The 45,896-nt window shown below is 65.5% G+C and carries 37 protein-coding genes and 3 pseudogenes; 18 read left to right on the forward strand and 22 right to left on the reverse strand.

Features of this window, described 5'->3' with window-relative positions; genetic code table 11:
- The 3 genes from QR77_RS17485 to QR77_RS17495 all read right to left on the reverse strand — a co-directional run.
- On the reverse strand, positions 1 to 996 hold a 996-nt coding region (locus QR77_RS17485; protein WP_040022794.1), incomplete at its 3' end, for an integrase.
- Positions 996 to 1,214 (reverse strand): excisionase family DNA-binding protein, encoded by a 219-nt coding sequence (locus tag QR77_RS17490; RefSeq protein WP_040022795.1) that lies wholly within the window; start codon positions 1,212 to 1,214, stop codon positions 996 to 998. The genes QR77_RS17485 and QR77_RS17490, both read right to left, overlap by 1 nt.
- A 165-nt stretch (positions 1,215 to 1,379) precedes the next feature.
- Positions 1,380 to 1,895: a helix-turn-helix transcriptional regulator gene (locus QR77_RS17495; RefSeq protein ID WP_052488847.1), complete on the reverse strand. Its 516-nt coding sequence runs from the start codon at positions 1,893 to 1,895 to the stop codon at positions 1,380 to 1,382.
- Positions 1,896 to 2,257: 362 nt separating this feature from the next.
- Between QR77_RS17495 and QR77_RS17500 the strand changes: the two genes are divergently transcribed.
- The 5 genes from QR77_RS17500 (at position 2,258) to QR77_RS17520 (ending at position 7,315) form a co-directional block, all read left to right on the forward strand.
- On the forward strand, positions 2,258 to 3,172 hold the full coding sequence (locus QR77_RS17500; RefSeq protein ID WP_040022796.1) for a hypothetical protein: 915 nt from the start codon (positions 2,258 to 2,260) through the stop codon (positions 3,170 to 3,172).
- Positions 3,169 to 3,864: an ATP-binding protein gene (locus QR77_RS17505; protein ID WP_040022797.1), complete on the forward strand. Its 696-nt coding sequence runs from the start codon at positions 3,169 to 3,171 to the stop codon at positions 3,862 to 3,864. The genes QR77_RS17500 and QR77_RS17505 overlap by 4 nt, the downstream gene beginning before the upstream one ends.
- 106 nt (positions 3,865 to 3,970) lie before the next feature.
- On the forward strand, positions 3,971 to 4,732 hold the full coding sequence (locus tag QR77_RS17510) for a DUF2637 domain-containing protein (protein WP_040022798.1): 762 nt from the start codon (positions 3,971 to 3,973) through the stop codon (positions 4,730 to 4,732).
- A 342-nt stretch (positions 4,733 to 5,074) separates the two neighbouring features.
- Positions 5,075 to 5,590: a plasmid mobilization relaxosome protein MobC gene (gene mobC / locus QR77_RS17515; RefSeq protein ID WP_040022799.1), complete on the forward strand. Its 516-nt coding sequence runs from the start codon at positions 5,075 to 5,077 to the stop codon at positions 5,588 to 5,590.
- Positions 5,591 to 7,315 carry a mobilization protein gene (locus QR77_RS17520; protein WP_160310927.1) on the forward strand — a complete coding sequence of 575 codons (1,725 nt, stop codon included), beginning with the start codon at positions 5,591 to 5,593 and terminating at the stop codon, positions 7,313 to 7,315.
- An 868-nt stretch (positions 7,316 to 8,183) separates the two neighbouring features.
- On the opposite strand, the gene QR77_RS17525 is transcribed toward QR77_RS17520, so the two are convergent.
- The 9 genes from QR77_RS17525 to QR77_RS17560 form a co-directional block, all read right to left on the reverse strand.
- Entirely contained in the window at positions 8,184 to 8,921 is a 738-nt protein-coding gene (locus QR77_RS17525; RefSeq protein WP_107068947.1) for a PASTA domain-containing protein, read from the reverse strand.
- 465 nt (positions 8,922 to 9,386) lie between these two features.
- On the reverse strand, positions 9,387 to 9,863 hold the full coding sequence (locus tag QR77_RS17530; RefSeq protein ID WP_040022810.1) for an SAM-dependent methyltransferase: 477 nt from the start codon (positions 9,861 to 9,863) through the stop codon (positions 9,387 to 9,389).
- A 39-nt stretch (positions 9,864 to 9,902) separates the two neighbouring features.
- Positions 9,903 to 10,088: a hypothetical protein gene (locus QR77_RS45960; RefSeq protein ID WP_150130400.1), complete on the reverse strand. Its 186-nt coding sequence runs from the start codon at positions 10,086 to 10,088 to the stop codon at positions 9,903 to 9,905.
- 309 nt (positions 10,089 to 10,397) lie between these two features.
- Complete coding sequence (locus tag QR77_RS17535; protein WP_052488848.1) at positions 10,398 to 10,589, reverse strand: hypothetical protein; 192 nt, start codon at positions 10,587 to 10,589, stop codon at positions 10,398 to 10,400.
- Positions 10,590 to 10,731: 142 nt separating this feature from the next.
- Positions 10,732 to 11,271, reverse strand: coding sequence for an NUDIX domain-containing protein (locus QR77_RS17540; RefSeq protein WP_040022812.1), 540 nt, complete (start codon positions 11,269 to 11,271; stop codon positions 10,732 to 10,734).
- A 3-nt stretch (positions 11,272 to 11,274) separates the two neighbouring features.
- Positions 11,275 to 11,748, reverse strand: a complete 474-nt coding sequence (locus QR77_RS17545; protein WP_078877831.1) for an ATP-binding protein — start codon at positions 11,746 to 11,748, stop codon at positions 11,275 to 11,277.
- A 128-nt stretch (positions 11,749 to 11,876) separates the two neighbouring features.
- The gene (locus QR77_RS17550) at positions 11,877 to 12,734 is read right to left on the reverse strand and encodes a helix-turn-helix transcriptional regulator (protein WP_040022814.1); all 858 of its coding nucleotides are present in this window, start codon (positions 12,732 to 12,734) and stop codon (positions 11,877 to 11,879) included.
- A gap of 21 nt (positions 12,735 to 12,755) precedes the next feature.
- Positions 12,756 to 13,280 (reverse strand): DUF6879 family protein, encoded by a 525-nt coding sequence (locus tag QR77_RS17555; RefSeq protein WP_040022816.1) that lies wholly within the window; start codon positions 13,278 to 13,280, stop codon positions 12,756 to 12,758.
- Positions 13,261 to 13,494 carry a hypothetical protein gene (locus QR77_RS17560; protein ID WP_040022818.1) on the reverse strand — a complete coding sequence of 78 codons (234 nt, stop codon included), beginning with the start codon at positions 13,492 to 13,494 and terminating at the stop codon, positions 13,261 to 13,263. Before QR77_RS17560 ends, QR77_RS17555 begins: the two co-directional genes overlap by 20 nt.
- Positions 13,495 to 13,705: 211 nt before the next feature.
- Between QR77_RS17560 and QR77_RS17565 the strand changes: the two genes are divergently transcribed.
- From QR77_RS17565 to QR77_RS17575, 3 genes are all read left to right on the forward strand, one after another.
- Positions 13,706 to 14,884 carry a helix-turn-helix transcriptional regulator gene (locus QR77_RS17565; RefSeq protein WP_040022819.1) on the forward strand — a complete coding sequence of 393 codons (1,179 nt, stop codon included), beginning with the start codon at positions 13,706 to 13,708 and terminating at the stop codon, positions 14,882 to 14,884.
- 374 nt (positions 14,885 to 15,258) lie between these two features.
- Complete coding sequence (locus QR77_RS42260) at positions 15,259 to 15,444, forward strand: hypothetical protein (RefSeq protein ID WP_150130401.1); 186 nt, start codon at positions 15,259 to 15,261, stop codon at positions 15,442 to 15,444.
- A gap of 153 nt (positions 15,445 to 15,597) precedes the next feature.
- Positions 15,598 to 16,035, forward strand: coding sequence for a hypothetical protein (locus QR77_RS17575; RefSeq protein ID WP_040028164.1), 438 nt, complete (start codon positions 15,598 to 15,600; stop codon positions 16,033 to 16,035).
- Positions 16,036 to 16,195: 160 nt separating this feature from the next.
- On the opposite strand, the pseudogene QR77_RS17580 reads toward QR77_RS17575, so the two are convergent.
- Positions 16,196 to 16,462 (reverse strand): annotated as a pseudogene (locus tag QR77_RS17580) (GntR family transcriptional regulator); the annotation flags it as partial.
- 117 nt (positions 16,463 to 16,579) lie between these two features.
- A protein-coding gene (locus tag QR77_RS43685) for an IS5 family transposase (RefSeq protein WP_173476317.1) occupies positions 16,580 to 17,388 on the reverse strand; the annotation gives its coding sequence in 2 pieces (ribosomal slippage) (positions 16,580 to 17,049 and positions 17,049 to 17,388; 810 coding nt in all).
- A 336-nt stretch (positions 17,389 to 17,724) separates the two neighbouring features.
- Here QR77_RS43685 and QR77_RS45965 point away from each other — a divergent pair.
- Both QR77_RS45965 and QR77_RS45970 read left to right on the forward strand, forming a co-directional pair.
- A complete protein-coding gene (locus QR77_RS45965; RefSeq protein WP_150130402.1) occupies positions 17,725 to 20,106 on the forward strand; it encodes a hypothetical protein in 2,382 nt (793 codons plus the stop codon).
- A 320-nt stretch (positions 20,107 to 20,426) separates the two neighbouring features.
- Positions 20,427 to 21,107 carry a hypothetical protein gene (locus QR77_RS45970; protein WP_150130403.1) on the forward strand — a complete coding sequence of 227 codons (681 nt, stop codon included), beginning with the start codon at positions 20,427 to 20,429 and terminating at the stop codon, positions 21,105 to 21,107.
- A gap of 83 nt (positions 21,108 to 21,190) precedes the next feature.
- On the opposite strand, the gene QR77_RS43690 is transcribed toward QR77_RS45970, so the two are convergent.
- From QR77_RS43690 to QR77_RS45975, 4 genes and pseudogenes are all read right to left on the reverse strand, one after another.
- Positions 21,191 to 22,468 (reverse strand): DNA methyltransferase, encoded by a 1,278-nt coding sequence (locus QR77_RS43690; protein WP_160310928.1) that lies wholly within the window; start codon positions 22,466 to 22,468, stop codon positions 21,191 to 21,193.
- A gap of 117 nt (positions 22,469 to 22,585) precedes the next feature.
- Complete coding sequence (locus tag QR77_RS48745) at positions 22,586 to 23,176, reverse strand: hypothetical protein (protein ID WP_236710701.1); 591 nt, start codon at positions 23,174 to 23,176, stop codon at positions 22,586 to 22,588.
- Between the two features lie 761 nt (positions 23,177 to 23,937).
- A pseudogene (locus QR77_RS48750) lies at positions 23,938 to 24,540 on the reverse strand (site-specific integrase); the annotation flags it as partial.
- Positions 24,541 to 24,677: 137 nt separating this feature from the next.
- Positions 24,678 to 26,267, reverse strand: a complete 1,590-nt coding sequence (locus tag QR77_RS45975) for a hypothetical protein (RefSeq protein ID WP_150130404.1) — start codon at positions 26,265 to 26,267, stop codon at positions 24,678 to 24,680.
- A 389-nt stretch (positions 26,268 to 26,656) separates the two neighbouring features.
- Between QR77_RS45975 and QR77_RS47445 the strand changes: the two genes are divergently transcribed.
- Positions 26,657 to 26,809 carry a hypothetical protein gene (locus QR77_RS47445; protein WP_173476254.1) on the forward strand — a complete coding sequence of 51 codons (153 nt, stop codon included), beginning with the start codon at positions 26,657 to 26,659 and terminating at the stop codon, positions 26,807 to 26,809.
- A gap of 54 nt (positions 26,810 to 26,863) precedes the next feature.
- Positions 26,864 to 28,511, forward strand: a pseudogene (locus QR77_RS17610) (ISAzo13 family transposase).
- Positions 28,512 to 28,954: 443 nt separating this feature from the next.
- Here QR77_RS17610 and QR77_RS17615 read toward each other — a convergent pair.
- Entirely contained in the window at positions 28,955 to 32,119 is a 3,165-nt protein-coding gene (locus QR77_RS17615; RefSeq protein ID WP_078876814.1) for a tetratricopeptide repeat protein, read from the reverse strand.
- 804 nt (positions 32,120 to 32,923) lie between these two features.
- Positions 32,924 to 35,533, reverse strand: a complete 2,610-nt coding sequence (locus QR77_RS17620) for a SpoIIE family protein phosphatase (RefSeq protein WP_052489629.1) — start codon at positions 35,531 to 35,533, stop codon at positions 32,924 to 32,926.
- Positions 35,534 to 36,759: 1,226 nt separating this feature from the next.
- Between QR77_RS17620 and QR77_RS17625 the strand changes: the two genes are divergently transcribed.
- The 3 genes from QR77_RS17625 to QR77_RS17635 all read left to right on the forward strand — a co-directional run bounded on the left by QR77_RS17625 (position 36,760) and on the right by QR77_RS17635 (position 42,115).
- On the forward strand, positions 36,760 to 37,263 hold the full coding sequence (locus tag QR77_RS17625; RefSeq protein ID WP_040022831.1) for a (2Fe-2S)-binding protein: 504 nt from the start codon (positions 36,760 to 36,762) through the stop codon (positions 37,261 to 37,263).
- A gap of 10 nt (positions 37,264 to 37,273) precedes the next feature.
- Entirely contained in the window at positions 37,274 to 39,541 is a 2,268-nt protein-coding gene (locus tag QR77_RS17630; protein WP_040022832.1) for a molybdopterin cofactor-binding domain-containing protein, read from the forward strand.
- 1,053 nt (positions 39,542 to 40,594) lie between these two features.
- The gene (locus QR77_RS17635; RefSeq protein ID WP_150130405.1) at positions 40,595 to 42,115 is read left to right on the forward strand and encodes a hypothetical protein; all 1,521 of its coding nucleotides are present in this window, start codon (positions 40,595 to 40,597) and stop codon (positions 42,113 to 42,115) included.
- Between the two features lie 43 nt (positions 42,116 to 42,158).
- On the opposite strand, the gene QR77_RS17640 is transcribed toward QR77_RS17635, so the two are convergent.
- Together QR77_RS17640 and QR77_RS17645 are read right to left on the reverse strand one after the other, a co-directional pair.
- The gene (locus tag QR77_RS17640; RefSeq protein WP_052488855.1) at positions 42,159 to 42,695 is read right to left on the reverse strand and encodes a VOC family protein; all 537 of its coding nucleotides are present in this window, start codon (positions 42,693 to 42,695) and stop codon (positions 42,159 to 42,161) included.
- 21 nt (positions 42,696 to 42,716) lie between these two features.
- Entirely contained in the window at positions 42,717 to 43,679 is a 963-nt protein-coding gene (locus QR77_RS17645) for a LysR family transcriptional regulator (protein ID WP_078876818.1), read from the reverse strand.
- 201 nt (positions 43,680 to 43,880) lie between these two features.
- Between QR77_RS17645 and QR77_RS46740 the strand changes: the two genes are divergently transcribed.
- The 3 genes from QR77_RS46740 to QR77_RS45135 are packed head-to-tail and all read left to right on the forward strand — an operon-like array spanning position 43,881 to position 45,284.
- Positions 43,881 to 44,525 (forward strand): hypothetical protein, encoded by a 645-nt coding sequence (locus QR77_RS46740; protein ID WP_052488856.1) that lies wholly within the window; start codon positions 43,881 to 43,883, stop codon positions 44,523 to 44,525.
- Entirely contained in the window at positions 44,518 to 44,910 is a 393-nt protein-coding gene (locus tag QR77_RS46745) for an SgcJ/EcaC family oxidoreductase (RefSeq protein ID WP_052488857.1), read from the forward strand. The genes QR77_RS46740 and QR77_RS46745 overlap by 8 nt, the downstream gene beginning before the upstream one ends.
- Complete coding sequence (locus QR77_RS45135) at positions 44,907 to 45,284, forward strand: VOC family protein (protein WP_040022834.1); 378 nt, start codon at positions 44,907 to 44,909, stop codon at positions 45,282 to 45,284. The genes QR77_RS46745 and QR77_RS45135 overlap by 4 nt, the downstream gene beginning before the upstream one ends.
- The last annotated feature ends 612 nt before the right edge of the window (positions 45,285 to 45,896 follow it).

The following is a 45,896-nucleotide window of genomic DNA, read 5'->3' on the forward strand; positions in this document are numbered from 1 at the left end:
CCCGGTGTGGCGGAGGTCGTAGAAGCGGAAGCCCTCGGGCAGGCCGACTTCCGCACGGGCCTTCCGCCACTTGCGCCCGAAGGTGGAACGCCGGAATGGCGCCCCGCGCTCTCCGACGAAAAGCAGGCCGTCCTCTTCCTTTGCCGCGAACCAGTCGAGGTGGCGTCGCACATCCACGGTCAGGAATCCCGGCAGGACGACGACGCGCCTGCCCGCGCGGGATTTGGGGTCGCCGGTCGCGCGCCGCCCCGTGGTGAGTTCCGGTGACGCCCGGACGATCCTGAGCAGCACGGGCTCCCGGGATATGTCCCGTCGTCGCTTCAGCTCATCCGGCTCGTCGGGCAGGGTCACGTCGGACCTGCGCAGTTCGGCCTGCTCCTCCGGTCGGAGGCTGCCGTACGCGGCGAAGTAGACCATCAGCCTCCAGCGCGGTCCCATCGCCTCGGCCACGGCGTCGACCTGCTCGACGTCGGCGATGGGGCGTTCTTCGGCCTCCTCCTTGCCTGCCCCCTTGATACGGCAGGGATTTCGGCGGATGAGTTCGTCGTCGGTGGCGGTCTCCATGATGGCCTTCAAGAGGCGGTAGCTCTTGGCGACCGTCGTCGCTCCTGTCGCCTCCAGCCTTTCGGCACGCCAGCCCCGGACGCGGCCGGAGGTGATCTCGTCGAGATCGACAGAGTGGAATGTCGGCAGGACGTGCAGCCGAAGCAGCCTCCGGTACAACTCGTCGCTGGTCGGGGCGAGATTCCGCTCCTCCACCCAGCGCAGCGCGTACTCCTCGAAGTTGACCGCTCCCGCGTCCGGGTCCGTCCAGTCGCCCCGCGTCAGATCTGCCTCGATCTGAGAGAGCCAGACCTCGGCGTCGGTCTTTGTCGGGAACGTCTCCGCCGCGTGGCGGCGGAGACCGGCGGGATCGAGGTAGCTGGCGGCCCAGCGGCCGGAGCGGTACTGCCGGACCGCCCCGAAGCGGCGCTTGACACCCTTCGCCGCAGGCATCAGGCGGCCTTCCCGTAGTACGCACGGGACCGGCGGCGGGTGGCCGGCTGAACGGTGTTCGCCACGACGTACGCGTCCAACGCCTTCTCGGAGAGACGCACATGGCGGCCGACCTTGACGAAGGCGATCCGCCGCTCGGATATGAGACGGCGGACGAAGCGCTCTCCGGTGCCGAGAAACTCGGCGGCTTGGGCGACGTTGAGGAGGCGTTCAGGCATGGGCCTCCACCTCCTCCATCAGCGAAGGGGCATGGGAGGTGGAGGGCATGGCGAGGTGATGCACGAGGGATCCTCTTCTGACGGGCGCGGGAGCGGCAACTCCGTGGGCCTGCCGGTGTGGCGGTTCAGGGATGGGCGGTTCGGGGTTGGAGCAGCGGGCGGGGGCTATTCGGTCTTCCCCTGGCCGGGAGCCGGGCGGGCGTGCTGCTGGTAGGGCTGGGGCAGGCCGGTGAGTTCTTCGGCGACGGCGAGGGAGGCGGCGGCCTCGGCTTCTTCGCGGACGTCGGGGTGTTCGTCGAGGTAGGCGTCGAGGGCGTCGCGGGCCTGGGATGCGGCGAGGTTGGCCATGTGTGACGCGCGGTAGGCGCGGCGGATGTCCTCGACCAGCTCCATGGCCCTGGCATGGGAGGCGAGTCTGGGCGGGCCGACGAGGTTGGCCAAGGAGATGCCGAAGACCTCGGCGAAGCCCAGGGCGTCGTCGACGGTGACCCGACGCTGACCGTTCTCGATCCGCCAGACCGCCGAGGGGTTCATCTCGTAGCCGGCGGCGTTCAGCCGGTCCGACACGGCGTTGGTGCTCCAACCACGGGCGTTGCGTTCGAGCTTGATGCGAACCGCGATGTTCTCCTCGCCGGCGAGCTGGCTGATGCTCGGTCCGGGCGTGTCCTCGTCGTCGGGCACGACTGGACCCCCTTCCATTCGTAGTGGACTCCTGCAATCGGCATTACTACAAGAGTACACGTCATTCTGCCGCTTGCAAGCACTCACTGCTATCCGCATAGCTGTGGTATCGTTTTAACTACCGCCGCACCTTGCCCACCGACCCCCGGAAACGACAAAGCCCCCCGGCGCTGACACGCCGGGAGGCTGAAGCAGAACCCTCAAACGACCGCCCATCCCTGAACGACCACAACCGGCACTGGCAAGGGGTTGCCGCCCCAGAGCCCGCCGCGAGAGGAACTTCTGTGTACCAGCGTACGGCCCTGGCCGCCGTCCACGCATCCCTCAACCGCCCGCCCGCCCCGAAGACGGGGTGGTGAGTGATGGCCCGCATACGCACCATCAAGCCCGAAGCCTTCGCCTCCGAGTCCTTGGCGGCGGTCTCCCTGTCCGCCGAGCGGACCTTCTTCGGCCTGCTCACCCAGGCCGACGACCACGGCCGATTCCGCGACCAGCCCGCCGTCATCGCCGGTCTGCTGTGGTCCCTGCGTCCCGACCACGGCCCCCTCGGCGTCGAGGACGACCTCACCCAACTCGCCGCAGCCGACCTGATCTGCCGCTACCAGGGCGAGGACGGGAAGCAGTACCTGCACATCGTCACCTGGCACCGCCACCAGAAGATCAACCGCCCCAGCGGCATCCGGGCACCAGCCTGCCCCGATCACGACGCCACCGGTAACAGTGAACCCGCACGGCAGGCTCAGCGAACCCTCAGTGAGGACTCACCGAGCCCTCACGGACAACCCGCCGAGGTCTCACGGCCGACCGGCGAAATCCAGAAAGCCGCAGGCCAAGGCCGTTTCACTACCCCCTCACTGAAGGCTCACGGAGGTCTCGGTGAACCCTCGCCGAGCCTTCACGGTCCGGATCTAGGACCTAGGATCCTGGATCTAGGATCAATACCTTCGGGGGCCGCAAGCGCCCCGGCGCCCGACGCCACCGCCTCGGCCAAGCACCTCCTCGCCGAGTACGTCGCCGCGTGCGCACACCGTCCACCGGAGAAAGTCCTCGGGCACCTCGGCCGTGAAGTCCACCAGCTCCTCCGCGAAGGCATCGCCGTCGGCCACCTCCGCGCCGGGCTGGACCGCCTGCGGACCAAGGGCCTGAGCCCCAGCGTCCTGCCGAGCCTGGTCAACGAGGCCATGAACGCCACCCCCACGGGGGCCGGCGCCCGCCCGCCGCACCGGCCCTGGACCAATCCCGCCGACGTCGAGGCCGCCTACGGGGGTGACCTGTGACCACCGCCACCCGCGAACCCCGCGCTGCCGCAGGCGCGGTGAGCCGGATCGGCGCCATCCTCTCCGCCCGGGGCATCAACCCGAACGCGGGCACCGCCGCGAACCCGGTCCCCGAACAGGTGACGGCCCTGGACCTGGCCGACGCCCGGATCCCGCCCCGCTACCGCCACGCTCTCCCCAACCACCCGCGCGTCACAGCATGGATCGCCGAGATCGCCAGCACCGGACGATCAGGCCCCGGCGGCGTACCCGGCATCGCAACCGGCCCGTCCCTGCTGATCGCGGGACCCACCGGCACAGGCAAGACCCACCACGCCTACGGTGCGATCCGCGGCCTCCTCGGCGAGGGCGTACGGCTGCGCTGGGAAGCGACCACCCTCGCCGACCTCTACGCCGCCCAACGCCCGCAACACGGAACCGACCCCGAACAGCAGCTCTGGCGCCTGGCCCGCAGCCCGCTGCTGCTTCTTGACGACCTCGGCGCGGCCAAACAGTCGCAGTGGACCGAAGAGCTGACGTACCGCCTGGTCAACCACCGCTACAACCAGCTCCTGCCGACCTTGGTCACCACCAACCTGCCTGTCGCCGAACTCCGCGACGCCGTCGGCGACCGCGTCGCCTCCCGCCTCTCCGAGATGACCGAACGCGTCATCCTCACCGGCCGCGACCGCAGAAGGCACCCCGCCGGATAACTGGCTACCGCGCCCACCGCGAACCAGCCCCAGGCCACCCCGCCGTCCCAGTCGTCCGCTGACGCCTGCCCGCGCGCGGAAGAGAACGCACACCGGAGATCCCCGCATGCCCCCGACCACTGCCCTCACGCCCCACCGGGCCACCGCCTGGGACCGCGCCGCCGTCACCCTGCTCGGCGCCGCCGGATGCACCCTGTCCTACGACGCGCTCCAGCAGATAGCCGTCGCCCTCCACATACGCCCCGTCCTGACCTATCTCTTCCCCCTGGTCATCGACGGCTTCATCGCGTACGGCGTCCGCGCCCTCCTCGTTCTGCGCAACGCCCCTTTCCGCGCCCGCTTCTACGTCTGGACCCTCTTCGCCACCGCGACCACGGCCAGCGTCTGGGCCAACGCCCTGCACGCCGTCCGTCTCAACCAGCAAACCCGCACCACCGGGTTGCACCTCGGCGACACCACGGTCGGCCTCCTGTCCACGATCGCCCCACTCGCCCTCGCGGGCGCCGTCCACCTCCACATCCTCATCACCCGCGCAAACACTCGGCCGCCGACCGCCGACACCGGCCACGATGCTGCCGAACACCGACCTCAGACACCGGCCCGCCCCGAGCAGGAGATCCAGCGCACCCGCCCGGATACGACGCCGGCGGGCAGCGAATCCAGTCCGGTCCGCCTCCGCCGGATCGGCAGGCCGCCCAGTGCGGAACTCGACGAACTCCTCGACCTGGCACGCCCCGTGTTCGCCGCGCACGAAAGCCCGACGCGCTCACTGGTCCGCGAAGCCGTACGGTCCGCCGGCCACAGCCTCAGCGAAGACCGCCTCACCCAGGTCATGACCACCCTGCGGCCCGAGCAGGACGGCCACTGACCGGAAGTCTCCGCAGGCCACGGGCGGACCGGTCACTCCGGTCCGCCCTCCCGGTCAACGGACCGGGAGCCAGAGCGACTCCAGCGAAACGCCTACACGAAAAGGCTGCGGTCCGCCTTTCCCGGCCCTCGCAAACAACAAGCAGCGCTCCGAGGCCCGCCGAGAACCGAACGACGAGCAGCCACACCCCACGAAACCCGAGGAAACGAGCCGACGATGTCCGAGCAGCACCACGAAACTGTTCCCCAGCCCCACCCGATACAGAACAACCCACCTTCAGACGGAGCAAGGAATGGCGCTGGACCGTCCACCGGCCGGTCCAGCGCAACCTCCGCCCCGGGGGTGGCGGAGGAACTCGGGCACCAGGGGGTGCCCGAGGAGGAGAAGCCCCGCGCCAGTGCCATCGCGTCGCTGCCGCGCGCCGCAGACGAAGCCGCGTTCCACCGCGTCGCCCGCCGACGCAAGCGCGACACGAGCCAGCGCAAAGAGCGTGTCGATGCCCGCTACAGCGTCGCCGAGAAGTCCAGCATCCTGACCGCGGCCCGTTCCCTGAACATCGCCGGCGCCCACTACGTCTGGGCCGCCGTAATGGCCCACATCGACGGCAACCTCCAACTACCCACCCAGCGAACCGTCATAGACGACTACATCGACGAGCTGGCAGCTCTACGCACCCAGGTCGCCAAGCTCGGCACCAACGTCAACCAGATCGCCCACCGCCTCAACTCGGACGGTTCCACACACCCTGTGGACACAGCCGTCCTCGCCCAGGCCGAGCACACCCTGACGCAGGTCCGCGCCACGCTGAACGATCTCGACGACATCGCCGATCGAGCGGTGTCCGCGAAGGCGGCATAGGTGATCGCGAACATCGTCAAGCCCGGCCGCAACACGCGCGGCGTCATCAACTACCTATACGGCCCTGGCCGGGCCAACGAACACACCGATCCCCACCTGGTCGCTTCCTGGGACGGATTCGCCCCCGACCCAGGACGCTCGACCGACGAAAACGCCACCCGCGCCCAACTCGCGAAAGCCATGGACCTACGCGTCAAACAAGCCGGCGAGCGGGCACCGGAAGGCCACGTCTGGCACTGCTCGATACGCGCCGCCCCCACCGACCGCACCCTCACCGACACCGAGTGGGCCGCCATCGCGCGCCGAGTCGTCGCAGCCGCAGGCATCGCCCCCGACAGCGACCCGGACGGATGCCGCTGGATCGCCGTACGGCACGCCGACGACCACATCCACATCGTCGCCACCAAGGTCCGAGGCGATCTCACCCCCGCGCGAAACTGGAACGACTACCGACGCGTCAACAAAGAACTCATCGCCATCGAGACCGAACTCGGCCTGTTCCAGGCCGAGCGCGGAAACCACACCGCCGCCAAACGCCCCACCCGCGCGGAGAAAGAAAAAGCCGCCCGCACGGGACACCGGCGCACCGCCCGCGAGCGCCTGCGCGAACACGTACGCACCGCCCTGGCCGGGGCTGCCCACGAAGACGAGTTCTTCGCCCGCCTCGCAGACGAAGGGGTACGCGTCAAAAGGCGCATCGCACCCTCAGGCGACGCCATCGGCTACTCCGTCGCCATCGTCGGCGACCGCAACGCCGACAACGAACCCATCTGGTTCTCCGGCGCCAAACTCGCCCCCGACCTCTCACTCCCCCACATCCGCCAACGCCTCCAACATGGCGAAAAAACCAGCACCACGCCGCCGCCCCAACACACGCCCTCACACGCGCGCCGCAACGCCATCACCCCGGCCGACCGCGCCATGGGCGTACTGAAAAGCGACGACGACGGAGCAGCGGCCGCCCAACTGATCGGCACCGGAGAACTCCTCGACGCCCTCGCCCAGACCTCCCCGGTCCACATCCGTGCCGAACTACGAGAAGCGGCCCGCGCCTTCGAACACACCACCCGCTCCCACGTCCATGCCCAACACGCCCATCACCGCGCTCTGCGCCAAGCCGCCCGCGCCATCGTCCACGCCGGCCCCGCCCTGGGCCGAGGCGAGGACGGGGCCAGCAGCGCCATGATCATCGACACGCTGATCTTCGTCATCATCGCCGCCGCCCACTGGCACGCCGCCCGGGGCCACGCCCAACAAGCCGCCGCAGCCAAGCAAGCCGCCCACCACCTCCGTGCCGCCTACCGAACAGCCGCACAGACCCCGATGACCAACATGCGCGCCCAGGGCCAGAACCTCCCACCCCACACGCAGGCCCGCCACGCTGACACCCTCCGCGCTGTCCTCCCCAACCACGCCGCCCGCATCCAGAAAGAGCCGAACTGGCCCGCTCTCGCGGCCACCCTCACCGAAGCCGAGCGCGCCGGACAGGACACCACCGCCCTCCTCCACCAGGCCGCTGGAACAAGGGAACTGGACACAGCCGGCTCCCTCAGCGACGTCCTCATCTGGCGCCTTCGCCACAACGGCAAACTTCCCGCCGCCGCAACACCGCCCGCAAAACGCAGCACGCCCCGCCCCCAAACCACTACCGCCACCCAGCCGCCCAACTACACCCCTCCGCCCCCGCTCATACAGCCCAGCTCCCCCGGAGGCCGAGCCCGCTGACACAACAGCCGTGGAGGCGAGCCGCGCATGGCGGGGCTCCGATCAAGGTCCACCGCAAGGCGGGGTACATCCCCGCAGGCGCGGGGAGCAGACCGCCGAGCGCCTGACCGTACGGCACAGCATGGGTCCATCCTCGCAAGCGCGGGGAGCAAGTGTGGCTGTGGAACAACGCGATCAAGCCCGCGGGTTCATCCCCGCAGGCGCGGGGAGCAGGTTCGGGTGCTCGGCCCGGTAGAGCGAGTGATGGGTCCATCCCCGCAGGCGCGGGGGCGCGGGGAGCAGTCTGCGTGACCTGCAGGTTTCCTAGCAAGCAAGGCCACTTTGAACCAACTGCAGAGAAAGCAGCAAAAAGGAAAAACCGCCCACGGAACCGCGCAGAACTCTCCAGCGAACAGAGTACGGCCACCAACAAGCCCCCTTCAGTCTCCGCACCCGAGGACCTGAAAGCTTCACGCAGTCCGAGTTGGCCGGATGGGAGATACCGAACCTCGACCGCACCGGCTACCCACGCTCCCTTCCACCGCACCGCTTCCCCACCACGCACAACGACATCCCGGGCCAGAAAAGCATCTCCGAAGCGCTCGCCACACTGGACGCCAAGCCCGCTCCACCAACGGGAAACGACAAAAGCACCGGTGATTCCTAAACTCAGACCACGAGTTCGATCGCGTCACTCGCTCCTCGACGAACCCCCAGGCCAGCAACCGGGGGGTTCTTTGTTGTCTAGAGCATCAGATTGGTGGGCGCGCTCTTTCATCCGCCCTTGAAGCAGCCCAAGTGCCCCTGTTCGCCAGCCTCAAGAGGATGATCACACCACTGCGTCCAGGTCCGCGCCCGATGCACAATCCCGTCGAGGTTCCGTGCTGCGCTACGGGCAGTCCTCTTCGAACTTCACTGCGGTAATCTCGGCCGGCTGCCCCTTCAGCTCCGTTCCTGGACTCGGCGTCTGAGTGCACACCTTCCAGTTGCTCTCCACCAGCACCATGCGGTCCTCGGCAGCATCCGTCACGGTGACCGACACACCTGAGTCGAGGGCCCCGCGGGCGGCCTTCACCGACTTCCCAGCAAGATTCGGCATCTTGCTACCCCCTGCTTCCAGAGGTCCCTCGTCGTTGACAGAGCAGTCCTCTTCGAGTTTCACCGCGCCGAAGTCCAACTTGCTTTCCGTGGCAACCGTCTTGCCTGCCTTGATGTTCTGCGAGCAGACCTTCCAGTCCCGATCAAGGGCTTGCAGCCGGCCCCGGCCCAAGCTGTCGTGCGACGACAGACCATAGAAGCCCTTGGCCTGGGCCGCATCCTGCGCGGACTGAAGCCCCATGCCGGCGAAGTTCGGTACGGGCGCCTCCTCGCCACTGTCCTCCGCGGAGGGCTTCGCTTTCTCTTTCGGCTCAGCCGGCTTGTCGTCGGATTTGTCGGCCTGCTTGGGCTCAGCCGTAACAGTGACCGTCGCTTTGGGGCCAGGTCCCGCGCTGCTGGCGGTTTCCACGCCACTGCTCCCCGCGCTACCGGTGATGACGCCGATGAAGAACAGACCGAACGCAGAAGGGACGACAACTCGCTTCCGCGCCCAGCCGGGCCCTGTCTTGGGCGGTGTCGGTGGCTGCACTGGAGGGTGACCCCACTGCGGCTGGTTCTGGGTGTTCCAACTCATTCGTCCCCCGAGGGTGGTTCGTGGAGACATGACCGTAACGGCCCGGTCAGGAGCTGGGTGAAGCGAATCCTCCGGAAGTGACGGATCTGTGACCTACATGCGCAGAAGAGCGATGGCGCGGTCTACGACACCTCAACCAGAATTCGGAATCGCCGCCTCATCTGCGCAGTCGACATGGCGCCGGATCAAATGGTTCCCTCTCCATCAAGCGGTCGGCCCGAACGGGCCCCAGCAGGAGTGGACCAACCTCGACGTGCAGACGGATGACGGCCTCCGCATCGAAATGAAGGTCGGTGTCTGGCTCAAGACATGAGAACAACACCGCCATCCCAGCACTCGCTTCAGCGGACTCTGCGCCCGCACACTGGCCCGTTCCTGAACGGCCGTAAGAATGAACGCACCCCGACAGAGGCGGTGTTGTCAGTCCTGCGGTCCGGCCCAGTAGTCCGTAAGCATCTCGCCCGGCCAAGCGGGCTCCCGTACTTCCCCGCGCGGACCCATCTCCCTGAAGTAGGGCGCGAGATCGAAGACGGGGCTCCCGTCGATCGCGTCCAGGTCCGTGACGTGCAGGTCCAGGCCGTCGACCTTCAGCAGTCGGGGGAAAGACTGGGCAAGCTGATTGGGCCGCCGGTGGTTGCGGTGGACGAACGTCCCCGAGGCCGGCCACTCCGGGTTGTTGCGAGGACTGCGTGCGTGGAGAGCCACGTCGTCCGGGGACGCCTGGTGAAAGTGCCATACGACAACAAGGTGGGAGAACTCCTCCAGACCCTGGACGACCTCAACGGGGAAGTCCGGGTTCAGGCGGATGATCGCCGTGCCGGTCCAGTGGTCGTCGACGGGCTCGGTGCGACCGCCGATCACGGTGGCGATGGACTTGATCTCCAGCGACTTCGTCATGCGATCCGCACTCCCCTTCGCGCCTGCGTGGCGACGGGGTCAATCTACTCGCGCGAGATACGCGGCAGCCCGGGCGTCCAACTCGGCGACGACCGGGATCCCCCGGCGCCGGTACAGGGAGACGAGATGACGCATGTCCACCACCGCCTGCCGCGCACGGCCGGAGTAGATGCCCTCCTCCATCGCGCCCAGAACGCTGCCCACATTGCGCAACGCTTCCTCCACGCCCGCGCCCGTTATGTGTTGAACCCGAGGTCTATGGTCTGGCACGCCATCGCACGCAGGATGGGACCAGCCGGAGGCGGATCGCCGACAGGCGCCGCGAGCTTCACAGCCAGGCCGAAGTACCGATGGACGGCGACGTGTTCGGCCTTGTCGAAGGCCATCCAGCCGGGCAAGTAGGCCAACTCTCCGGCCCGCACCACCGCGCTTGTCGATCAAAGACGCCGCCAGTGGCTCACCGTCTCCGCCGGGGCCCGCCCGAGGAAGATGCGGAACCAGCGCGTGCCAAGCAGTCCATCCCGCGACGCCGGGTCAGCCATGTCCGCCCTCCACAATCGGCCGGTACACCATGCGAGGGGAGTCCATCGTCCATACGGCGCCCGTCGAGAAGATCAGCACCTTGTGTCTGTGACCGGCGCCGGCTCGCATGTCGACGATTTTGTGGTGGAGTCCGCCAACGAGGACGTAATCGCCGATCCGCACGTCGCTCGGCAGACGCTCCACGCCCCGTGTCCCCAACGGGGCCGGAGGCAGAGCGGATGTGGTTTTCGCGGGCTTGTGCATCAGCTTCTCCAGATCCCTGCTACGAGTCCTGAGCCAACGACCACAAGGGCCAGGACATAGGTGACTTGCCGGGCCCGTGGGCTCATACGACGGTCCTGAGCCGCGATTCGATCCGCTCCAGGAGGAGGGGGTCGCCGATGGATGCCAGCCGAAGCCAGTTCGCCTCTCCCCGTTCGACCATGCCGGGCGGAAGCGCGCCGGAGTGAACGCGGTAGAAGTAGCGGAAACCCACGCGGAGTCGGAGCCCGTCTTCCGGGGCGGCCGGCGACACATCGACTACGAGCGGCGTCTGCTCGCCGGGCGACAACCACACGTCGTAGACGCCTGCGAACTCTTCCAAGACACGGAGAGCCGTCCGGGGCAGGGACTCGTCTTCCGCCTCCGGAGTGCCCTCCGCGAAGGCCCACTGACGACCGTTCCTCAAGACGAGGACTCGATCCTGGTCGTCCAGGACCACGGCGCCCGCCTTGACGACCGGGCACCGACTCTCGTGGAGACACCGACCGCGCCGCGCGTGGTCCTGGGTCGCGTCATACAGCGGCATCAGCTTCATCGTCTCGTCAGGGTGGAGATGCAGGTACCCGTTCAGTTCCTTCGCGACATCGCTGTCCACAACGCTCACGAGTCACCCCTCCCCGTTGGCCCGGTCGCGCTCTGGCAGATCAGTCACCCTGCTGTCGACTTCAAACCAGACGAACTTGCCGAAGGGGAGGAAGCCGACACCCCACCGAGAGGTCAGCGCCTTCACGAGGAAGAGCCCTCGACCTCCTTCTCCAGCAAGGGAGGGTTCCCGAAGCCTGGGCCTCTTGCGTACTGGGTCATGGCACTCGACCCGGACCTTGAACCGGTCGACGCGGATGTCCAGTTGAAAGCTGCCGTCGCGCGGAGTGCCGTGCTGAATGGCATTGGTGGCGAGTTCGGAGACGCACACCACGATGTCCTCGATATCGCCGACAGGGAGGTCCGCGTCGGCAAGAGCGTCTCGTGTGAAGGCGCGAGCTTCACCCACGGACTTGTTGTGGGGCTTGAACGCTTTGACCGCGCTCACCCCGGCGAGCGCGTCGTTGCACTGCCACAGATTCAGCCCCGTGCCTGCCATGGGCGAAGCCATAGGTCCCCTCCGAGTGCTGGAACCCGCGACAGGGCCGCGAGCCATCCGGTGCGTACCAACGAAGCTAGGAAATAGCGAAGTTGGAGGTCCACTCGGTTGCACGCGGTTGCACGATTTCATCCATGGGCATTGAGGGCATCGATCGCCCGCGTGATGCGGCTGCGGGCTTCGGCCCCTCGCAAGGCGTGCTGAGAAAGCTGATTGAACGCCCGAAGATAGGTCTGGATCTCGCCCGGACCGCTCACGTTGATCTCAGCCGTCAGCGTCTCAACGGCCACCTGGGCGTCGTCGAAGGCGTAGAACGCCTCCAGCGGCCAGACCGTACGCCTGGCCTCGAAGGGAATGATCCCGAGGGACACGTTCGGCCTGGCCATGACGGACAGGAGTGATCCGAGCTGGGCGGCCATAGCGGCGTCGTCGCAGACGCGGTAGTAGAGCACAGTCTCTTCGAGCAGGAGAGAGAAGCGGTGGTCCCCTTCGAAGATGACGCGAGAGCGGGCGAGGCGGGCGGCCACTGCTTGCTCGACGTCATCGGGGGTGCCCTGGAAGGTCGTGATCGAGCGCAGCAATCCCGTCGCGTACTCACCGATCTGGAGCATTCCCGGTACGAGATTGGACGCGTACACGCGGAAGGTGCGGGTCCGCTGGTAGAGCGGTGTGGTCTTCTCGTGCACCCGGCGCATGCCGTCACGGTGGAGCTGGCGCCACTCGACGTACATCGATTCGGCCGTCCTGGACGCCGCGATGAGGTCCGCTGCCAGTTCGGGGACGGAGCATGCGCCGCACCAGGCGCGAATGTCGTCGTCCGAGGGCGGCGTTACGCCTCGTGCGATGCGCGACGACTTCGACTTGTGCCAGCCGCAGCGATCAGCCAGCTCCAGCCCGTTCAAGCCGGCATCGAGCATTGCCTGTTTCAGGCGTTCGGCGATCTTCGCGCGAGCTGCCCGAGCTGACGAGAGGGGTGACGTGGGCATGAGCTGGCTGATCGTCCGCCGTCAGATGCTGTACTTCTCGTGCGGGACGGCGCGCTCCCACACGTCTTCGAATGCCGTGGCGCACTGGGCGACGGCAGTCTGATCTTCGGTCTGGTCGGTCCGAATCCAGCGGCCGGCATCGTCGAAGATGTTGAACTGGACGAGACGGCCGTCGAAGAGCCAGAAGTCGTGCTCCGGGAGGACCATCTCCGCCGCGCTGCTCCTCGGCAGCCAGCGGACTTCTTCGCCCGCGGTCACGTTGGTGAATGTGAAGGAGTGCTCGTAGCGGATGTACTCGCTCGGGGGCTCGCAGATCACCCGGGCGCGGCGAATCAGCACACCCTTCGCCGACACCTCCTGCACCAGGTCGAGCCACGGGCGCCACCATGAAGCACGGTCAGCGGGATCGAGCCGGTGCCCCTGCTTCCAGGCTTCGAAGCCCGCCGTCTCGTTCCCCATGTCGTAGACGTCGCGGAGCTCCAGGTGAACCGCTGAGTGCTCGACGGCACGGAGCAGGTCGGCGAAGCTACTCAAGCTCTGCGACATCAAGCGCCTCCCTGAGAAGCGGGATCATCCGCTTCGGTACTCGGACGATCCCCTCGTAGGAGGGCATCGCGACATCCTTGTTGCAGGTCGCCTCCGTCTGGAGATCGACCTTCACGCCCTGGAACAGCAAGTCCTTGGCGTCCTCGTCCACCCAGACGGCCGGGGAGCCGTGGTCCCCGGACTCCGGGTCCTTCCCGACGAACCGTAGTGCCATGCTGACCTCCGATGCCGAACGGGTTGCAGTCGGTTGCACGAGAACTGCCACGGGCTCAAAAACATCAAGACCGCCGGCATCCCCTGCAACGTGGCTCTACCCGGTGTCACGTAGCTGAGACAGTCAGTGAACTCGCCTTGCACCAAGATCAGTTCACACAAAACTCGCACAAGCGACCGCCGTCCACCCGCGGCCTGGAACAGTGGGAACCATGGACAGCACACCTGCCGCCGGTGAGAACATCTCGGTACTGCGCAAGGCTCGTGGAATGGGGCAGACGAAACTGGCCCGGCTGTCCGGCATCTCTGTCTCCTACCTGAGCAAGATCGAGAACGGCGACCGCCCGGCAACGCCCCCCGTCGTCGCCGCGCTCGCCAAGCCGCTGCGTGTATCCACCGCGCGGATCTACGGACAACCCTTTCTCGGCCTCACCGAACAAGCCGACCTGCTCAATGACCTTCGAGACGCCGTTCGACGCCACACCCTGCCCAGAGAAGACGCCCCCGCTCCCGACGAGTTGACGAGCCGACTACAAAAAGCCGCTCGCCTGCGGTCCGACACGAAGTACCTCGAACTCCTTCGGGAACTGCCGGCCCTTCTCGGTCAGGCCACAGCTACGGCGCTCGACGCCGGGAGCGACGCGCTCGCCTGGAGACAGCTCGCCAACCTCTACGGCTGTGCGTACGCCGTGACGCACCGCTTCGTTCAGCCGGACCTGGCAGACATGATCGTTGCCCGGCAGCAGTGGGCGGCACAGAGTACCTGGAATCCGGCGGCCGAGGCAGCCGCCGCCTGGAACGAGGCGGGGACGCACCAGAGCGCCGGCGCATACGACGACGGCCTGGCCATCGTCGAGCGGGCCATCAGCCAGTACCAGGGCAGCCGCAGCGACGGGCCCGAATCGATCGTCATCCTCGGATCACTGCATCTGCGTGGAGTCGTCCTCGCGTCACGACACCGGGACAAGAACGCGACCGAATCCCACCTTCAGCACGCCAAGCGCTACGCCACAAGGCTCGATGGCGACGTGCTGATGCACAACCTAACCTTCGGCGCGGGCAACACCGCCCTGTACGAACTGGCGGCACACGTAGAACTGGACCAACCGAACAAGGCGGTGGAGATGTCGACGGCCCTCGTCGCGCAGCCCCCGGCCGGACTGAAACCCAACCGGCTCGGCCGACTCTTCATCGACCTCTCGCGGGCCCGACTGGCGATGAAGGACGCGCCAGGAGCCGAGGAAGCACTCAAGGCAGCCTTCCGGGTATCACCGCAGATGGCAGAGATCCACCCGATGAGCCGCGAGGTTCTGCGCGTGCTGTTCATCATGAACCAGCGCGCCCGCCCCGACCTCCTGGCCATGGCCGAACGCGCCGGCCTCACTGCGTAAGCCATCCAGTGACGGGCCGGGATATAGCCCAGCAACGCCTGGGCGACCGCGAGGCATATCAGGTTGGCATCCGTCAGTTTCGGAGAGCGATCGGCTGGTTCGAGGTGACGCGGGAGCGACTCGAGGGCGGCGATTCCCTGCACTCCACCCAAGACCAGCGGGTGACGGACTCCCTGCAGGCCAGCCGGCGCGAACCGCTATGGGACGGCGGGCGCGAGGTCCAAACGCAAGTGTTCCCGGACCAGTTCACCCACTGGTTCAGTCTGAATCTGGCGACCGGCGGACAAGCAGCCGCCCTGCTCTTCCCGCGTATGTAGGCAGGCGCCACTCCGGCAATGTCCCAGGGCTGCCGGGGGCTGGGTGAACACGACTTCATGAGCGAAAAGTCCGAAGACCGATACCCGGACGTGTTCGAGCTAGCCCGGGTCAATGGCGGCGGCACCGCCAAGTCCCGCCGCGAAGTCGCCGAGCGGCTCGCCACGTTGCAACACCACTCGGTGGTAATGGGGCACGACGTGACCACGAACGCCGACTTCCTGTTGAAGCTCGCTGTGGGGTAGCCGCGGCCCCCGAGCATGCAGGCGGTTCCTATACGCAGCGGCCGTCCCACTGTAGTCGTCTCTTCCGCCGGTCGTCGGCAGTGCCTTCCACGGTCTCCTTCGCCTGGCCGACGACGGCTATCAGCTCGGCCTCCGTGGCAGCGAGCCAGCCTCATAGGGTCGAACTACGCGGTCACCACATTCGGCGAACGCCTGGACCGCCACGGCGCCGAGTTGGGCTTCGCGGCCGTGCTCGCGTACGCCGACGGGCAACCGGTCGGCTACGCCTACGGCACCACCATCGAACACGGCGACCGCTACTGGCAGCGCACCAACCCGGAACCGGCGGCAAAGTACACCGAGCGTGCGGCCGTATCCCTGAAGGAAATCGGCGTCCGGACGCCCTGGCGAAAGACCGGCACCGCCCGCCGTATCCACGACTCCTCCCTCACCACCCGCGAGGAGCCGTACGTCACCCTCATGGGTAACCCAGCCGCAGGCGACGGAAAGGTCCACGCGCTCTACAAGTTGTGGGGCTACGCGGACATTGGCCAGAGCCAACCGTCACCGGCCTCGCCGGTCCTCACCGTAATGATCCGCGCCAGTCGCTGACCCGATTCGGCGTGCGTCAACGCAGCACCGGTCCGCTTCCCGTTCTGGTCTGGTCCCCCGAGGCAACGGAGACGCAGACAGGCGCCGCCTGCGCCGCCGCATCGAGCGCGACAGTCGAAGAAGCCGAGCAACTCAGCCGCGAAACCGGGGGATCCCCTCACTGAGACTCATCACGCTCCAACGCGACTCGGCCACGACGGTCCCGCTGCTCGGCGATTTCCGGGCGCCCACGCACGATGCTCCCCGAAGCCCGTCGCGACTCCAGCCAGCCGTCACGGTTGAGAAGCTCCAGCGCCCGGACGACAGTCGGCCAAGACATCCCGAAGGACTGCACGAGCTGGTTCTCACTGGGTACACGCGAGCCGGGCGGGTACGTGCCGTCCTCGATGCGATCCTGAATGGTCTGCGCCCGGCGCCACTCGTCCAAATTTCTGGCAGGATCACAGCCTGCCCGAGTAGCCAGCCAGCGTACGGCCCCCTGACAATGCTCGACCCCAACCCGGGCAGGACACCGGCCAAACCCGCTCCGCCTTAACTGATCATTTCAAAATGAGGTCCGGAGTCGTCTCAAGCAGATGATGCTGCAGGCGAGTTGGAGCAGTCCGAGGTGGAGGTCGGCTCGTATCTCGTAGCGGATGCGGAGTCGTTTGAACTGGTGGAGCCAGGCGAAGGTCCGCTCGACGACCCACCGGGTTTTGCCCAGTCCCGAGCCGTGTGGGCTGCCGCGGCGGGCGATGTGGGGTGTGATCCCACGTGCGCGGATGAGACGCCTGTACTTGTCGTAGTCGTACCCGCGGTCGGCGAACAGTCGCCGTGGCCGGTGGCGTGGCCGGCCGCGCAGGCCACGGATGCGGGGTATGGCGTCCAGCAAAGACATGAGCTGAGTGACGTCGTGACGGTTTCCGCTGGTCAGAGAGACGGCGAGCGGAGTTCCCTGCCGGTCGACGATCAGGTGGTGCTTGCTGCCGGGCCGGGCCCGGTCAACCGGCGAAGGTCCGGTGTGAGCCCCCCTTTGAGGGCCCTGACGTGCGAACCGTCGATCGCGGCGTCGTCGATCTCCAGCAGGCCGACGGCCCGCAACTCAGCAAGAAGCACTTCGTGGAGCTGCGGCCAGACACCAGCTTCCGTCCAGTCCCGCAAACGCCTCCAGGCCGTCACCCCGCTGCAGCCGATCTGTTCCGTGGGGACATCCCGCCAGCTCACGCCCTTGCACAGCACGTAAACGATGCCCCGCAGCGCAGCCCGGTCATCCGCGCGCAGCCGACCGGGATACCGATGCCGCCTGGGCGGCCGTGGAGGCAACAGCGGCACCACGCGTTCCCACAGGTCATCAGGCACAAGATCAGCAGACACCCAACGAATCCGGCCAACACACCATCCAACTGCCAAGCCCTACAGCGAACTTCATTCTGAAACGATCAGTAAGTAGGCTTACGGGCATCACGACTGTGGGAGCATCAGGAGCTGGATAGGTCCGGCTTCTCGCGACAGGCAGGGGGACTGCAATGTCAGATACTGGGCAACAAATGATCGCAGTAGTTCGCGACATAGACGTGGCGCTTCGGCGACATGAGAACCGTCAAGTAACCACTGGTCAGGTTGCTGCGCACGGAGTTGACATCTCACTCCTGAACCTACTTGCATCAGAAACGTTCGACCCTCACCTTGTCCTCGAAAGGTTGATCGCAGATGCACATCAGGATTGAAACCGAGTCTCGTCGCGGCCTTCGAATTATCGGAGAAATTCCCGATATCCCGCTTTGTCGAATTGAAGGCTACAACGGAATCGGAAAGACCAATGCCATCAAACTCCTGCGCTTGTGCACGGGTGCCCAACCCTTTATCGGCAACGACCACTCTTGGAAGACGTTTCGTAGCCAACTGAAGAGCGCGCGGGTCATAATTAAGGAGCTAAATGGCGCACAAGAGATAGAGTGGCTGATCGATTCCAGTCGATGGCCTAATGTTGCCGAGCCCCTTGGCGAGCTAATCGGGTCCATCCGAATTGATGGAAAGGCTGCCCGCCCACGCGACATTTCCCCACTTCTCAGTGTGCATCACGTCATGGCCGCCGATACCCCCGTCAGCGTGCTTACAGACAGAATCAGCACTGCACAGAAGAGAATTAGAGCGTGGGACGTAGAAGTCGGAGGACAACGCCAGGAAGAAATTGAACTTGCCCTAGGCGAACTGCAGCACAAGATCACCGGATGCACACCCGCACAACTAGCGCACGACCTCACTGTTACAGCCGAGGCTGACAAACTGGCTGACAGCCTTACGAGGCAACTGGAAGCAGCGCGCGAACGCATCAAACTCCTGGACAAGGCCGTAGAAGTAGCCACGCAGCTTACCCAGGTTCGAGGACGCGGACCTGAAATGGATCAGAAGATTCAGGAGCTAGCCGCTCGCCTCGAAAGCTTCGATGAGCAGCGACAGGAACTGGATGGACAAATAGCAAAAGCAAGCACCCAAAAGCATCTAAGCGAAAAAGCAGAGAAAGAATTCGACAATGCCCAGAAGCATCTAATTCGGCAAGATAAAACCTTTCGGACTCTGCGGAGTCACCTCCAGCACCTTGCTGCAGCAGCGAGCGTCGAGCCTTCGGACGATGAACTTACTGCGGCCAGGAGTGACCTTAGCCAACATCTCAATGCATTGCTGGAGAAACTTCCGCGCATTCACGCTACTCCGATTCTAGTAAACCTCCTCAACAGTCTAATCTTTAGCCTGCAATCCGCAGAGCAAGAGGATCTGGGTAAAACGATCCTCATCGGCGCTGATCAGGAAGGTTCATTTTGGACCGTCACCGCTCTGAGGGAAGCGTTTCAGCATCAGGCTGAACTCCTCGGCGAGGAGACCCCTTCTGCAGATGCCGAACAGCTGACAGATGAGATCGAAAAGACGCGAAGCCGACTGGATGCAATCACGCAGGCGGAAGGCGTGCTGGAAGAACTAGAGGCGGCTCAAACATCTCTCGGTAAGGCAGAGTATCGCCTTCGTAAGGCTACGCAGGGCCTTCCCGCGCAAACTGCACAGACTCTCGAAGACCTGATGCAGGCTCGCAATGCTTTAGACCAGGAGAGTCGCACTGTTCAGGGGGATCACGCAAGACTGTGTCACGCACGCGAACTTCTCGGCGGTGGAAAAACTGAGGAGGCCTTGGCAGCAGAATTGGTGCAGCTCTGTCGCGAAGTCGACGTCGAGGTTGCGCGCCTTAGGGGGCATCGCGAAAAAGAGCAAGTCGAGTTGGAGAACTTGACGCGTAGAGAAGCCCAAGCATCCCAGCAATCGGCTCTCGCGCGGCGCACATCCGAGGATCGCGTTTCCGACGTAACATCGACTGCACACTTCTTGAGCGAGTCTCCTGATATCCCCTGGCTTAGACGCGCGGTCCCCGAAATCTCTTCCCTGCCGGCGCTCAGTCCTAATAAGCAGGCTGAGATCTTGCTAAAAGTAGCCTCGGTGATTGATAGGGCGCGCGACACGTTGGCGTCCACCTACTCTTCGCTCCGCGGCATCGAGACAGCTTTTGGGCGGCTTGGTACCAGTATTGCCGAACCTGATGGGAAAAGAGGCACAGAGACCGCATCCGATAGGGCCGCCAAGCTATGGCTAGCAGATGAAGTTCGCCAATGGTTTGACAGTGAAGTCGTAAGAGCGGCACTTTTCGATGGCGGACAAGACGTCAAGCTAGACCCAGACAGTCTTCAACTCTCGTGGACGGCCGCCGACGGTGAGTTGAATGAACGCCCGCTCGCTGCATTCTCAAGCGGACAACAAGCGTTCGCCTACACTCAGGCTCAAGTTGCGAACCTTGACAAAGATGAGAATGCTGCATCAAATCGGCTTATTGCTCTTGATGAGTTCGGCTCATTCATCGATGCTAAAAACATGGCAGCCTTGGCTAAGTATCTCCAGGCACGCCAGGCGCAAGCACCGAACGACCAAGTCCTTGTCGTTCTACCGCTCGAAATTTCTCCCTCGATGGCATCGCTGAACGGGAGCACCGACGAGCGAGTTAGCGCGCTTAGGCAGCGCGGATATTTCGCAGAGGCCTTTTACCTATGATTATGCCCGTTCGACGTGTGTTCGGAATCCCTGCCATCTTGACGGGAGGCGAGTGTGTGACATTGATTAGAGACCTTACTCAACTTTGGCATCTCACGTATGGCGCGGCGCCGGGAGAATTGGAAGCAGATCTAGCCCTGTGTAAGCGATTCTTCGACCCTTTGGCACGTGGGCATTCCTTGCGTGATCGTTTGGGCAAATTGCCTGACACGCCGGCAGACTTGCTTCGTCGCATTAGTCAGCATGGGGAACCGCTTGGGGTGCAAGCGGGGGATAGAGTTCTGCTAGTAGGCATAGAGGCACGTCTGACGCTGGCATTGTTGGAAAAGTATCCCGTCGGCGAAGATCACGTAGTAATTACGCCGTCCGATGTAGCAACAGCAGAAGGCACGGCGATGCAGATCTACAGAACGTGGTCGATGGCAAGGTTGAATCAGGTGGTCGCTCTGAGGCGAGGCCAGGGAAGCGAAGTAATGCAGGCCATCTCGGTGGGCATTGTGATCGCGCTTCTCGTTAACAGGTCAGACACCGAAGATAGGGCCGTAGCCAAGTCGGATCATTGGACAGTGGACGGCGAACAAGTAGATAGTGCGATCTTCTCGGGGGCCGAGGCGTTCGCTGCTGCAGTATCCCGCAGTCGTAGCAGTCGGGCAGCAGGAGAACAGCGGCTGAAGGGAGGTTATGCACTGAGCGAGGCGCGTCGACGTTTGGCTGATCGCCTGATGGTGACCCCTGATAGCAAGAACAATGGTGAGCTATTGTATATCCCCTCCCCGCAAAGACAATACGTCATCGCCTTCCTCGGCCGGGACCTAGCGAGGCGTCCTCGACTAACGGAGTCTGCCCTTGCTTCAGCGTTCGATCTACTGGTTTCTGCCTATCGGGGAGCTGCCGGTCAACTCGCTCATCGCGGAATGATTTTTGAGCGCTCGACTGATACTCGCTCACTCAAGGAAGACCTACTCCGAGAATTTACAGAGGCACGGCACTCATTCGAATAGACCATCAGCAACGGAAATTCAAAGGGTGGCGTCTTCCTCTGGAGACTGAACCACGCCCGTCGAGGAAGACGCCATACCCTGTCCTAGTTCCTGCGCAGCAACACAGAGCGTTCTGCAAGATCCACGTTATGACGGGTAGCATTCCCTACCCAGCGTTGTCCTCGGCGGCGAAGAATGACATCTTCCTCGAGAGTGAATCCCAGCTCCGTCGCCATTTTTGCTATCAAACCAGGTGTGTCAACGTAGACACCGTAAGGTGCGCTGTCACCTACCAACAGGACCGTGGGGGCACCCGGAGACAATACAGTGGCAAGATTTTCCAGAATGCGGCCGATCGCAACAAAATAGTCCGGAAGCACTCGGTCATACTCCTTGCCCCGCGTTCGGTTACCTCTCTCCTTTTGTAGCTGGTCAGCGAGGTCATTGATTAGCGGTCCGACTGATCCGTACCTCTGCAACGAAAGTCTAGCGTCGCGTGCAGCTCCAACACTGGTCTGCTGAGTTGTTGCCGTCAGCATGTCGGAACGCACTTCTGAGCACATTTGCGACCAACTGGTCACGTCACCCCAGAAGTAGAGTTCAAGTCGCGTCGCGTCTGCGTAGTCGAAGTTATTCAAGTATGGTGGCGAAGTAAGGCATCCGTGCGCAACGCCCTCCCCTATTTCGGCCCAGTTCCTCGCCTCGCGCGAATCACCTTGCTTAACCCGAAACGTCAATGAATTCGACTCAACCTCTCTGATCGATCGAATGTCATCGGCTATCCACGTGACTCGTTGAAGGAAACGTGAAATCGGATCAGCGAACGTGGGCTGCCGTTGAGAGCCGGGCCGCTGATAGGGCCAACCGACACGGACGGAGGCAACGTCTCGCAGTGTTGCGAGCAATGCCCATTTCAAATACAGATTCCACTCATGCTCATGTTGTTTTCGGATCGAATTGCGCAATTTTATGAGAACAGTGAGCGTAGTGGGATCAAAGCTACGGAGCGTCAATTCGGCCTCACCGCTGAGGTCGATGCTGCTTTTGGTGGTTTCAACTCGCTCCGCGATTCCACGTGCAGCTGCTAGGAGTCCGCCGGGGTCTCCCACGGGACGACCGAGCTTGAGGGCTGCAAGCTCAGCTATCAGCGGATGTGCCTCGACACCGAAGAACGAATGACCGGCTCGTCTAGCGGCTGTGCCTGTGACTCCAGATCCAGTAAAGGGGTCAACCACGAGTCCAGCGGTGGGCAATTGCAGCTGATTCAGCAGCAAGGAGGCATAGTCAGAGGCGAAGCCCGCGGGGTAGCGAAACCAGCGATCGAAGGGATCGCTTCGGCTGGTGCCATGCCGGCGTCCCCGTCCTGAGGTGGGCTCGTGCACCTGTGACTCTTTCTTGAGGACCGTACCTTGCGTCGCCGGCCTGGAGTTGTCGCTTGTCAACATTGACCTATTGCACCACGGTGGCGCGCCTCACCACCACGGTGGTGCGGGATAAGTTCATCCGCCAGTAAGGATCGTGCCGAGAACCAAGCTGCGAGCCTGCCAACCAGGTTCCTTGTAGTACTCCATGACATCGGGCCGGGCACTCAAGACCGGCGCAAGCATACGGTCGGCTGGCGCCTGGATGTCAGCCAACCATTGTAAACTGCGCTGGCGTTGCTCCTGATCCCGCCAGTAAACATCCGCAGCGAAAAAGTCTGCTGCGAGGTCCTGGGCGTGCCCAAGGTTGTTGTTGCTCACCAACGCCTGCAAGATCGTGTGCAGGAACGCTAACGGCGTGCTGACATATTCTCTGTCGCGGTCACCCCAAGAGTCCTTTACGAGGTGTCTTGCCAGGATTCCCGCCAAAGAAGCGGCCCGCTCTGGATCAGAGTGAGCCCACGCACGTGACCGCACACTCGGTATTTGCGCAAAATAATCGAAATAAAGGTCAGCGTCATCTTGGTGGGCATCAACTAGACGTACCAACGCTTCTAGGCTTTCTTCCTGCCCAAGCACGACTTCTTCCACCAGCCTACGCGCCCTAGTTAGGACGGGTTCGTCACGATCGTCAAGAGCTGCCTGCACCATCTGTTGCAACTTAGACATCGTCTTAATTCTCAGCTGAACATCTTGTTGCGTGGAGGAATTGACAAATAGGCGCCAATGTAGAAACTCTGCGTCAGGTAGCAGCCGTACCCCACTCGTAGGCATTTTTCCCGTAAGGTACCAAGCGGCAATCCGCCCGAGGCTGTACACATCGACTGCTGGCGTAGCTTGGCGTGGGTCCACACTGAGCTCGGGGGCGTCGAAACCTGGGGTTCCCATCCCTTGCCCGGTTCGTGTGAGAGCCCGAGAAGCCTCCCCAGGCGGGCGGCGGACCATGCCCCAATCTGCCACTACCCACCGGTACTTTGCGCCGCTCTCGCCAGGGAGGGCAAGAATGTTCGGTGGGGATATATCGCGATGCACCAAGCCGAGGCGGTGAGCCACGTCAAGGGCTTGCCCGAGCGCGAAAAGAATTGATGCCAACTCCTCCTCGTCTGGGCCTTTTCGAAGATCCTTAAGGCTGCCAAGCGCGAGAGGCATTGTGTACCACGCAAACCCCGGGTCGTGATCAAAAATCGGCATGATGTTTGGATGAGCCAGGCGCTTCTGGTCCTGTATCTCCCGTTTGGTCCTATCTCTGGCCTCTTGGCGAAGATGGGCGCGTTTCAGTGCCACCTCTTTGCCGGTTTCTTTGTGGACGGCGTGAAATACCTCGGCGTAACTGCCACGACCTAGAGGTCGAGCGCTGAGACGGTACCGGTCCTGCGGCTTGATACTGATGTTCGGCACGCCTTCCACGACGACCCACCCCCTCAATCGGGTCAACTAGGCGCATAGTACTGGACCTTGGTTGGGAAGGAGCTGTGGTGCGTGGGGTCGTGATCCTTGCCCTTGTGTGCTTCGCACGCTCGGAGCGGACCAAGTTCGTCGAGGCCAGCCGCGAGGTCCCGCTGACGCTCCTCGTCGGGGTGCTGATAGATCAGCGCGGTCTTCTCGACGACTACCCGGCGCGGACCATCGTGTCGCCCAAACGGGTCGAGAGCGTGTGCCCCGTGTGGCGAAGGTCGTAGAACCGGAAGCCGTCCGGGAGACCGACGGCGGTGCGGGCGCGGCTCCACTTTCGACCGAAGGACGTGTGCGCCATTCTCGCCGACGAAGAGCAGACCGTCGGATTCCTTCTCGGCGAACCATGCGAGGTGCTGTTTCACCTCCTTGTGGAGAAAATCGGCACGGACACCGACGTCGGACTTGGACTCTCCCGGGGCGCGTTTGCCATTGGGCCGCTCCGGTTCGGCGACACGCACTCGGATCACCAGGTTGTCGAGGGCGACGTCCCGGCGGCGCAGGCCGGCCAGCTCTTCGGGGCGCATCGGGTCGTACGCGCCGAGGTAGACCATGAACAGCCAGCGGATACCGATCGCGTCGTCGGCTTGTGCCGGGCGTGACCGATCCGATCGCCGATGGATGGGATCGCATCGAGTAGGGGCAGGAGCTGGGTGACGTCGTCCAAGGTGCCGCCGCCCCGCAGAGGACACGTACGTAATCTATGAAGGCAGTTACTCTATGTCCTCTCAGACTGGTTGGCCTCATAGGCTTCCACGTACAGTGCCAAAAGGTGAGTGCGCGCCTTCTCGCCAAGTGAGCCGTGTTTTTCCTCATAGGCCTCTACGACAAGATCGATGAATTTACGCGGAGGGATCAGAACACCAGTGATCCAGATGTCGACACTGGCGGCCTCCCAGCCTCCCCTGCGCGCAAATTCAGATGGACTCACGTCCAACGAGTGGAACATTGCATTTAGCGTCTCAGCAAATACTCGCTTTGCCTCGGGATGGACGTGGAATAGCTTTCCGTGCGACCGAGGTAGAATCCCGCGATGGTTTAGCTTGTCAAATACTAGGGTGGCCGCACCCTGGGTCTCCTCGCAAAGTGGGCATGGCATCGCATTGTGTTTTTCACGCCGCGGACAAGGCAAGGGGTCAAGCGCGTGATCGCGCCAAGCCTTGCGCATGTGATCCTGGAACCAAGCTCGCCCGATAGAGTTGTCTGACTGCTCTAGTTCGCGCGCTGCCATGTCGAACAACTGGGGGCCGTAGACGCCTTGACGCAGACGGGCGGCGATCCTTTTTAGGGATTGGATTAACTCCTCTGCGGCACCGCATGTAGAGATCGCCACAACCGCAGTTGTTTCTGGCGGCCACGGAAGATACTTGATGGCATCAATCCCGATTGTGCCGTTCAGTCCAGTGATCAGGAGTACGCCCACCTCGAACGCTGGGAGACTATCTACCAAGGACCAGGGATGACCTCGCCTGCCTGCCCTAGGCATCAAATCCGTAGTACGCTCGTCAAGGTCAAGAACGTCGTCAAAGAGAGCAAACATATACTTCGTCGGCGAAATTCCTCTCATCTCAGCCTTTGGTGCTGCCCCAGCGGCAAGCACTGTGACTTGATGCCGGAAGCTCTCGTTCGGCTGGAAGAATTCTCTCAGCTCTGCCAGAGCGTCATTTTCGGCGTACGAGGCTACCTTAAGGCGCTCATCGTTCATTAGCGTGTGCGCAACAGCACCTGAAGACGACAGGCCCCGTAAGTACTCTCCAACGACTCGATTCCGCGCGAGTGTCTCCCCGTCGTAGTCGGACTGACGTCTGAACAGAAGTTCTGCGGCATCACCGACCTGGTCAAGGACTTCGGAGGTTGCATTGAATTCACGTAGCCGCATAGCCCTGTAGATTAGGGCGCGAGCGGTGTCGCGCGCGGCACTAACTCGACCTCCGCCCTTGAGGATCAGCCGAATCTTCTCGCGCGAATACGGGATCCCGGAAAACCGTGACGCCTCTTCGGCTATCTCGTGCAGGGCGGGAGTAGCTGCGAGCTGCATCAAGATGTACACCCAGTCAGGCCAAGTGGTGTCATCCTTGGGCAGGCTGCGTCCGATCCAGACCTCGCGCTCAGATATACGGCGCGTACTGGCTGGCTCTTCGCTGAGTTTTTCTACTACACGTTCCAAGCTTATGCCGAGGCCCCCGAGCAGCGCAGTTGCTCCGGGGCGTGTTTCGCCCGATTGCACCGCCCTCAATCGCGCTGTCAGCATTTCGTCGAACGCGTCCCAATTATCTGAGGGCTTGCCGGCCACGGGGCGGCTGTCCATCTCCGCTAGCGTGTAGGCCACAGCTGTCGCGGGACCCTCGCTGCACGTACCTCCCACCAGCAAACGGCGCACCGTGGCTGTGCTGACCTTCTGCCCACGATCTGTGGCTCCCTCTGCGATCAGCGATAGGGAAGGCGTTCCTGCCCTCCTGCGCAGCTCTTTCAACCACTCCAGCCACACCCGGAGAGGTCCCTGCGGGATCGAGTCAGGAATCTCTACCGCTCTGCTTGCTGAACCAGGCACCGCGCCCCTCCCCCGCCGTGGAGCCGAGGGCTCGGTTCACCACGATTCACCACGATTCTTTGTGCCTCACAGCGTACCGCCGCGAAACATCTCCTAGAGGCGCCTAGGAACCTCAACTCACCAACACAGATTGAGAGGTGGGGAGCATGAAGCTCGACAAGGAGTGGTGGCGGACAGTTCGATTCGCCATCGCGGAGGAGCGCCGTACGACACGCTTGATCGCCGTCTTGATCGTGGTCGGCGTGGTCGTAGGCGCCTTGATCATGATGATCCACGGGTTCACGGTGACGGTCGGCTAAGGGCGTGCAGATCTTTAACTCGTGGCTTTCCGTGCGGTGGTTCGTTGGTCTGGCATGAGCGGGTTGGATGGGCAAGGGGCCGTGCTGGCGGGCAAGTTCGAGGCGATTCTGCCGCACCTCGACGAGCGGCAGCGTCGTCTGCTGATAGGGGCGGAGGCCCAGTCTCTCGGCCACGGCGGGATCAGAGCAGTCGCCCGCGCCGCCGGTGTCCGTGAGGCCACTGTGTCGGCCGGAGTGCGGGAACTCGACTCCGGAGAGGCCCCGTTGGGACGCATTCGACGGCCCGGCGCTGGCCGCAAACGCGTCGTCGACCAGAACCCAGCCGTTCGAGAGGCACTCCTCATGCTGGTCGAGCCCGACGTCCGCGGGGACCCGATGTCGCCGCTGCGCTGGACCACCAAATCCACCCGCAAGCTCGCCGAGCAGTTGACCCGGCAGGGCCATACGATCTGCGCGGATACGGTGGGCGACCTCCTGCGGGAGGAGGGCTTCAGCCTGCAGAGCAACGCCAAGACCCTGGAAGGCAAGCAACACCCCGACCGGGAGGCACAGTTCCACCACCTCAACGAACAGGTCCGCGACCACCAGGATGGCGGGGCTCCGGTGATCAGCGTGGACACGAAGAAGAAGGAACTGGTCGGCCCGTTCAAGAACAACGGCCGTGAATGGGCGCCGAGAGGCGAGCCGGTGCGAGTCGACACCCACGACTTCCCCGACCGCGAGCTGGGCAGAGCGGTGCCCTACGGCATCTACGACGTCGCCGCGAACACCGGCTGGGTCAACGTGGGCACCGACCACGACACCGCCGCGTTCGCCGTCGAGTCGATCCGCCGCTGGTGGAACGGAGCCGGGCGGGCCACTTACCCGAGGGCCGCCCGACTGCTGATCACCGCCGATGCGGGCGGCTCCAACGGGTATCGCACCCGCACCTGGAAGACCGAACTCGCCCGGTTCGCCGCTGAGGCCGGCCTGGCGGTAACCGTCTGCCACCTGCCTCCGGGCACTTCGAAGTGGAAGCGGAAGACCCCTGACCAGCCACGAAGTCATCGTCGAGAGCATCGCGGCGACCACCACCAAAACCGGCCTGACCGTGCACGCCGAACTCGACACCAGCTCGTACCCCACCGGCATCCAGGTCAGCGACGACGAGATCGCCGCCCTGCCGATCACCCGCCACCGCTTCCACGGCGACTGGAACTACACCCTCCACTCCCAGCATCCGATGGACGCGGAGACGACCGACAGCACGTCAGACCCCGCCCCGGCGAGCAGACCGCTTCGCCTCACGCGGCGTTCGCTGCAGAACCCAGAACTGACCGGGATGACCCGCCAACAGCTCAGCGAGCTCATCGACGCACTGACTCCAGCGCTGGAGGTTCAACGCGAGCAAGTGCTCCGCACACGTCGCGGTCACGAGCGCCTGGTGGCCACTGGCACAGGTGCCAAAGCCAAGCTCACCCCAGCCGACCGGATCCTGGTCACCGTGCTCCACCTGCGCAAGCTCGCGACCATGGACCTCCTCGGTCAACTCTTCGACGTCACCGCCATGACCATCAGCCGCGCCAAACAGGAGGTCCGCCCACTCCTGGAAGCACACGGCCACCACATCAACACTTCTACCGCCCGACTTCGCACACCAGCCGACGTCGCGACGTTCCTGGCTCCCGACTCCACCCAGACCAAGGTCAAAAAGACGAGTTAAAGATCTGCACGCCCTAACAACAGCTAACACAATGAGGTGCATCGGGCCTGGTGGCCGTGTCCGCGTCATGGGGTCAGCGTTGTCCGGGCATGGGGGCTACGCCACTCTTGTTGCCACCGCTCGGGCCGAAGCGGGTGTTCAGATGAGCGTGGCACGGCTCCAAGCCCCAATCACATCCGCTGTCCGACGCAGCCGGATCCTCGCCACCGTGCTCTGCATCCGCAAGATCGGCACCCAGACCTGCTCGCCCGGCTCTTCGGCGCCACCGGAAAGCACTCTCACACGGGCCATCCAAGAAGCACGCCCGCTACTGGCCGAGCACGACTACGCGATCCACCCCTCAACGGCCAGATTCCGCACCCAGACTGATGTGGCCGCCTACCTCGACCAGTACCCACCCCCCTAACGAAGATCAAAACCGCGTGTTGATTCTCTGCGAGCCCTTAGCCCTCGTCCGGAACGCCGCCGCCGGTACCCGCGGGGAGTTCGTCGCCGTCGACGGATTCCCGCATCGCGGCCACAAGCGCCGTCGCCTGTTCGGTCAGCGCCTTATCGTCTGTCTCGCCAAGAGCGGCGACTGCTGCCATACCGAGCGAGATGGCCTCTTCTGGATCTGTCGCCCAGAGGGCCGACGAGAGCAGGAAGAGCGCGTTCCCCTCCCCATGGCGATCCCGGGCTGTCCGGAAAAGCACGCTCGCCTCACGAACTGCTTCGATGGCCCGGTCGAGGAGTTCCAGCACCGCGCACACTTTGCTCAGGTTCATCAGCGCCTTGGCTTGCGCGTGGGCGTCGCCGACCTCCTCAAGCAGGTCGCTGGCCCTGCTCAGCATCCGGGCGGCCTCGGCCGACGCGCCCGCCTCACTCCGGCTGGTCCCGAGGTTCGTCAGGGCGATGCCTTCGCCGCGCTTATCCCCGAGTTCGTGACAGAGGGCCACAGCCTCCTCAAGGATGTCCGCCCCGTCGCCGAATCTGCCCTCACGCAGCGCTGTACTCAGATTGGTAAGGGCCATAGCAACGCCGTGGCGATCATCGGCCGCGTGGAACGCGTCCCGTGCAGCCGCATGCGCGGCTGCGGCCTCACCGAACCGTCCCAATACCCTGAGAACCAGGCCGAGATTATTCTGGGTAACCGCCTCACCGTGCCAGTCACCAACAAAGCGGCAGATCTCGATGTCCCGCCGGTACACGTTCACCGCTTCCTCATAGCGGCCCAACTCGTCCAGAGAACGTCCGAGGTTGTTGAGTGCGGCGGCTTCACCACGGCGATTTCCCGCCTTGTCCTGTAGGACAACGGCCTTTTGCAGCACGAGCACGGCCCGCTCGATTTCACGCATTTCGTGCAGGGTGTAACCGAGGTTAGTCAATACCTCCGCTTCACCCAGAATTGAACCATCCTCCCTGTGCATACGGAGAGCCTCCTCGTGTGCGGCAACCGCTTCAGGGAACCGGGCCAGTCCTCTGAGAGCGCATGCTCGTGCGTCGAGGAACGCGGCACGGAAAGCGGTAGGGGTGCTTCCAGAGCAGTGTTCCAGTGCGCTGTCGTATACGGCGGTCAACTCGACGAAACCTCTACGCAGTTTGAGGTAGTCGCCAATACGTCCCGCCATCTCCAGGATGACGTAGGGGTCGTGTGTGCGGGGCGTTGCGGTGATGGCCGCAACGAGGTTCGCTCGTTCTTCGTCCAGCCAGTAGAGCGCGGCGCTCCGATCGGCGAACCGGGCCGCTGAAGGTAGACCCGGGACGAGGTGGTCGTGCGCCTCGGTCAAGCGGTCCGCGTAATGGCGGAGCAGCCGGTCCAATGCGTCGGATCGATCGTCGGCGGCGTGCTCCGTCCGTCCGATCTCGTCCGCGTAGAGCCGGATCAGGTCGTGCATGCCCCACCGGCCGTAGGTGGCCGTGCTCTGAACCAGATGGCCGCGCCCCAAGGCCTCCAGAAGTTCCTCGGCCATGTCGGAATCGACATCGCAGAGCTGGGCTGCGGACTCGGTGGAGACATCTGGGCCGGGGTTGAGCGCGAGGAGCCGGAAGAGCCGTGCCTGGTCCGGCGGCAAGTGCCGGTAGGACAGTTCAAAGGCGGCTCTTACTGCGAGGTTCCCTCGGCTCAACCGACGCAGGCGGCGATGCTCGTCGTCTAGAGCCCGGGCCATCGAGGACAACGGCCGGGTCGGCTGGTCTGCCAAGAGGGCGGCGACAATTCGGAGCGCCAGTGGGAGGTACCCACACTGCCGGGCGATGGCCTCAGCCGCGTCCGGGGCGTCGTCGACTCGCGTGTCCCCCTCGCCCCGGCTTGCTCGCAGGACAAGGCGGATCAAGTCAACGGAGTCCACAGGATCTAGAACGGTCAAGTCGTGCAGGCGGGCGTCCAGGTCGGACAGCATGTGTCGGGAGGTGATCAGCACGGGGTTGCGCACGTCACCCGGGAGGAGGGGCCGGACCTGCTCGCTGTCCATGGCGTCGTCGAGGACGATCAGGGTGCGCTGGCCCTGATCGGCTCGGCTGCGCAGCGTCGATCGGTACAGTCGCGCGCGGTCTTCAAGACTCACGGGCATGTGTTCATGGTCGATACCCAGCCCCTGAAGCATGGAGGCGAGCGCCTCATCGGGGCCCTGACGGCGGGCGGGGTCGTATCCGTGTAGCTCGACGGCTAGGACACCGGTGAACCATCCGTCCCGGCCATGGGCGCGATGGGCAACCTGCCGCACCAACTCGGTCTTTCCGACGCCGGGGAGCCCGGCGACCACATGGACCGTCGGCGGCTCGCTGATGGCACCCGGGTCCAGCAGTGAGAGCAGCCTGGTCACGGCTGCCTCCCTGCCGGTGAACGTGCCGGACGGGGCGGGCAGTCCCGAGAGGGCGGGGGCAGTCCTTTCTGCAGCTCGGCCGGAAGTGGCCTGGGCGACCCCGTCCGCCGACGGTGCCATGGCGTCGCCCTCCGGCGGGCTCGCACGCCGCAGCCCGTACTGCGGGAGTCGGGCGGTCAACGCCGCTGCGTCCAGGCGCGTGCCCAGGGAGTTGAGGAGGAGGTCGCCCAAGGCGAGGGCTGCCAAGCGGCCGGAAGCCCCGGCCAGGACTTGTTCGGCCAGGGCTGCATTGACGGCGACCACGTCGCGCTCATCGGGCCACTCCACCCACAGGGCGCGGAGCATGCGCCACGCCGTTTCCGGTTCGCCGTAGATGCGGGGGGCCGCGAGTTCATCGAAGGGCACACGGAGTTCGTCCGTCAGCCAGTCACGCACGAAAGAGGGGAAGTCGTCGGAGCGGCGGGCGCGGTCAACGAGTTCCTGAAGCGTCCGGGCCGGCACCATGGAGACGAAGTGGAAGTCGTGCCCCGCTTCGGCGTGGGTGCGTAGGTGCCGCCAGATCCCCTTCGCCTCCAGGGACGCCACGTTCCAACCATTGGCATTGCGGTTTTGTCGTTTGACTTGGTGCACCTCGGTGCGATCGAGGTGGCGGTAGGCGAACTCGGTACCTTCCCCGAGGGTTCCGTTCGGTTCGACCGTGAGCCAATCGCCGTTCCCACTTAGAACGTACAAGGCGTGCCTGATCGTCCAGGCACCCTCGTAGCGATTGCCAAACTTGTCCGTCTCCCCACCCGGCCTCGGTGCCATCAATTCCCCCTTGCCCCGCCGGTCGGACGACTCCGCGGCTACACCCCGTGCTCGGTCGCACGTAGGGCCACCGTACTGGGCGGCACCGACAGCAGTGCGCGCACCGAACGGCGTAGGGCCCTCCTTCACCAGCAACCCCAACAACTACAAGAACCTTGACGAATTGCTTACCGTCGCACGCGTCACCCAGCCCACCGTCCTAAATGATCGGTAAGACTTGCCCATCGCACCACTTCCGCACCACGCCCAGCGGTACCGAGCGGTCAGTCACGGTCACCAACAACACCAGTCGGGTGGGCACTTCAGAGCCGAACGCGTCGCTGACCAGCGTGAATGCTAACAAGGCCCCCGTGATTCCCAAGCTCAGAGCGCGAGTTCGATTCTCGTCACCCGCTCCACATGAAAGCCCCAGGCCAGTGGCCCGGGGCTTCGTTGTTGTCCAGACCTCTCGTAGCGCCTTGCGCCAGGCCGGAACCGGAGGCCGCAGCCGATGCCTTGTCGGGCTCGCTCCGCTCGGTACGCACCAGCTCGTCAAGGCGGGGCGGGCACCCGCTGCTGACATCTGACGGTCGGATCGTCTCCGTTTCCGTCTTGTCAGCTCCGTTCACGGCCGTTCAGGGGATGCTGGACCGACCCCACTGCCAGAAGCCGGCTTGCCATGAACGCGGGTGGGCGCCCCCGCACGCGCACGGTGTCCGGGCTGCGGCGTTGAGGCGCCCGTCCCGCCCAGAGGCTGTCGGGTGACCGCTGACCGGGCAGGCGCCCCGGCACGCCGCTTCCGGTCGAAGGCCGCCTGACAGCCTCTCAGCCGGCCCCCGCCGCGTACCCCTCAGGAAGGGGCTGCTCCGACCAGATGACCTTGCCCTCCGGGGTGTAGCGGGTACCCCAGCGATCCGCCATCTGGGCAACCAGGAACAGGCCGCGTCCCCCCTCGTCCGTCGCGGTCGCGTAGCTGAGGTGGGGAGAGGTGCTGCTGCCGTCGGAGACTTCGCAGGTGAGCTGGCGGTCAAGCAGCAGCCGGACTCGGATCGGACCCGAGGCGTAGCGGATGGCATTGGTGATCAGCTCGCTGAGGATCAGTTCCGTGACGAAGCTGGTCTCCTCGAGGTCCCACTCGGCGAGCTTGTTCGCGACGGCGGTGCGTAGCGGCCCGACAGCCGACGGGTCGGACGGTACGTCCCAGCGCGACACGCGGTCCGAAGGGAGCGACCTGGTGCGTGCGACGAGCAGAGCGATGTCGTCCGTGGCATGCGCGGGCGGCATCGCGTCGAGCACCGCTTCGCACATCCGCTCGGGATCTTCCCCCGCGAGGCCGAGAGTGCGGGCCAGCTTGTCGAGCCCCTCGTCGATGTCCCGGCCCCTGTTCTCGATCAGGCCATCCGTGTAGAGCACCAGCCTGCTGCCCTCGGGCACCACCACTTCCGCGGTCTCGAACGGCAGACCGCCCACGCCGAGAGGCGGCCCCGCGGGGAGTTCGAGGAACTCGACGGTCCCGTCGGGGTAGACGATCGCCGGCGGCGGGTGACCGGCTCTGGCCATGGTGCAGCGCCGGTCGACCGGATCGTAGATGGCGTACAGACATGTGGCTCCGGCGATCGCACCGGCGGACTCCGCCGTCTCCTCGCTGCGGTCGAGGACGTCGACCAGCTCGTCGAGGTGGGCGAGCACCTCGCCGGGCTGCAGGTCGAGCGCGGAGAAGGTGTGGACGGCGGCACGCAGCCGGCCCATGGTGATCGCGGCGTGCATGCCGTGCCCCACCACGTCGCCCACCACCAGGGCGACCCGTGTGCCCGGCAACGGGATCACGTCGAACCAGTCGCCGCCGACGTTCTTCTGCGCGGGCAGATAGCGGTAGGCGACGTCGAGGGCGTTCTGCGCGGGCAGACTGCTGGGGAGCAGGCTGCGCTGGAGCGTCACCGCCATGTCGTGCTCCCGGGTGTACCGCCGGGCGTTGTCGATGGAGACGGCGGCGCGGGCGCACAGTTCCTCGGCAAGAGCCAGGTCGTCGTCCCGGAAGGTCTCGGAGTTCCCCGAACGCCAGAAGTTCGCCACCCCCAGGAACGAGCCCCTGGCGGACAGCGGGGCGGAGATGAGGGAGTGGATTCCGTAGGCGAGCACCTGTTCGGCTCGCCGCACGTCCTGCGTCTGCCACTCGACGGCCTGGTGCAGATCGGGTTCGATGACCGCCCGACCGGTGCCGACGCCCCTCAGCCGGGGCCCGGTGGCGGAGAACTTGATCGGCGTGCCCGTGGGGAGGAGCGGGTGCCCCAGCCGGATGCCGGCGGTGGCGGTGCGACGGAGCACCTTCTGCGTTCCGACGGCCTCCTCCCCGCGCAGGACGGGCTCCGCGAGGTCGACAGTGACGTGGTCGGCGAACTGCGGCACCGCCACTTCGGCCAGTTCCTCGGCCGTTCGCGTCACGTCGAGGGTGGTACCGATCCCCACGGTCGCGTCGTACAGCAGCTTGAGACGTCGGCCCGCCTCCTCGGCCCTGCCGGAGAGCGCCTGGAGCTCGGTGGAGTCGCGGAAGGTCACGACGTTGCCCGGCGGCCCGCCGTGCTTGTCGATGTGCCGTTGGTTGACGGCGAGCACCCGGCCTCCCGACAGATGCATCTCGTCCGTGGCCTCCCGGTTCGAGGCCAGCAGTTCGGCGGTCTGCGGAGCCAGCCCCAGTTCTCTCACGTGGCGTCCTTCGGCATCCGGTGGGAGACCGAGCAGCCGCCGCGCCTCGTCGTTGGCCAGGAGGATCCGCCCACCCCCGTCGATGATGAGGATCCCTTCCCTGACGGCGTGCAGGACAGCGTCGTGATGCTCGAACATACGTGTGATCTCGGCCGGTCCGAGCCCGTGGGTCTGGCGCGACAGCCGTCTACTGACCAAGGCGGCCCCGCCCGTGGTGAGAGCCACCGCGCCGGCGGCGCCGCCCAACAGGACGGGCAACTGACGGTCGACCGTGCCGCTGACGCTCCCGATCGTGATGCCGGCCCCGACCGCGCCGATCACACCACCGTGCGCGTCCTTGACGGGGACGAACGCCCGGATCTGGGGACCGAGTGTGCCGGTGGTCTTGTCCCTGGCCGTCCGGCCGGCCAGCAGGGGAGCCATGTCCTGCGTGGTGCGCTTGCCGATGAGGCTCGGGGTCGAGGAGGTCAGGCGGATTCCCTCCCGGTCCACGATGACGATGAAATCGACGTCGGCCCTTTTCGCCGCCTCCAGGGTCCGCTCCTGCAGCACCGACGCGGGATCGGCGGACTTCAGGGCGGCCTCGATGCCCGGAGCATGGGCAAAGCTCTCGGCGACCGCGAGTGAGCGGTTGGCGGCCTCGCGGTCGGCCTCGCGCCGCACCGTCAGTACGAGGACGGCGGAGGCGCCGACGGCGATGAGCAGCACCACCGTGATCTGCAGCAGAAACATCTGGCCGACCACGCTGTGCACGCTCAGCGCGGACCCGAGACCGCCCCGACCGCCCCGACCGCCCCCGGGCCTGCGCGAGGCCGCAGGTTCCGGCCGGAGGCGAAGCCAACGCCCGAAACGCACCATATGATCTTTTTACTCTAATTGACCAAGGGCGGCGACTGCCGGCTTCCCACGGGGGACCCGATCGGTGACCCCTCAGCAGAGAGCTTGCCGCCCGGAGGCGTCCCGGCCCCCGTTCGCCGGCAACCCGCCAAGCCGGTCTCTCATGCCCCGCGCGGCAAGATGGCTCAGCGCGCTTCTTGGCCTTCCTCTTCCGCTCGGGCGTCCAGTCACGATGGTCCTGGCAGCGCGAGTAGCCGATCAACGCAGACCTCTGACAGGGCTTACCGGTCTGCCGAATGGCCTTTCTCACACACGGACTCCGCCGTCACACGGGTCACACAGCTCCGCTTCTCCCCCCAAACTCCACAATTCGTGCCACCGGTCTTGTTGTTCTCTGTCCTGATTCCGTCAGGCACGACGCCGAACAGAGCATGGCTGGTGGGGGTGGGTGAGAGGAGGCTCCGCGTTCATTCCTGAACGCTCATCGGGAGCAGCCGCGACACCGCGAACACGTTGGGCAGGGTCAGCAGGCAGGCGAGCAGGACGCAACGCGAGCGCTCGCCCTGTGGCAACACCGAGCCCTCCGACCGGATTTGATACCCGACACGGCCAGGTCTCCGGAGAGGCGCCGGTAGCACCGTCCGCGGTTCTCCCAGGTGTGGCGTGGAACGAGAGCGTGGGTGGAATGGGATGTTCGTGGCCTGCCGGGCAGTTTGACATCGCCGGGCATTTTCGCCGCGCTTGTCCCCCGAAGAGCATTGAGGGCAGCCGCCCAAGCGGGTAAGCGACATGACAGGCCCTTAGGTACTACGTAAAAACCTGTCATCCGACTCAACGGTGTCGAATTCCCGCCAGTCTCGTTCCGATCGATTGACGAAAACGCCCACCATTGGTCAGCGTTGGGGTGCTCGTACGGGGTCTCAGGCGTCCCGCGTGCCGAAGGCCTCTGGAGCCCCAGAGTTCCGAACTGGGTGTACGCCGTCATGAGAAGGAGCGAAGAAGAAGCCTGCCGAAATCCGGCGTAACCGCCACTGTCCCACCACTGACCTTTCATCGCCGGGTCACCGCACGAGAAATGCACGAAAGGGTTTGGCCACTTCCCTTCCCGACGGAGGTTTTGCATGACAATCGAGCTGTTCGTCAATAGCAAGAAAGCGGAAGTAACCTCGTCACCTGATACACCGCTGCTCTACGTGCTGCGCGGAGAGCTCGGCTTGTCGGGACCGAAATTCGGCTGCGGCCTGGAGCAATGCGGCTCCTGTTCGGTGCTCGCGGACGACGGCGCGAGACGCACGTGTGTGAAGCCCGTTTCGGACTTCGAGGGGCAGAGCATCACGACAGTGGAGGGACTGCCCGCCCTCTGGGCGACGGACAAGAAGATCCGGCACGTGGACCTGCACCCCATCCAGCAGGCCTGGATCGAAGAGCAGGTCCCGCAGTGCGGCTACTGCCAGAACGGGATGATGATCACGGCCGCCAACCTGCTCGCCGGCAACGCGAACCCCTCGGTGAGCGAGATCATGGCAGCGTTCAGCACCTCGGGTCCTTCGCCCCACCTGTGTCGGTGCGGCACCTACGACAAGATCATCAAGGCGGTACAGCGGGCCGCCGAGCTGATGGCCTGAGGAGCCGACCATGAGCATCACAGAAGAACCCGGGAAGCTCAGCCGGCGCAGCCTCCTCAAGGCGGGAGGGGCCTTGGTCGTGATGTCGGCAGCAGTGCCGGCAGCTCTGCGTACGTCGGTCGCGGAAGCAGCAGCCACGGGTATGCCCTTCCCCTCCCCCGAGCTCACCGACCTCTCCACGTGGCTGACGGTGCGCGCCGACGGCATCGTCACCTGGCGCACCGGACACGTCGAGCTGGGGCAGGGGAACAGGACCGCCCTTGCGCAGATGGTCGCCGAAGAACTCGATGTCGCGTTCGACAAGGTCACACTGGTGATGGGCAACACCGACGTCACCCCGGACCAGGGTGTCACGGCCGCCAGCAGCACGATCGCCAGAGCAGGAGTGCAGGCCCGGCTGATCGCCGCCGAGGCCCGGGCCACACTGCTCTCCCTGGCCTCCAAGCGGCTGCGCGTTCCGGCGGACGAACTCACGGTGGAGAACGGCGTGGTCCGCCACGGTTCGAAGAAAGTGAGCTACGGCCAGTTGGTCCATGGCAAGGCGCTCACGGCGGTGACACCGATCGTGATCGACGGCCAGGGCACACACGTCGGGGCCACGCCCAAGTCGTTCACCGAATACACGCTGGTCGGCCGGTCCGTCCCCCGGGTCGACATCGTGGACAAGGTCAGCCAGAAGACCGTGTTCGTCCACGACGTCAGGGTCCCGGACATGCTCCACGCCCGGATCGTCCACCCCAAGGGGATCGGCTCCACCGTGGTCTCGGTGGGCCGGCTCCCCTCCGGGAGCAATGCGCAGGTGGTCCAACTGGGCAACCTGATCGCGGTGGTCGCTGAGCACGAGTGGGACGCGGTCAAGGGAGCAGCCAACCTCCCGGTCACCTGGTCGGACTGGAACGGCCTGCCCACGACCGAGGACTGGCCGGCCGCCATGCGCGCCATACCGTCGAACGTCATGACGCACGCCAGCCAGGGCGACTTCGACAGCGCCTTCGCCTCCGCCGCCGCCACTCTGGCGGCGACGTACCAGACCCCGTTCGAGAACCACGGAATGATCGGGCCGAGTTGCGCCGTCGCCGACGTGCGCTCTGAGGACAGCGTGACTGTCTGGTCCGCCACCCAGTACCCGCAGGGTCTGCGGAACGGCGTCGCGCAGATGCTGAACATCTCCCCCCAGCAGGTCGAGGTGCTGTGGTTTGACGGTTCCGGCCCCTACGGGCGCCTCAGCGCCAACTACGACGACGCGGCGTCGGAGGCGGTGTTCCTCTCCCAGAAGCTGGGGAAGCCGGTACGCGTGCAGTGGAGCAGGGAGGACGAGCACATCTGGGAACCCCATGGCCCGGGCACGCTGCACGACATGGCAGCCGGGTTCGACGAGTCCGGCGACGTCATCGCCTGGAAGCACGATGCGTTCATGGCGCCCAACAACGACAGCACCATGCTCGGACCCCTCCTGGTCGGCGTGCAGATGCCGAACCAACGGAAACCGGTCGGGAGCTGGACCGGCCCCGACCTCTACCAGTTCCCGAACCTCTTGGAACTCGCGCACCAGATACCGGAGCTGGGCGCCGACACCTCGGCCTACCCGTTCGGGATCCGCACCACATTCCTGCGGTCACCCGGCCAGTACCAGATCACCTTCGCGCAGGAGGCCTTCGTCGACGAGATCGCTGCCAAGACCGGACAGGACCCGCTCCGGTTCCGCCTGAAGCTCCTCTCCGACACGCGGGCGATCGCCGTCCTGCAAGCGGCTGCGAAGGCCGCCAAGTGGGAGTCGCGGCCCTCGCCCAAGAAAGACGCGAGCACAAGCAACGGCACGGTTACGGGGCAGGGCGTCGCGTTCGTCGTCCGCGACGGCACCTACGCTGCCGGAGTGGTCAAGCTGGAGGTGACTCCCGCGACGGGTCAGGTGCTGCTCACGGAGGTGACCGTGGCGCAGGACCAGGGTCAGATGATCAACCCTCGCGCCATCGAGCACCAGATCTCGAGCTGCGTGCTCCAGACCGCGAGCCGGGTCCTCCACGAGGAGGTGAAGTTCGATACCGCCAACATCACCACCGCCGACTGGGAAAGCTACCCGCTGCTCCGGATGGACGAGACGCCGACGATCAACACCGTTCTTGTCCCCAACCCCGGAATAGCTCCCTCCGGAGTCGGCGAACCGGCCGTCAACGTAATGCCGTCCGCCATCTCCAGCGCCATCTTCGACGCCACTGGCGTGCGGCTCCGCACGATGCCCTTCACGGCTGACGTGGTCAAGGCGGCAACGGGGTCCTGACGGCTGGCGCCGCACCGGGGTAGTGCCGCGGCGCCAGTCCTGCCTATGGAGATTCACGAATTCACGAGCAGAGGGCGACGCACCGCCTTGAGCAGCCGATGCCGCCTCCGGGCCCTGCCCTCACCGTCGGGGCCCGCTACCCCGTACGCCCAGGACGCCGCGAGGAGGTCGTGTCGGACGAGGAGTAACCGTTCCGCTCAGTCAGCGCAGGCGCATCCCGAAGCCGTTGCCACTGACGCCGACACAGGTGCGACAGTCTCGTTCCGCCCTGGGCAGCGGGCGTCTCCGTCCGGGGCAGCGCTCCTGCCCGACTGGTCGGCGTCGGCCTGTGCCCACTGTTCACCCGTCAGATCCGTGTCGTACACCGGTGCCCGGTCCGGCTGATCCGCCGCGTTGCCGAACCTGTGCGCGAGGCAGTCACACGAGCGAGCGTACGGACTGGACTCGACCGGTAGATCCGGCGCACCTGCGACATCAGGGCCTCCTGCGCACCTCGTTGCTACGACAACTCCGAGATCCGCAAGGGGCCCGGCGCGAGATGAGCACGAACCTACTGGGCGCGGTCCTGGCCACGCGGGCCCTGACGCAGGAAAACGCCAACGCCGCCTCGATGACAACGTCTTCACAGCCGGCACGGACGGCGCAACGGAAACCGCCGTGGTCGGCCAACAGGTTCCGGCGGTCGGCCGTTCACCGGGGTCACCCGGCCGGCCCTGGCAGGAGGGCGGGTGACGCGGCCGCCACCGACGCACCGGCACCGGCACGGCCTGAGCGGCGGTCCGACGCCCACGAACCGGCGCACAGAACCGATGTGAGTCGAGAAATGCCTTCCCCGAGGGTCGGAAGGCGGTCGATACTGTGAAGAAAGCAAGACCCCGCGGGATGGCTCGACTTGCCACACACCCGGTGTCAGCGCGAGCAGAAAGGACACCGGTGGGTACTACTGCTTTTGGCAACCGTACGCGGCAGCCGACCGTTCCACGGCCCCGGTCTGTTTCACGCGGCGCGGAAAAGCTGGCGGGGGTGCCGCACCTCCGCGGCGTCGGACCGCTGATGGGGTCGATACAGGCGCTCGCCGGCAACAGGGCCGCGTCCGCCGTTGTCCAGCGTCTTGCGGCGAAAAGCGGGGCGAAGGCGTCCGGCAGCGGGGCGAAGGCGTCCGGCAGCGGCGCGAAGGCGTCCGGTGACGAGACGGGCAAGCCGGAGGTGAGGGCGTCCCGTAGCGGGCTGAACATCCGAGAGAGGATCGCCAGTGCGCTGGAGCGGGCCAACAAGCACCTCGACGTCCTCGACACCCTCGTCCTGCGCGGTCTGGTCCCGGCCAACGCAGAGATGAACTGGGGGGCGTCCCAGAACTCCGACACGCGACTGTCGGAGCAGGTCGGCGCGTCCTCCGCCGCGGCCGGCGCCGAGATGGGTGTCACCGACGGGGTTACGGCGGTCAACAACGTCCTCGACGCACGCAAGGCGCGTAAGGAATCCAAGGAGAACCCGACGGGTCCCTCCTCCCACGCCCCACGCAAGAAGTTCCCCTCCAAGACGCTCGACGCGATCCAGAACCTGGCGACTTACAGCTCCGACGTCATCGGCGTCGCCAAGAACTCCCTGCACGCGGGGGCTGTCGTGACGTCAGCGAGTCTCGCTGAGGCCGGGGGCGGGGTGATCGGCGCCGTCGCGGGCGTCAAGAGCGTCCGTGCGGCACGTCGGGTCGGGCTGACGACGCGCAAGTACCGGGCCGTCAAGAGGATCGAGGTGCCCGCGCCGGTGGACGACCACGAGCTCACTCGGCTCCGCGAGGCGGAGATGGAGAGCCACTGGGCGCTCGCGAATGCCTATGCCGCGTTGGAGCGCGCCCACGACGGCGACGGGAACGGCCTCTCGGATCGGCTGAGCGCCGCCCTGGACCGTGCCAGTCACGCCTTCTCGACCATCGAGAAGGCCGCCGGGGACGTCCAGCGCGCGCAGGACACCAACGGCCTCAGCACCACCCGGGACTACGCCCTGGCAAAGCAACGCAACAAGCTCTGGAAGCAGGGGGTCGGCGCGGTCGGAGACGGCGTGAGGTCGGCCGGCGGCGCGGTGACGGTCGCAGCGGCCGCCTCGGGGGCGCTGGCGAGCAACCCGGTCGGCTGGGGCCTGGCCGCGACAGCGGCAGGGCTGCTGCTCTCGGTCACCGCGTACAAGGCCGGGCGCGGCGGCCAGAAGCGCTACGAGGGCGCCCGCCATCCCGACCGCTGGGCCCCACCCACGGAAGGGAGTGGCCCGGCCGCCCGCGAGCCCACCTCCCGCTCGGACGCCCTCAAGGAAGCGCTGAAGTTCTGGAAGAAGGCCGAACACAGCAAGCGCGATGCCATGGCGCGCACCCTCTACGGCCTCGCCGCAGGCCCCGATGTCCCGGCCGGTCAGAAGACCTCGCCCCAGTTGCGTGCCTCGGCCCGGGAACTGCTCGTCGCGCTGAAGGCAGGCCCCGCAGACCTGAAGATGACGGCGGACACGTGGGCGCGGTCCCTGAACGACCGCGCCGATACCGAGAAGTGGCAGAAGGAGATCGCCAACCAGCTCGCGTCGAGCTGAGGGTTGTCCCGGCTCCGGTGGAACAGGACTCCGGGGCAGCCCGTCAGGCGACGCCCGGTGGGATGGGTGTGCGGAGGGCAGCACGGGCACAGGCGCCTTGTGTGGTGGCGCCGTAGCGGACGATCTCGGCGTCGATGTCGAGTTCGCCACGCCGGGCGCGGGCCTCGTCGTCGACGAGGTGCGGAGGTACCAGCCAGCAGACCTCCAGCTCCAGGCCGTCCGGGTCTTTGGCGTAGACGCCCTTGGTGGTGCCGTGGTCGGTGGCGCCGACCAGGGCCCCGCGTTTGGACAACCGCTCGGCGACGGTGCGCAGGTCGCCAAGTGTCGGGACCTCCCAGGCGAGGTGGTAAAGGCCGGTCTCGTCGCGCCCGGCCCTCGTCTCTTCGGCTTGTGCGCCGATGCCGAACAGGCCGAGATCGTGGTCATTGTCGGATTCCGGCGCCCGGAGAAAAACCGCCTTCCGAGGGGCGTCTCCGGATTCGGCGACCACCCGGAGTCCGAGGGTTTCTGTGTAGAAACGGGTGCTGGCGTCCGCGTCGCGCACCCACAGCACCGCGTGATTGAGTCCTCGGACCGGCACCGGAATTCCTCCGAAATCCTCCTACGGCACAGCCAGTTCAGCCCCGCCTTGTTGCCACCATTGTGCATACACGTCATCGGCCTCAACAAGGGCGAGGTAACCCTCCGAGATGTGCGCGCACAGCGCGTCCACGGCGGGGGCGACCGGGGAGTCGGTGCGCCAGGCCAGCACGAGGTCGCGGACCAGCGGGTCACCGGCCAGGGTGAGAGTGGCCAGCGACTCGCGCGCGCTGCCCAGGGGGTAGAGCACGCATACCGCGTCACCGGCCGCGGTCAGCGCGAAGGCGACGTGCGCCTCGTCGGTGATGTGCCCGACGCGCTGTTCGAACCCCGTACGTCGGCAGGTATCGGCCACGTAGCCGTTCATGCCGCTGTCGTCCGGGTGCGGCATCACCCAGACGTCGTCCGCCAGGTCGTTCAGGGCTATCCGCCGAGCACCGGACAGGCGGTGGTCCAGGGACACCCCGACGAAGATCGGCTCCGTGAGCAGGACCCGGTGCGCTATTCCGGGCGGCAGCGTCACGGATGTGCCGGGAAACCTGCGCAGCACCGCCACGTCGAGTTCACCGGAGGCGAGCAGCCCGGTGACGGTATCGGTGCGCCGCACCGTACGGCTGGTCGTGCCGCGTTCGGGCAGCAGGACACCGAGTGCCCTGATCAGCAGGCTGAACTGCTGCGCAGGCACTCCGCCGACGCGCACCGGCGTGGCCGCGTCGGCGTGGAGGGCGCGGCGGACCGTGCGGGTCAGCTCCTCCAGGTCCGTCCTGATGCGGGTGCCGTCGCGAACGAAGAGGGTGCCGGCGAGGGTGGGCACCACACCGTCCGGGAGGCGAACAAAGAGTTCGCCCCCCACGTGCTGTTCGATGCGTTTGAGTTGCGCGCTCACCGCGGGCTGGGAGAGGTGCAGGCGGGCGGCGGCGCGTCGCAGGCTGCCCGCCTCGGCGATGGCGAGGACCAGTTCCAAATGCCGTATGTCCAGACGCATGGCTGGATCGTACGGCTGCCGCGGGCTGCGGGGACAGAAGTGTTATCGCCGAATGCGATAGGGCTCCGAAACGGGACAGTGGTCGATAATTGCGGCCCTTCGGGCGCCTACCCGGCCAACTGTCTGTTGCCGCGCCTCCGCTTCCGGTGACACGGTCGGAGACCAACCTCCAAAGAGCCGATTTCCGTTTAGGTGAGTTACATGCTGACGCATACCAGGACCACGAGTGACAAAATCGCACGCTTACCTGAGAGTTCCTCCGTACTATTCTCCGAGTCCGCGCTGAACCGCTTTCTCACGGCGGCCGTACGCGAATACGCGAACATCACCGAGAACGATCCGGTGCCGTGTTTCGCCGTGTTGCTGGGAACGGCGGCGGATGGTGACTGGCTGGTACACGACGTGGCGTTCGGGCGCAACGTCCGCACCACCGACCCGAGCGCGCGCCAGGAATTCACAACGACGATCGTGCCGCGCTTCGGAGCGGCCTACGAGAACGCGGTCCGCGCGTGGTGGCTGGACCCGGCGGACCTGCTCCGCATCACGCGCGATGCCGACCGCCGGGGCCTGGATGTCCTGGGTTCGGTCCACATGCACCCCGACTGGCACCGGCTCGGCCCCGCGCAGGCCCGTACTCAACCGCTGGACGAGTGCCCCACCGAGATGGACCGATACGTGTTTCGCAGTAGCGGCTGGCCGGTCAACGCCGTCTGTTACGTGGAGCGTCGACATGGGGCGCACGGTTACGCCCTGTCGGCGTGGGACGCGGAGTGCCGGCGGCTGGCGCTGCGCGTGCACCGGCTGGTGGAGAGCGCCCTGCCGGAAGGCGGAGGCGACAATGGCTGACGACGACATGGACGGTGTACGCGCCCTGTGGCGGTCGATGGCCGACGGGTGGCGCCGCGGTGACGCCGAGGCGTTCGGCGCGGTCTTCGACGAGGACGTCGAATTCGTGACTGTGCGCGGTGAGGAACTGCGGGGGCGCGCCGCGGTGGTGGCCGGACACGCCCGCCTCTTCGCCGGTCCCCTCAGGAACACCCGGCTGATTCCCGACATCCGGCTGGTCCGTCCGGTCAGCGGTGGACTGACGCTGGTCCACGCGGTGACCACGATCGAGCCGGACGGACCCGCCACGCACGCGCAGGCGGTGGTGGCCGGTGACGAGTCAGGCCACCGCATCGTGGCCTTCCACAACATGACCGTCACAGCTCCCCGGGAGGGACAGAAGTGAACCGGCCCCGCCTCAGGCATGTAGCCCTCGTCGTCCAGGACGCCGCCGCCGCTGCCGCCTTCTATCGCGAGACACTCCAGATGGAGGAGTTCCACCAGGACCCCGACGGCAGTCGGTTCGTGACCGACGGCTACATCAACCTGGCGCTCATCCAGCAGCGTCTGGACGGGGATGTGCCGGCCGGGTTCAACCACTTCGGGTTCGAGGTGCCGGATGTCGCCCGCGTCGCGGACCGGATGACGAACCATGGGGTCGCTCGGCCCGTGTTGCGCGGCGGCGACCGGCCGTTCGCCGAGTACCGGGCGATCGACCCGGAGGGAAACTGGTTTGACCTGTCCGAGCACGGCTTCCTGCCTCCGGACGCGACCGAGTAGGCCCAAGGTCATGCGCGGAGGTCTGTGCGGTACAGAGACGAGTGTCACTCGGTGCGCTGCGAAGCGCCTGCTGAGTTCCTCGGTTCCAGAAGACGGCCGTCGTCGCGCACGACGACCGGCTCCGAGGCGCCGCGCCGATCCGGTGGTGCAGTCGCGGCGAGCAGAGCCTGGTGGGCGCGGTCGGGAACGGGGGTCAGGGGCCTCCACCAGGGTGGCCACCGGATTTCTGGCGGCCGTACAGCCGGCGTCCATCCCCGCAGGCACGGGGAGCAGGCTTCGTGGGGAGTCCCGGTAGTGAAGTAGGCGAGTCCTTCCCCGCAGGCGCGGGGAGCAGGCCGTCGAACGAGTGCTGTTCCGTGCCATGTCGGGTCCATCCCCGCAGGCGCGGGGAGCAGAACCCCCGTTGTTGTGGCCGGAATCGTCGTTGTGGTCCATCCCCGCAGGCGCGGGGAGCAGACTGTCAGACGAAGCATCGCCGACCCGCTCACCACCGGACACCAAAGCCCTCCGACCAGCGAAGGAACCACGAAGGCACCCGTGATTCCCAAGCTCAGAGCGCGAGTTCGATTCTCGTCACCCGCTCTACGACAAACCCCAGGTCAGCGGCCCGGG

The organism is Streptomyces sp. 150FB, assembly GCF_000818195.1.
Lineage (GTDB): Bacteria > Actinomycetota > Actinomycetes > Streptomycetales > Streptomycetaceae > Streptomyces.

What these genes read in the sequence shown, in the direction of transcription:
- QR77_RS45965 (WP_150130402.1), top strand. Translation starts at nt 17,725, where the DNA reads ATGCACATCAGGATTGAAACCGAGTCTCGTCGCGGCCTTCGAATTATC.
- QR77_RS17620 (WP_052489629.1), bottom strand. Translation starts at nt 35,533, where the DNA reads ATGTTTCTGCTGCAGATCACGGTGGTGCTGCTCATCGCCGTCGGCGCC.
- QR77_RS17490 (WP_040022795.1), bottom strand. Translation starts at nt 1,214, where the DNA reads ATGCCTGAACGCCTCCTCAACGTCGCCCAAGCCGCCGAGTTTCTCGGC.
- QR77_RS45975 (WP_150130404.1), bottom strand. Translation starts at nt 26,267, where the DNA reads ATGGACAGCCGCCCCGTGGCCGGCAAGCCCTCAGATAATTGGGACGCG.
- QR77_RS17615 (WP_078876814.1), bottom strand. Translation starts at nt 32,119, where the DNA reads ATGGCACCGAGGCCGGGTGGGGAGACGGACAAGTTTGGCAATCGCTAC.
- QR77_RS47445 (WP_173476254.1), top strand. Translation starts at nt 26,657, where the DNA reads ATGAAGCTCGACAAGGAGTGGTGGCGGACAGTTCGATTCGCCATCGCG.
- QR77_RS17565 (WP_040022819.1), top strand. Translation starts at nt 13,706, where the DNA reads ATGGACAGCACACCTGCCGCCGGTGAGAACATCTCGGTACTGCGCAAG.
- QR77_RS17560 (WP_040022818.1), bottom strand. Translation starts at nt 13,494, where the DNA reads ATGGCACTACGGTTCGTCGGGAAGGACCCGGAGTCCGGGGACCACGGC.
- QR77_RS17635 (WP_150130405.1), top strand. Translation starts at nt 40,595, where the DNA reads ATGGGGTCGATACAGGCGCTCGCCGGCAACAGGGCCGCGTCCGCCGTT.
- QR77_RS17530 (WP_040022810.1), bottom strand. Translation starts at nt 9,863, where the DNA reads ATGACGAAGTCGCTGGAGATCAAGTCCATCGCCACCGTGATCGGCGGT.
- QR77_RS17500 (WP_040022796.1), top strand. Translation starts at nt 2,258, where the DNA reads ATGGCCCGCATACGCACCATCAAGCCCGAAGCCTTCGCCTCCGAGTCC.
- QR77_RS17625 (WP_040022831.1), top strand. Translation starts at nt 36,760, where the DNA reads ATGACAATCGAGCTGTTCGTCAATAGCAAGAAAGCGGAAGTAACCTCG.
- QR77_RS17550 (WP_040022814.1), bottom strand. Translation starts at nt 12,734, where the DNA reads ATGCCCACGTCACCCCTCTCGTCAGCTCGGGCAGCTCGCGCGAAGATC.
- QR77_RS42260 (WP_150130401.1), top strand. Translation starts at nt 15,259, where the DNA reads ATGAGCGAAAAGTCCGAAGACCGATACCCGGACGTGTTCGAGCTAGCC.
- QR77_RS17555 (WP_040022816.1), bottom strand. Translation starts at nt 13,280, where the DNA reads ATGTCGCAGAGCTTGAGTAGCTTCGCCGACCTGCTCCGTGCCGTCGAG.
- QR77_RS48745 (WP_236710701.1), bottom strand. Translation starts at nt 23,176, where the DNA reads ATGTCTAAGTTGCAACAGATGGTGCAGGCAGCTCTTGACGATCGTGAC.
- QR77_RS46745 (WP_052488857.1), top strand. Translation starts at nt 44,518, where the DNA reads ATGGCTGACGACGACATGGACGGTGTACGCGCCCTGTGGCGGTCGATG.
- QR77_RS17630 (WP_040022832.1), top strand. Translation starts at nt 37,274, where the DNA reads ATGAGCATCACAGAAGAACCCGGGAAGCTCAGCCGGCGCAGCCTCCTC.
- QR77_RS17645 (WP_078876818.1), bottom strand. Translation starts at nt 43,679, where the DNA reads ATGCGTCTGGACATACGGCATTTGGAACTGGTCCTCGCCATCGCCGAG.
- QR77_RS17510 (WP_040022798.1), top strand. Translation starts at nt 3,971, where the DNA reads ATGCCCCCGACCACTGCCCTCACGCCCCACCGGGCCACCGCCTGGGAC.
- QR77_RS17545 (WP_078877831.1), bottom strand. Translation starts at nt 11,748, where the DNA reads ATGGCAGGCACGGGGCTGAATCTGTGGCAGTGCAACGACGCGCTCGCC.
- QR77_RS46740 (WP_052488856.1), top strand. Translation starts at nt 43,881, where the DNA reads ATGCTGACGCATACCAGGACCACGAGTGACAAAATCGCACGCTTACCT.